Genomic DNA, 57671 nt, shown 5'->3' with positions numbered 1-57671 from the left:
AATTACCTGGATTGCGTTGGTGTCGCTGGGGTTAGGTATGACCTTGATGAAACATGGCGAACCACGCACGGATAAACACAGCTTCTGGTGGGCGCTATTCGGCGCACTGGCTACGGCTTGGTTGCTCTGGTGCGGCGGTTTCTTCAGTCAGGCTCATGCCGCCCAACCGCCTGCCGCCGCCCAGCAATACCGTAGCGACCTTATCCGTAATGCCCGGCTGGACTGGGGATTGAATGCACCTGTGGCAGATTTCGCGGCGCAACTCCATCAGGAATCCGGCTGGAATCCACGGGCCGTTTCGCCCGTTGGCGCACAGGGATTAGCTCAGTTTATGCCCGCTACGGCGACGTGGATTAGCGACATCATGCCGGAACTAAAAGCCAATCAGCCGTTTAATCCAGCCTGGTCGATTCGGGCCTTAACTCAATATGACCGTTGGATTTGGCAACGCATTACGGCGGCTGACGACTGCCAGCGGATGGCGATGACGCTCTCCGGCTACAACGGCGGGCTGGGCTGGGTGCAACGCGATCAGCAACTGGCGGCGCAGCGTGGGTTAGACCGCCAGCGCTGGTTTGGGCATGTCGCTACCGTCAATGCCGGGCGTTCTGCGGCTAACTGGCGTGAGAACCGGTATTACCCGCAGCGCATCCTGCTGGCGTTAGCGCCGCGCTATCTGATATGGGGAGGCCGTAGCTGTGCTGAACAACCTACTTAAAACGCTGCCGTGGAAAACTTTGCTATGGGTTGCCGCCGTGCTCTGTGCGCTGTGGCTGATTTACCAGAACGGTTATGAGAATGGATTCGCCAGTGCGGAATCCGCTGGCAATGCCGCACTGGAGAAGCAGAAATCGGCATCCGATGCGACGCTGGCGCGTTTGCAGGCTGATATCGCACAGCAGCAACAGCAGCGTGCGGAACAGGCCAATGCCGCCTTACAGGCATGGCAGCAGCGCTATCAGCAGCTTGTCGCGTCCGCCCATGCTGCCGAGCAGCAATACCTCACTACCACGGTGTCATTGCGCCAACAAAACGAAAACCTGAAGCGGAGAATTGATGATGTCACCCAACGCTGGATTGATGAACGCGGTCAGAGCCGTCCTATTGAATGCGTGTTTACTGCTGGTTTCGTGCAGCAGTACAACGCCGCCTTTGGTGCCGGTACCGGAGCTGGCGCTGCCACCGCTGCCCGCGGGGCTGGCGATACGTCCGCAGCCGTTGCCTCCCTTGACGCCCGGTTACGCGATTCCGGCGTTACCCAACGCGACATCCTCGCCCACAGTGTCGACGCCGGAGAACGTTACCAGCAGCTTGCCGCGCAGGTAAATGACCTGTTGGATTACCTCGCTGCACTACAGAACAGGACGGAATAATGAAAATTGAAGTGGAGTTCTGGCAACTGGTGGGCCTGTTGCTGGGTTTTTTAGGATTCGTCTTTGCTGCCGGGAAAATTCTGCTGGCGCAGATAGAACAGCGTCTGAATGAACGTTTTGGCGCACTGGAGCAGGCCCGCTCTCAGAGCGAGAGAGGCTGGCAGCGGCTGGAGCGGGAGTTTCTTGAGTTTCGGGCTGACCTTCCGGTGACCTATGTCCGGCGCGAGGACTACATCCGTGGGCAGACAGTGATAGAGGCCAAGCTGGACGCGGTTTACAACAAGCTGGAACTGGTGCAACAGCACCGAATGAACGGAGGACAACATGGTTGATATCACCCGCGTGCGCCGTGAGGGACTGCGCTGGAGTCTGCTGGTCGCGCTCAATAAAACCCGCCCCTATACCGCCAGCGAGACGCTGCTGCTGGATATCGCACGGGCCATTTATCCAGACACCACGCCGCTGGAGCTGCGGCGCGAACTGGATTATCTGTCTGACCGCAAGATGGTCGATCTGACCAAGCGCCCCAGCGGTGACTGGTTTGCTGATTTAACGCGGCTGGGCGTTGATATCGTCGAGTACACCGTGGAGTGTGGCCCAGGGATCGCCCGACCTGAAAAATACTGGAGCGAATGATATGGCTCGTCGCAGCACTATCGACAAACTGCCGGACGATGCCCGCCGCTGGCTGGAGCGGGCGCTGACCGAATCCGGCTTCAGTGGGTATGCCGAGCTGGAAAGCCTGCTGCGTGAGCAGGGTTACATCATCAGTAAATCGGCGATCCACCGTTATGGCCAGAAGATTGAAAAGCGTTTCGGTGCCATTCGTGCCGCTACAGACGCCGCGCGGATGTTGACCGAAGGCGCAGCCGACGATCAGGATGCGCGTTCGGAGGCGGTCATCGCGCTGATCCAGACTGAACTGTTCGAGAGTATCGTCCAGTTGCAGGAAGCTGACGAAGGTGAAGTCGACCCGCAGGAACGCGTGGCGCTGCTGTCCAAAGTGGCCAAGAACGTTGCCACGCTGTCGCGGGCCAGCGTCAACCTGAAGAAGTTCCAGGCTGACGTCAGAACCAAAGCACAGCAAGCGGCAAGCAATGCCGAGAAGATCGCCCGCAAAGGTGGATTGTCAACTGATGCGGTACAGGCGCTGCGTCGGGAGATTCTGGGGATCGCGTCATGACAACGTCATCTGTAAATATTGCTCCAGTGTTGCCCGATACCTCGCAGATGGACGCACCTGTCGCACTTATGCCATACCAGCAACGCTGGGTTGCCGATACCTCACCGCTCAAGGTCATTGAGAAAAGCCGTCGTACCGGTATTACCTGGGCGGAAGCCTCCGATAATGTGCTGACTGCCGCCTCTTCAGCACCTGCAGGTGGAATGAACGTCTATTACATCGCCTACAACCAGGATATGACCGTCGAGTATATTCAGGCGTGCGCGATGTGGGCGCGAGTTTTCAACTACGCAGCCAGCGAGATTGAAGAAGGCTTCTGGCAGGAAGACGAAGACGACAAGCACATCAAAACCTACACCATCAAATTTCCCGACTCAGGCTTTCGTGTCGTAGCGTTGTCCAGCCGTCCATCTAACCTACGCGGCCGTCAGGGCATCATCGTGATTGATGAAGCCGCATTCCATGAGCAACTGGATGAACTGCTGAAGGCCGCACTGGCGATGCTGATTTGGGGCGGTAAGGTGCGCGTCATTTCCACCCATGACGGTGATGACAACCCCTTTAATACGTTGATCGGGGATATACGGGCTGAACGTCAAGGCGGCAGTGTCCAACGTATCACCTTTAAAGAGGCGGTGACGGAGGGCTTATTCAGCCGTGTATGCCTGCGTACCGGGCGTGAATGGTCTGCCGCAGCGGAAGCCGAGTGGATGGCCTCGGTATATAAATTCTATGGTGCGGGTGCATCCGAAGAGCTGGACTGCATCCCTGCTAATGGTGGCGGAGCCTGGCTGTCTCGCGCCCTGATCGAATCCCGAATGTCAGCTGATACCCCTGTTTTACGTCTGACCTGCCCGGAAGGCTATGAGCTGAAATCCGATGAAACCCGCTGGAGCGAAACACAGGACTGGCTGGACACCCATCTGAAACCGCTGTTGGATGCGCTACCGAGGGGGGCCCGCTCGTTTCTGGGGCGTGACTTTGGCCGCAGTGGTGACCTGTCGGTAGATTATCCCCTGTTACAGCTAAAGAATCTGGTACGTCAGGTGCCGTTCGTGCTGGAGCTGCGTAACGTGCCGTTCAAGCAGCAGGAGCAGATCACCTGGTATCTGATGGACGGCCTGCCGATGTTGTTGGGGGCGGCATTCGATGCGCGGGGCAACGGTGCCTATCTGGCGGAATACGCCATGCAGCGCTACGGTGCCAGCCGGGTGCAGCAGGTCATGCCCACGGAAGGCTGGTATCGGGACAATATGCCGCCTGTCAAAGCCGCGCTGGAAGACGGTAATCTTGTCGACCTGCCAAAGGACGAAGACACGCTGGATGATCTGCGTGCTATTCAGGTGGTGAATGGCGTCCCCCGCGTGCCGGAACAGCGTTCAAAAGCCAAATCAGACGGCGGTAAACGCCACGGTGACGCAGCCATTGCACTGGCGCTGGCCTATTACGCCAGCCGGGAAATCAACAAAGGGCCGGTGACGGCATCCTCTCGCAGACGCAGAACGTCTGCACGGTTACTGGAGAACTACTAATGGCACGCGGACTTTGGGTTTCTCCCACCGAATTTGTTTCCTTTTCCGAGCCTGCGAAATCACTCAGCGAACAGATCGCCTCACGTGACCGCAGCATGGATTTCTATGGGCTGGGGATGTATCTGCCGAACCCCGACCCGATCCTGAAAGCGCAGGGAAAGGATATCCGTATTTATCGTGAGCTGCGCACCGATCCGCTGGTCGGCGGTTGTATTCGTCGCCGCAAGGCCGCAGTGAAAGCGCTGGAGCGCGGCGTGGACAGAGGGAATGCCCCTGTCAGGGTATTCAGCTTTATCCGCGATATGCTGACGGACATGGATATGTCGCGCATTATCGGGGAAATGACCGACGCGGTGCTATACGGCTACCAGCCCTGTGAAGTGATGTGGCAACGCTCCGGGACAAGCTGGCATGTTGGCGACATCGTCGGTAAGCCCGCTGACTGGTTCCAGTTCGATACCGACAACCGGCTACGCTTCCGTGCCCGTGACAGCGGGTTTGAAGGCGAAGTTGTGCCGGACTACAAGTTCTTGGTGCCGCGTCAGGATGCGACCTATGACAACCCGTATGGTTTCCCCGACCTGTCGATGTGCTTCTGGCCCGTCACCTTTAAAAAAGGAGGGATGAAATTCTGGGTGCGGTTTGCCGAGAAATACGGTTCACCGTGGGTGATCGGCAAGCATCCTCGCGGCACGCCGCAGGGGGAAATCGACAACCTGCTGGATTCACTGGAATCGATGATCGAAGACGCCGTTGCCGCTATTCCTGATGATTCCTCCGTTGATATCAAAGAAGCGGCGGGCAAAGCCGACAGCAGTGAGATTTACCAGAATCTGATCGCTGTATCGCGTGGCGAAATTGCTATTGCGTTGCTGGGGCAGAACCAGACCACCGAAGCAACAGCGAACAAAGCCTCAGCACAGGCCGGACTGGAAGTCACCGACGATATCCGTGATGGTGATGCCGACATTGTGGAAGGGGCTATCAACCAGCTTATCCGCTGGGTGGTTGACCTTAATTTCGGCAGTAACGTTATCGCGCCAGTGTATAAGCTGTGGGAGCAGGAATCCGTCGATAAGATTAAGGCCGAGCGTGACGAACGACTCAGTAGCGCAGGCGTGGTCTTCACCCCGCAATACTGGAAGCGTGAGTACCAGTTGCAGGACGGCGATATCGACGAAACGCCCAAAGAGAAGATCCCAGGTCAATCACTGGCGTTTGCGGAAGCCGTCAATGCCGACGTCAACGCACAGGACGCGCTCGATGCGGCGCTGGATGTTGTGATGAACGGTGGACAGTTTGATGACACGTTAGAGCCGTTGCTGGCTCCGTTGTTTGAGCGCCTCCAGTCCGGCGTGCGCCCCGGCGATCTGCTGGGCGAACTGGCAGAGCTGTATCCGCAGATGAAGGCCGACGATTTGCAAGAGCGGTTGGCGCGGGTTCTGTTTGTCGCAAATATCTGGGGGCGTCTGCATGAGCGTAACCGCGACTGAACTGGCGTACTGCATGACGCTACCGCCTAAACGGGCTATCAGTTACCTACAGACGAAAGGCTATGCGATAAGCTGGGACTGGGAAGACGTTTGGCAGGAATCTCATGCCCGTGCGTTTACCGTCGCTAAAGTGACCCGGCTGGATATTCTTGAAGATATCCGCCGCGCCTTGCAGGAAGCACTGGATGACGGCAAGACTGACCGCTGGTTTCGTAAAGAACTGGAGCCGGTGCTACAGAAGAAAGGTTGGTGGGGGCTGCGTGATACAACCGACCCGGTGACCGGTGAACCCGTCACTATTCAGCAGGGTAGCCCGTGGCGGCTGGATACTATTTTCCGTACCAATATGTCGGTGCTCTACAGCGCTGGCCGCTGGGCTGAGCAGATGGAAAATGCCGATGATCGGCCCTACTGGATGTACAGCGCCATTCGTGACAAGCATACGCGGCAAAGCCATCTGTCGATGCACGGGCTGGTTTTTCGTTTCGACGATCCGTTCTGGCAGGCATTCTACCCGCCGAACGGCTGGCGCTGCCGCTGCAGTGTGATCGCCCTGAGTCAGAACGATATCGAACGGCGCGGGTTGAAGGTGGCCAACGCCATTAATGCGATGGGCTGGGAACTGAAGCTGGTCTCAGAGAAAACCGGCGAGATGCAACGCGTGGCCACGTTCAACACCGGCAGCACCAAAATCAGTACCGACATAGGATGGTCGTATGCGCCGGGCGCGGCGTATCGCCCGGATTTGGCTCGTTATCAGGGCAACCTCGCGTCCCTGGCTAAACAGGAGTTATCATCGTGAGCACTGTTACCATCACAATTAACGACAGCGATCTGCGGCGTGGGCTGCGGGCGCTGGAGAGCGCAGCGGCGGATATGACCCCGGCGATGCGCCAGATTGCTGGTACGCTGCATGCAGAAACCGATATCAATTTTGATGAGGGAGGACGTCCTGAATGGATGGTATCGCAGGCGGCAGAAGACCGGAGCGGCCAGACACTGCGCAATACGGGCAGATTGCAGGGTTCGGTGTCGACAGAATATGATGCCAGCCGTGCGATGGTTGGCACCAATACGGTCTATGCAGCCATTCATCAGTTCGGTGGTAAAACAGGCCGTAATAAATCGCTGGAGCTACCCGCCCGTCCGTATCTGCCCGTTGATGACAGTGGCAATCTGTCTCCAGATGCTGTCAATTCGGTGCTGGACACCATCCAACGCCATCTTGAATCTGCGGCTCAGCGTTGATTTCAGGCGGCACAGTTAAGCCAATGTGCCGCCTACCCAGAAAAATGGCGTAAATTCCTTTATAAAGGCTTTACAGCCGCACTCTTCCCGCCACGCCAAACCGGCTTTGCTCCCTGTTTTTCTTAATGGGGGTTAACAGCCAACTTTATTGCTTCCGTTGACACTGTCCTGAGTTTTCCAAACCGGGACAGCACTATGCCACTCCACATTTTTAAATCCGGCACCCATACCGATATGCACGGCACGAAACTGCCGTACACGCTTGCTGATTTGGCCGCGTGTGCAGCGGCGTATGACCCCGCAGTGCATGAGGCACCGATGGTGATCGGCCACCCGAAAGCGGATGCACCGGCCTATGGCTGGGTAGCCTCACTGTCAACCAACGGTGGCGATCTACTGGCTGAACCTACGCAGGTCGATCCGCAGTTCGCCGAACTGGTGGATGCGGGACGTTACAAGAAAATTTCCGCCTCGTTCTACCTGCCTGATTCGCCCAATAACCCGAAGCCCGGCACGCTCTATCTGCGCCACGTCGGGTTCCTCGGCGCACAGCCGCCGTCGATTAAGGGGCTGCGGCAGGTGGCTTTCAATGAACAGGAAGACGGTGTGGTCGAGTTCGCCGACTGGGGAATGATGACCAGCGCCAGCCTGTTTAGCCGCCTGCGTGAGTTCATCATCAGCAAATTTGGCATGGAAGAAGCCGACAGCGTCCTGCCGTCGTGGCAACTGGACACGCTGCGTGATGAAGCGATGCGAGAGGACAAAACCGTACAAGCCAACCCGGCATTTAATGAACCCATTCCCGTTAACCCAACATCCCCCCATGAGGACACCACTGTGACCAAAGAAGAAATTGAGGCTCTGCAGGCTGAAAATGCCCGCCTGAAGGCAGATGCTGCCACCCGACTGGCTGCTGATACGAAGCTGAGACAGGAAACGGTGCATGCCGGCAACGTCGCCTTTGCAGAGAAACTGGTGACGGAAGGCCGTTTGGTGCCAGCGGCAAAAGCCGTTGTCGTCGCGCTACTGGATGAAGTGTCTAAAGGCGACAAGCCCGTTGAGTTCGCCGAAGGGGAAGTGAAAAAGCCGCTGGCCAGCGCGTTTAAAGAACTGTTAGGCGGTACTGGTCCCGTGCTGAATTTCAGTGAGCACGCCACCAAAGACCGCGTCAACGTCGATCTCTCCACGACGTCGGCGGAATTTGCTGAAGCCGATCCTGAGCGCCTGGCTCTGCACCAAAAAGCTACGGCGCTGGCGAAGAAAGAAGGGATTAGCTACGACGCTGCCGTCGCACGTTGCCTGTAACCGCCGCAATCCGTAACCGTAAGAAAAGGAAACATCATGTCTGATTATTTAAGAGGTAAACGCGTCGTTGACCCGGTGCTGACCAGTGTGGCACGAGGTTACAGAAATGCCGCGTTTATCGGTGAAAACATCTTCCCCCTCGTTCAGGTGGAAAAAGAAGGCATCGTGGTGCCGCTGTTCGGTAAAGGTGCATTCGTTGAATATGACACCGAGCGTGCCGTCGGTGCAGAAAGTAATGTTCTGCTACGTGAGAAGTCCAGTTCAATGGACTTGGTGCTCAACGAGCATGATTTAGCTGCACCAGTCGACTACCGCGAACAGGCCGAGTCGTTGTTCAACGAAGAAGCGAAAGCTATTCGCCGTGCGACTAACGGCGTCAATCTGAAGCGCGAACTGTATGCCGCCCGGTTGGCACAAGACCCGAAGGTCTACCTAGCTAACTCTAAAAAAGCACTGGCTGCTGCAGAACGCTGGGCAAACGGCAAAGGTGAACCGGTCACATTGATTGAAGCGGGGATCGAAGCGGTTCGTAATGCAACTGGCTTACGCCCGAACCTGATGACGATGGGGGCCAGTGTGATGTCGGCATTGCGCTATCACCCCGCTATTCAGGCACAGATTGGTGCCAATGAACGCAAGCGCATCACAGTAGAAATCCTGCAGGATATTTTCCAAATTCCCAAAGTGGTCATCGGTGAGCCAGTGTCCAGCCAGGACGCGAAGAAAACCCCTATCGATGTCTGGGCTGACAACCTGATGCTGCATTACGTTTCACCGCCGCAGCCGGATACGGAAAGCGCGGACGAAAATGAGCCGTCATTCGGTTATACGTTCCGTCGCAAAGGGATGCCTGTTGCTGACAAATATCCGGGCGTGGGTGGAAAAGTCTCCTACGCGCGTTTCACCGATATCTACAAAGTCGCAGTGGTTGGCGGCGATGCCGGGTATCTCATCACCAATATCCTGAAATAACGGAGGCATTATGGGAGCCACTCAACAGGTCATTCTGACCACCACGGTGCTGGCCACCGCTGCCCTGGCACAGCAGCGTTTTGTCGGTGCAGACAACGCTCCGTGTCAGGCGGGTGCTGCCGCATTGGGCGTTGCCGAAGTGGATGGCGCGGCAGGTGATGCCGTGCCGGTTAATGTACTCGGTATCGTTGCCGTGGAGGTCGGGGCCGCTATCGAGCGCGGTAAATCTGTCCAGTCTGACGAGACTGCCCGTGCCGTTCTGCTGACGGAAGCGGGCGTATCAAATGGCATCGCACTGGATGCGGCCCTCGCCGAAGGCGACGTCATCCGAATCCTGCGCGGAGTATAACCATGTACTGCACGTTGGCGGATTTACTCGAACAGGTGCCGGAGTCCACGCTGATCCAGTTGACCAATGAAACGGTGGGATTCGATGCGCCACCTCCGGTTAACACCACGGTAGTGGACAGTTGCATTCGCTATGCCGATGAGCTGATCGACGCCCATCTGCGCGGGCGTTACACCTTGCCGCTGACAGAAATCCCCACCGTGCTACGCGACATTGCGGTCACGCTGACTCGCTACCGGTTATATGCCCGTCGCCCGGAAGGGACGATGCCGGATACGGTAAAAGACGACAACAAAGTGGCAACGCGTCAGTTGGTGGACATTCGTGATGCGAAGCTGACGCTGGCCTTACCGTCAACCAGTAAGGATGTACCAGAGTCCGGCGAGTTTCGGGTGCGGGCGCGTCGGCCAACCTTTGGCGGCAACAATGGCATGCTGGAGAAATACTGATGGACGTCAATCCGGTTATCGAGGCAGTGGTTGCCCGTCTGAAGGAAAAACTGCCCCAGCTACAGATTGAGTATTTCCCGGAGAAGCCCGCCGACTTTCGCCTCAATCATCCGGTTGGGGCAGTACTGGTGAGCTACGCCGGTTCCCGCTTTGGCAAGCCGGAGGATATCGGCGCGGTGATGCAGTCCCACACGATCACCCTGAACACGACCGTCGTTTTCCGTCAGTTAAACGGGCGAAATGGTGCGGTAGCGGTGCTGGATGTCGTTCGTCGGGTGTTGTGCGGCTACAAACCGCCGAACTGCCGCCGCAAAATCTGGCTGGTGCGCGATGTGTTTCTGGGCAATGTCGGCGGGCTGTGGCAGTACGCGCTGGATTTCTCCACCGAATCCATCCAGTTGGAAGACACCGATTTACCCGATGGGCCGTTACTGTCCCTGGTCAATTATGAGGAAAGTGAATCATGAAATACCGTTATACCGGCCCATCCAGTGGCGTCACGCTAGCTGACGGCACCGAGGTGCTGCTGTGGCCAGACAGTGTCGTTGACCTGCCAGAGGCGCACGACTACGTGAAAACGCTGGTTGCGTTGCAACATTTACACGCCGAGCCGGATGTCTCCACCGCATCCGCCTCCCGCCGTAAAAATGTCAGTGAAGAGAAATTGGAGGTGATCAGTGGCAGCTAACTATTTACATGGCGTCGAAACCACTGAGGTAGAAAACGGCGCACGTCCAGTGAAAACCGTGAAGTCCGCCGTTATCGGTCTGATCGGCACTGCCCCCACGGGAGCAGTTAATACCGTTACGCTATGTCTGTCAGAGAAAGATGCGGCACAGTTCGGTAGCCAATACAGCGGTTTCACCATTCCGCAGGCGCTGGATGCGATTTACGATCACGGCGCGGGAACGGTGCTGGTGATTAATGTGCTCGACCCGGATGTGCATAAAACCCACGTTGATAATGCCAGTGTGACGTTTGCCGCCGCGACAGGAAAAGCGCAACTGGCGCAGCGTGCAGTGGCTAAACTGGTGTTGCGTCAGTCGCTGGAAACCACGCCCTATATTGACGGAACTGATTACCAGCTTGATGCGCAAACCGGTGTAGTTACCCGGCTGAACAGCAACATCCCGACCGATGACGCGGTGCTGGCCAGCTACGATTATGCCGACCCGACGAAAGTGACGGCGGCAGAGATTATCGGTGCCGTCAACGCAGCGGGAAATCGTACCGGCATGAAGCTGCTGCACGATACCTATAACCAGTTCGGCTTCTTTGCCAAAATCCTTATTGCGCCGGTGTTCTGTACCCAGAACAGCGTCAGCGTGGAACTGATCGCGCTGGCTGACAAACTGGACGCCATCACCTATATCGATGCGCCGATTGGCACCACCTTTGCGCAGGTGCTGGCAGGTCGTGGGCCAACTGGCAGCATCAATTTCAATACCAGTTCAGACCGCGTGCGGCTGTGCTATCCGCATGTCAAAGTCTATGACGCACAAACCAACAGCGAACGGCTGGAGCCGCTGTCACAGCGTGCGGCGGGGTTGCGTGCCAAAGTCGATTTAGAGCGAGGTTTCTGGTGGTCGTCTTCCAATCAGGAACTGCTGGGCATCACCGGAGTGGAGCGTCAACTATCGGCGATGATCGACGACCCGAACAGTGAAGTGAACCTGTTGAACGAACAAGGCATTACCACCGTGTTCAACAGCTACGGCTCCGGGTTGCGTCTGTGGGGCAATCGCTGCGCGGCGTGGCCAACTGTTACCCATATGCGTAACTTTGAGAACGTGCGCCGCACCGGTGATGTAATCAATGAGTCCATCCGCTATTTCAGCCAGCAATACATCGATATGCCGATAACCCAGGCACTGATCGACGCGTTGACCGAATCGGTGAACGGCTATGGCCGCAAGCTGATTGGTGACGGTGCGCTGCTGGGCTTCAAATGCTGGTATGACCCGGCACGTAATGAAGAAACGGAGCTGGCAGCGGGCCACCTGTTGCTGAGCTACAAATACACGCCGCCACCGCCGTTAGAGCGGTTGACGTTCGAGACGGAGATCACCTCCGAATATCTGGTCACGTTGGAGGGCAATAGCTGATGGCTGGGAAAATTGAAGTAAACCGCATCACCAACGCCAATATCTATCTGGATGGGGTGAACCTGCTGGGGCGGGCTGAAGAAGTAAAGTTGCCGGACGTCAGCATGGTGATGCAAGAGCATAAGGCACTGGGGATGGTGGGCAAGGTTGAATTGCCTGCCGGGTTCGACAAACTGGAAGGCGAGATCAAGTGGAACTCGTTCTATCGTGACGCCATGCTCGGTGCGGCGAACCCGTATAAAACGCTGGCGTTGCAATGCCGCTCCAGCGTCGAGCGCTATAGCTCCCAAGGGCGTATCGATGAAATCCCGCTGGTGACGTACATGACCATCATGTTCAAGAAGAACCCTCTGGGTACGTTCAAGCAGCATGAGAACGCTGAGTTCTCCAGTAGCTTCACTTGTTCCTATCTGAAACAGGTACTGGACGGCGAAGAGCTGCTGGAGCTGGATTATCTGGCCAATATCTTCCGCGTCGGTGGCATCGACCAGCTGACGGACTATCGCATGAATATCGGGGGTTAAGAAAAATAGCATGAGTGAGAAAATCGTATTACGTGCAGATCAGATTAAGGCGCTGGCTGAGTTTGCAGAGTCGGAAGGCCAGTATGCTTATACCATCACCCACGGCACTATTCCCGCTTTTGAAGCCGATGATGGCTCGATGGTGCCGGAGTATAGCGGGCTGATTGCCTATTCCGAATCCGAGCAGCATGGCGTGCTGCAACTGGACTAAGCAACCGCTGTATTTTCTCTACAAAGGAGGGATTGGTTCCCTCCTTTTTTCGTTAACTGCCATTAATATTGATTTTCCCCACCTCGCACCATACTGCCCCTGAACGCTAATTCGCATTAATTTCGTCAGGAGCATAACTATGTCTGAAACCTTTTCGTTATCGATCCCTTACTCCACCGCTGGCGGCGTCAAACTGGAGTCCCTGTCCCTGCGGCGTCTGCAGGTCAAAGACCTGAAAGCCGTGCGCAAAATCAGTGATAAAGCTGAAGATTGGGATGACTTGCTGATTGCCCGTGCCAGTGGCCTGCCACCTGAAGATCTGGATGGGATGGATTTAGCTGACTATCTGGCGCTGCAAAAACGATTTCAGCACCTTACAGGGGTGGTTGCATCATCCGAAGACGCTGATTCAGGCGCAGGCGCTGTTGGCGAGGTGGTTTAGGTTTCAGCCGAGTGAGCTGAACGAGCTGGATCTGGATGAGTTTGAGAGCTGGCTGGAAACAGCCAGCGAACAGATTAAACGTGAGAACGGCGATAGCGACTAATCAGGGCACCGACGCCCGCAAATATCGCGGCCAGCAAATAGACGGCGGGTTGCAGGAGAAACGCGGCTAATGCCATTGCAAGCGATAATAATGCCGCACCGCCGCCAATCATTAGCACCCAGACAAACGGCTCACTGCTGCTGTTAACGGTATAGATAACCAGTTTTGCCAGCAGATAAATATATATCCCGCCAAATACCGTTATCAGCAGTCCTTTACATAACATCAGCGCATTTTCCATATCCGTATCCCTGTTTCGCATTGTTAAAAGGAATCATAAATCGTGGCCACAGAATTTTCCATAGGCGTGATTATTGGCGGAGCCATATCCGGCGCGTTTCGCAGTGCGGTAACGGGAACCCGCCGCACGCTGGATTCAATTGGTGAGACCACGCGCCGGCTGCAGGAGCGCCAAAATGCGCTTACGCGGGCCACAGAACGTTATGGTCAGCTCGGTTCACGCGCCAGTCAGCGGCTGAACAGCGACCTGCAACGTGTCGGGCGGACAATGGAGCAGCTACAGCGCCAGCAGAACCGACTTGCTGCAGCAGCGGCAACCAGCGATGCGGCACGGGCAAACCGAATGGCGCTCTATGCCAAAGGTGCCGAGACCTATGCCGTGGCCAGAACGGTAGCGTCACCGATTGTCAGTTCGGTAAAGCAATACGCCAGCTTTGAATCGGGGCTACGGGATATTGCTGTGACGGGCGATCTGGATAAGACGCAGGAGCAGGCTATTGGGACAGCGATTCGACAAGCAGCATTGAAGGTCAACCAGACACAGGAAGCGTTACTGGGCGGCGTTGGGCAACTGGTTGCGGATGGGATGAACCCTGTGGAAGCGGCAAGATTTGCCAGCATGCTGGGTAAAACCGCAACTGCGACTAAAGGGGATATGACTGAACTGGCAAAAATGACCTACGCATTCAGCTCCGCATTGCAAATTACCGATCCCAAAGAGATGGAAGAGGCATTCGCGATTGCTGCAACAGGCGCAAAGCTGGGTTCATTTGAATTAAAAGACATGGCAAAAACCTTGCCGGGACTCGCAAAATCTTTTGCGGCCAAAGGGATCGTCGGTAAAGACGCCATTACCCAGATTGTCGCCAGTCTTGAGGTGGCGAAAGGCTCTGGCTCTGCTGAAGAAGCTGTCACCAATATGACCAACTGGCTGGCTGCAATGAACCGTAGCGACACCATTCAGAAGTATGAAAAAGCGGGAATCAACTATAAAGCCTCCATGCAGGATTATGTTGCAAAGGGATTTTCGCAATATGAAGCCTCGCTCATGATTGCCAATCGCTTTATTGATGGCAAGGGTAAAGCATTCGCCGATCAATGGCAGAAAGCAGGTGCAAAGGGTGATAAAGAGACTCAGCAAAAATTATTTGAATCGTTCGGGTTGGCAGAAATTTTTACTGATATTCAGACTGCGCAGCATTTGATTTCAATGCGCCAGGACTGGGGGAAATATCAGTCAAATAAAACAGAAATGAATAGCCCTGAATCTCAACAAACGCTGGATAAAGACGCCGCCAAGCAGAACGATACGTTAGAGGCACGTTGGCGACAAATCCAAATCCGTATGAATGAAGCAGCTATCGGCATTGGCGAGTCATTAAAACCAGCGCTAATCTCACTGGGCGAAACCATCATCCCGCTTATCGATCAGGCGGGAAAATGGATCGCCGCCAACCCTGAAATTGTGAAAGGCGTGGTGATGGCCGCCGCGGGACTGCTGGCCTTTAAAGCGGCGGCTATCGGCACCAAACTGGGCTTAAACCTTTTGCTGTCCCCCGTTGTTGACCTCTGGAAAGGCGCGGTACTGCTGCGCTCCAAATGGCTATTGCTCCGTGCATCATTCGGTGCCGGTGGGCGTGCGCGGCAGTGGCTAGGGATGTTTACCCGACTTGGCCGTGGTGCTCTATCGCTGGGACGAATTCTCGGCGGCGGCTTAATGCGCGGTATTACGTTAGTGGGTCGTGCCGTGATGATTATGGGCCGCGCATTATTGATGAACCCTATAGGGCTATTGGTGACGGGGATCGCCGTCGCGGCCTATTTGGTTTATCGCTACTGGGAGCCTATCAGTAATTGGTTCCGGGCACGCTGGAATGATATTACAACCGCATTTAGCGGTGGCATTGGCGGCGTAACAAAATTGATTCTGAATTGGTCGCCCATCGGTATTTTTTACACCGTATTTGCCGAGGTGATGAAATATTTCGGCATCGATATGCCAAGCAAGTTTACCGACTTTGGCGCAAATATTATCAGTGGCCTGGTGAACGGTATTAGGAATACATGGGAAGGCGCAAAAAAGGTTGTCGGTGAATTAGGCGATAATATTAAGGGTTGGTTTGCCGAGAAATTAGGTATTCATTCCCCCAGCCGGGTATTTGCGTCATTCGGCGATAATATATCGCAGGGGGCTGCGATAGGAATTAGCCGCACTACACCGCTGGCCGCAAAAGCCGGGCAACGGTTAGCCGGTGCGTTGACGCCAGACGTTCCTGCTATCCCTATTCCGTTATTGAATGCTGATGGCTCGGTTCGCCGCAGTTCAGCCAATAGCGCTCCCCCCAATGGAGCCAGCAACGGTATCCATGTCACGTTCTCACCCAATATCTATCTCAATGGGCAGAAAACGCCAGCCACACCGGAAATCACCAACGCCCTGAATCTGTCCCTGCACGAACTGGAGAAGATGATGGAGCGCATTGTGGCGCAACAACAACGCCGGGGGTATGCCTGATGTTTGCGGTATTGGGTGATATTGAGTTTGAGTTGATTACCTACTGGGACGGTTTTGAATCGACGTTCGGCGTCGATTATGCCGAACACAGCCGTATTGAGGGGAAGCCAGGGCTGCAGTTCGTCGGCGAACAGCTCGATGAGTTTCGCATTAGCCTGGTGTTCCACAGCCTGTATTGCACCCCGGATAACGAGCTGTCGCGGTTACGTCAGGCGATGCGGTCACATCAGGCGCTGGCGTTGGTATTCGGCAATGGCGATTATCGTGGCTGGTTCGTGATTACGGCGGTGACGGCCAGCAGCCAGCAGACCGATTCGTCCGGTAACGTGATGGCCATGACGGCGGAAGTGACGTTGCGCGAGTACATCGGCGACCCGAAAAGCCCGCTCAAACCGCCCGCGATTAATAGTGCCATTCCGGGGACGGGCGTTGTCACCAGCGCCGTCACCAAACCTAGCGGTATGGCGCAATCGGTGCGCGATGCCGTGAGCTATGCAAAGAAAGCGCAATCTGCCCTCACCACCGCAGCCAGTACGGTACGGGCGGTGCAGAAGATGGCGACCAATCCGACGGTTGCACTAACCCGCATTCCCGGTTTGATGTCACAGATAGGCGGCGTGACTGCACCGCTAATGTCATCTATTCCTGCGCTAAATGCCGTCAAAGATACCTTTCCTGATGCAGTGCGGTTAGCCCGTGATACCAGTCAGGCCGCAACGTTTGTGGCATCGGCGCGACAATCGCTTGCGGGCGTTGACAGCCGCAATCTGGCCGCTGCATTGAATACCGTTTCCGGGCAGTTTGATGCCGCTGGCGTGCTGTTGAAAAATAATTCTCCGGCACTCAGTAAAATGACATCGACCATTGTGGCGAGGAAAGCATGAGGTACATCGAACATGTGACAAAAATGGGTGACCGTTGGGATTCGCTGTCACACCATTATTATGGCGACCCGTTGGGCTATGACCGGATCATCATGGCAAACCCGCATGTGGCTGTTACGCCATCATTACCGTCCGGCATCGTTCTCTTGATCCCAATGATTGAACAGGATGAAGTCGAAAATGACGAGGAGGTTGCACCGTGGCTACGTTAACTCAACAAACAGTACCGCCTCCGGGAACCTCCGAAGTCCTGCAGCCGGTATTTACTCTGTGGTATCTGAAAAAAGATATCACAAACGATATTGCGCTTTACGTCACCCGCGTCAGCTATACCGACAATATCAAATCGGAGTCAGACACAATTGAAGTCACACTGGATGACACCGATGGTCGCTGGCTGGATAAGTGGTATCCGGGTAAAGGCGATACGCTGACGCTGAAGCTCGGTTACAGTGGTGAGAAGCTGCTGTCCTGCGGCACGTTTTCTATTGATGAGATCGACGTCAGTGCGCCGCCGTCAACGGTATCCATTCGCGGCGTGGCCACGTCGGTCAATACTGCGCTGCGCACCAAATCGAGCCGTGGTTTTGAAAATACCACACTGGCCGCTATCGCGGGACGTATTGCCAAAAAGCACAGCCTGAAACTGGTCGGCGGTATTGAGTCAATAAAGGTCGATCGCGTCACGCAGTATGCGGAAACCGATGTCGGCTTCCTGAAGCGACTGGCCAGCGAGTATGGCTATGCCGTTAAGGTTGTCAGCGACCAATTGATATTTTCCCATCTGGCCACCTTGCGACAGCTCGATCCCGTTAAGCAGTTATCGCCCGCCGACGTTGCCCGCTATTCTCTGCGTGACACCATCAATCAGATCTATAAATCGGCAAAGCTGAAGCACCAAAAGGCCAGTGACAAGAAACTGGTGACGTACCATTCCGATGGGAGTGCGACGACAGCTACGGTAAAAGAGAGTGGCAAAACCACCAGTGCGGATACGCTCAAGGTCACCAGCCGCTCAGCGAACAAAGACAGTGCGCAGCTCAAAGCCGACGCCGCGCTGGATTCACATAACGAATATCAGCAGACCGGTTCACTGACGGTGATGGGAACGCCGCAACTCACAGCCGGCAACAAAATAGCGCTGGTAAAATTTGGTCAGTTATCCGGGCAGTGGCTTATTACCAGCGCCCGACATTCGTTTGATCGCAGCAGCGGTTACGTGACCGAACTGGAGGTTGCGCGTGGCCCAGTGACCAACGGCAAGAAAAAGAAGAAAACGCAGACGCTGACGGTTTACAAAGCGGATGGCACGACCACGACGACAACGACCGTGAAGGAAAAGAAAAAATGAGCGTATCACGACAGGTGGGCACCGTCAGCGCCGTTGACCCGCAGAGCGTTCGCGCCCGCGTTCGTCTGCCTGAATGCGATAATATGCGCACCAACTGGCTTGATGTCCTGCAACACAATACCCAGAACAATAAGGACTACTGGTTGCCCGATGTCGGTGAACAAGTTGTCGTGCTGTTGGATGAAAATGGCGAGGACGGCGTTATCCTGGGCGCGGTCTATTCCAGCATCGATAAACCGCCGGTCAATAACCCAGACGCTCGCGGTGTGACCTATTCCGACAGCGCCGCGTTTTACTACGACCGTAAGGCGCATACTTTAATCATCAATGGCGGCATTGAGCATATTGTGATCGCTTGCGGTACGCACGTAACAGTGACAACACCAAAAGTCACCATTGATGCACCAGATACAGAAGTCACGGGCAATCTATTAGTAAAAGGTAAGCTGACCTATCAGGGCGGCATGGCGGGTTCTGGCGGGGGGGGCGCAGCGGCAACTATTCAAGGCCATGTCAGCGTTCAGGGGGATATTGATGCCACCGGCACAGTGATGGATGCCGGTGGTAATTCAAATCACCATTCTCACTAGAGTTCATCCAGCCTTTCTAAATCACGTTAATAACCACCGATCCCACCGGGGGCGATACTGCCCCCATGAATACTAATTCTGTTTACTGGCAACCGGCCCTGCAACACCCTGGCGAACTCGTCGAGGGCGTTGCCGATATCACACAAACCATTCACATCATTCTGCGCACGCCACGCGGTAGCGATCCCCATCGTCCCGAATTTGGCAGCAACCTGCATCACTACATTGACTACCCGATTGACCGAGCAATTCCGCACGTCGTGCGGGAGACGGTCGAAGCAATCAAACGTTGGGAGCCGCGCTGCAAACTGCTGGCCGTGAAGCCATTGATTGATGGCTCGCATATGACATTGCGCCTGAGCTGGGAAACAACCAGCGGCGTGCTACAGGCTACGGAGGTGCTATGGCGGTAACGACTGAACCTGTCTTCATTGAGCGTGATGCCGCGAAGATTACCGCAGAACTGATTGCAAAATATGAGGCAGACAGCGGTAAGACACTGTATCCCGCCCAGGCTGAACGCCTGCTGATTGACTTGATGGCCTACCGTGAAATGCTGGTACGCAGTGCGATTCAGGATGCGGCCAAACAGAATTTGGTGCGCTATGCCCGTGCGCCGATGCTGGACTACCTCGGCGAACTGGTGGGAACGTACCGCCTCGCGGCACTGGCCGGACAAACGACGTTGCAGTTTAGCGTCGAAAGCGCATTGTTGACTGATACGCTGATCCCTGTGGGAACGCGCGTCAGCGCATCTGACAGCGTCTTATTTGCAACCGACAGCGATGTGATAATGAAGGCTGGCACACTGAGCGCAACAGTGGCAGCGACCTGTACGCAGGCGGGGTTAGTGGGCAACAACTGGCAACCGGCGCAAATCAGCACGTTGGTGGATGAGATTGACGATATCGACTTCACGGTGAGGAATCTTACCGCCAGCGTCGGTGGTTCTGATGAGGAAACCGATGACCGGCTGCGCGAACGCATCCAATTAGCCCCTGAGTCCTTCAGCACGGCAGGCTCAAAATTAGCGTACCGCTATCATGCGCTGAGCGCTCACCCTGATATTGTTGACGTTGCGGTAGTCAGAGCCGAGCCTGGCGCCGTTCATTTATATCCGCTGCTGTCCACTGGCCTGCCTGATGACAGTGTGCTGGCGCAAGTAATCAGCGTTTGTTCTGATGAAAAAGTCCGGCCACTCACGGACACCGTCGCGGCAAAATCCCCGGTTCCGATTGAATACTCACTGCATGCCAGATTGACGCTCAAACGCGATGTGCAGTCATTGCCAGTTAAACAAGCAGCACAACAGGCTGCGTTAGCCTGGACAGAACAACGTCGGGCAACATTGGGGCAGGACATCGTGCCCAGTCAGATTAATGCCGCCTTATTGCTCGATGGGGTTTACAGCGTTGAGCTGCTGTCCCCTGCGTTGCTGGTGCTTGATGACTGGCAACTCGCTATCTGTACAGACATCGCAATAGCTATTGCAGGTGCGGCTGATGAGTAAAGACCTTCTCCCGCCCTCACTGGCGTCTGATCTGCGATTTAGCGTGTTGGCATCGTTACTGGATGGATTTGACGCTCTGCAGGTTGAAGCCGTCATTGTCTATCTGGTCGACATCGTTGACAGCAGCGCACTGGATGCGCTTGCTGAGCAATTCTCTCTGAAGGAGGACGGTTGGCAACTGGCTGAATCTGAAGATGCCCGCCGCGCAATGATTAAGTCAGCGATAGAGCGGCATCGCTTCAAAGGGACGGAATGGGCCGTTCGTGACGTTATCCGTAGTCTCGGATTTGGTGATGTGGAGTTAATCGAACACATCGGACGCCTAAGTTACAACGGTACTCGCAGTTATAACGGTCACATGGTTTACGGCGATAGCAACAAATGGCCTGTCTACCGCGTTTTGCTGCAACAACCCATCACCAACGACCAGGCGCAGATGCTGCGTAACACATTGGAAATGATTGCCCCCGCCCGCTGCCTCTTGGCCAGTCTGGAATATCTGGGGGTGCCTATTCGCTATAACGAAACCGCGTCGTATGACGGCAGTTATAATTACGGGAGTGCATAAATGGCTAACTTGCCTGAACAAAAAACGTGGATCGACGGCATTTATCAACTGGAAACATCAGACCCTGTTGTCGGTGGCCCCGGAGGTATTTCCAACCGACAGGCTGAACAGTTGGCTAGCCGCACGACTTATCTGAAGAGCGAGCAGGAAAAAACGGAAAGTGATTTGGCCACGCATGTCGGTGCCGTTGATCCTCATACCCAATATGCGCCGAAAGCGAGTCCAGCCCTCACAGGAACGCCAACCGCTCCAACTGCCGCTCAAACAGCTAACAGTAATCAGATTGCGACTACAGCATTCGTTAAAGCTGCGATTACTACGTTAATCAACGGCTCACCAGCAGCGCTGGATACGCTGCAGGAGCTGGCGAATGCGTTGGGGAATGACCCGGACTTCAGAACCACTGTGCTTAATGCGATTGCTGATGCCAAAGCCGACGCGACAAATAAGCTGAATACCCATGCATCAACTCTTGATGCACATCCCCAATACGCGCCGAAAACGAGTCCGGCATTCACAGGAACGCCAACCGCCCCAACTGCAGCATCCGGTTCTAATGACACGCAACTGGCCACCACGGCATTTGTGAAAGTGGCTATTGCAGCTCTGGTAAACGGCTCACCAGCTGCGCTGGATACACTGCAAGAGCTGGCGAACGCGCTAGGGAATGACCCTAACTTTTCCACCTCGATATTGAATGCGTTGTCTGGAAAACTGGCAAAAGACCAGAATGGCGCGGATATTCTTGATGCGTCACTGTTTCGCAAAAACATAGATATCGGTGAGTTTCGCAGAAATAGCGTGGTACTCGGAACTGTCGACACAGAGCAGTATTTTAATGTAAACACGCCGGACGGTAATTATATCGTTGGCGGTAACCCTGATGTTCTGAAAATCCCAATTTCAGATGCCTTTTTAAACTGGCGTCGGTTCATTGGTAATGATGGTTCGTTTTACGGTGTCCTAAATATTGTGGGATTCTACACGCCATCTGGCGGGCAATTTCGTCAGTTCCATAAAGTTGTAATTAAAGGGCAGTGGCAATCACCGACAGAGATTTTTAATGATTCATGCCGATTGATTAACGGGGAGGTTTCGGCAGCGACAAACCCATTCATGGGGATCGGTTTTTATAACGGAGATTTCGGGAATTGGCCGAGTGCGTTCGGCGTCGTTTTGCAATCGTATAAAAAAGACGCTGGCGCAATTAGTTTGATGCAAGAGTCAGTTTCTAATGCTAATCACCCATATCGATTGTTTGGCAGAAATATTGTCGTGAAACCAGATGGGGGGGCTACCTATGGCGTCCCCGTAGAATTCTACCACACTGGACATCTGCCGACGGCCAATGACGTTGGCGCACTCCCTATCACAGGCGGTGTGATTCAGGGTGGCATTCGAATTGATAGGGGAAATATAGATTTACCTGCAACCCGCGCGGTGGTTGGCATGATGCCTAATGGTAGCTACAGGCAAATGCTGTCGTTATCGCCGGATGATACTGTCGTTTTTGGCGGACCGAATAGTTCAGCCGTTATTCATACAAATGACAGAGCATACATTGCGGTTGCAGGTGGTAAATGGTGCGCCGTTTATCATGAAGGCAACCTTACCTCTGCCGCAATCGGCGCTATGCCGTCTGCTGAACTGGTGGGTATGCCGCAGCTATTCCCTGGCGCTGTCGCACCTGCTGGCTGGCTGAAATGCAACGGTCAGCAATTCGACACGGCGCAATTTCCTGTTTTAGCGTCCCGCTATCCGTCCGGTTTCCTGCCCGATTTACGCGGTGAGTTTGTTCGCGGGTGGGATGACGGGCGCGGGGTTGATAGCGGTCGTGCGCTGCTTTCAGCGCAGGGTAATACTATTCAGAGCCACGCTCATGAATACAGAGACCGCTATTACATTGAAAACGGGAATGGCATTAACGTCGCATATTCAGAAACTGCGCCACTGAATTACAACAGTAACGTAGGTTCACAGGGAACAGATTCGGACAATAGGATGTGGCTCTATTACGATAGTCTCACGTCAGAAGCAGGCAATACAGAAACCCGCCCCCGCAATATTACATTTAACTACATCGTGAGAGCAGCATAATGAGCAACTATTCAACACAAATCAAAAACGCAGAACTGAACGAAAGTGGGCTGGCAATCAACGCGGGCTGGATTACTGTTTATCACGTTAACCCCGCAACGCGAGAATATCAGAGCGCGAGTTATGAATATGTCATGCAAGGCGTCGGGTTACCCGCTGACAGCTACGCCGATGAGCCTGAATTACCGCCCGTTGGTCAAGCCCTGCGCCGAGCGGCTGACGGTAAATCATGGGAACAGGTGCCGGACTATCGCGGCCAGACGGTTTACATCACGGAAACACGCCAGCCGCAGACTGTGACGCAGTTTGGCGAACTGCCGGATAACGTCACGCTGCTGAAACCGGCTACCGAATTCGACGTGTGGAACGGTAAAACATGGGTGATCGACAAGGCCGCGCAAGCTGTCGCAGCGCTAAAATCTGCACAGCAGGAGCTTGCTACACGCAAAGCCGCTGCCACGTCTCGCATCAATGAGCTGACGTATGCTGTTAATTTGGATATTGCGACCGATGAAGAGAAAGCCTCGCTGACAGCGTGGCAAAAATATGCAGTGCTACTGAGCCGTGTTGATGTGAGCGCTACAGATATCGAGTGGCCGATTGTACCGAGTTCATAAAGGGAGATTTGTAATTTTTTTACGATATGTGAAATAGTTAAAGCGATGCATTTATCGCGCAGAATGTGCCGCATTTATCGCGCGGCGCATCATATTGCCGTCGACTGGAGTGGCTATCCCTCTCAGGCTTTTCATGTCCTGCGTGCCAGCCTTGTCTGTGATGGCCGCGCTATCCCCTTGATGAGTCAGGTGGTTCCGTCAGAAAAGCAAAACAATATTTTGATACAGAAAGCCTTTCTTGACGCGCTTGCCTGTGCTATTGCCCCGCAAATGAAAGTCACCCTCATCACCGACGCGGGCTTCCACAATGAATGGTTTCGGCATATCAAAGCACTGGGATGGGGCTTTATTGGTCGCATCCGGGGAAACGTAAAATTTTGCCTTCATCATGGCCCGGAACGCTGGCTGAACGTGAAAGACTGTACTGGCACGGCGCGCGCGGAATATCTGGGAGCCGGAACGCTGGCGCGTTCAAAAAAGGCGCAATGCAACGGACATTTTTATCTTTATAAAAAAGCGCCGAAAGGCCGAAAAAGCCAACGTCGCAAAGGGAAACCGAGCCATCCCACAACAGAAAAAGAACAGCGTGCGTCAGCTAAAGAGCCGTGGCTGCTATTTACCAGTACTGATGAATTCAAGCCCCATGAAATTATGAAACTCTACAGCAGGAGAATGCAGATTGAACAAAACTTTCGCGATGAAAAGAGTGAGAGATTTGGCTTTGGCTTACGCGCCTGTGGAAGCAAAACGGGTGAGCGGCTTTGGGTGCTGAGTTTGCTGGCAACACTGGCATCAATTGTTCTCTGGTTATTAGGATATCATTTTGAAAATAAAGGTCTTCATCTTCATTATCAGGCGAACAGCCTTAAAAGTCGAAGAGTGATATCGTTTTTGACACTGGCGGAAAATGTACTGCGGCATTCACCGCGAATAATCAGGCGAGTGAAGCTGGAGAGTATTTTAGCCCAACTCACCAGCACCTACCGAAATATGGTGCTGGTTTATTAGCGATGATTTTGTGGGGATCCCTCAGCCTGAAAGGGTGAATCTCAGGGATGAGATTCATATCTGCGCAATCCGAGCGTACAGGGATGTGTTTACAGCGTCTTTACGATCTATCCGTTACTACCGCTCAACAGACTTTGTCAGCAACTTCCAGCGGAGCCAATGTGCTCCGCTTTTTTATGCTTTATCCCACCAGCTCCTGTGCATAGGCGTACAGCGCTTTTAGCTGTGCCATCTTCTCTTTATCGTCTTCATGCAACTGATACAAATTGCTGAGTTCTGACAGATAGTCCTGCAAGCGTTCTGGCGTAAATACCGTACGCCGATGTTGCAACCACCGTTGCTGTTCGCGGTCGTCCAGCGTGCCGGGGAAATTGCGAGCGCGATAGCGGAAAAACAGCGGTTCCAGGCGATTATCGGCAAACGTGAGATCCAACGCGGGAAGGTTCTGCGGGGCAGTCTCCTGAATAATCTTCATCGCCATGCGGTCGGCATCGCCAAAGAAGCCATCATAAAGCCGTAAATCGACATCTTCAGAGGCGGCGAACGCGGAGGCATCGGCAAACAGCTCCACCACTTTTTCTCTGACGTTCGCGTGGTTACGCAGCAGCGCCAGATTGTCCAGACAGCGTTGACGATCGATGCCCAATCTTTCCGCATCTTCTGGTCGTAAGGTATTGGCAGGCGCTAAGACCGGACACTTATTGATGTGTACCAGCTTGAGCGGAACCGCACTCTGATCGGCTTCCAGCGCATCCCGACGGGTGTATAACCGTTCACGCAATGTCTCGCTATCCAGCTCCAGCAGCGGCGTCATATCGCCAGCCAGATCGCACATAATAACCGCATTACGGTTGTCCGGATGCCAGGCGAGCGGCACGACCCAACTGGTGTTGCTCCTTGCTGCGCCAAACATGCCAGACACGTGCACGAGCGGTTTCATCTGCGGGATATCAATTAGTGCGGAAATTTTGTTTTTGTTACGCAGCGTGAACAGATACTCAAACAGCTTGGGCTGTGCCTGTTTAAACAGTTTCGCCATGGCGATGGTGGCATAAACGTCGGACATCGCATCATGCGCCTGCTCGTGTGAAATACCGTTGGCTTTCGTCAGATGCTCAAGGCGGAAACTGGGCAGGCCGTCATCGTTTTCCGGCCAGACGATGCCTTCCGGGCGCAGGGCATAGCAAGCACGTAACGCATCCAGCAGATCCCAGCGAGAGTTGCCGTTTTGCCAGCTGTAAGCGTAAGGATCGTAGAAGTTACGGTAGAAAATATTGCGGCTGACTTCATCATCAAAACGTATGTTGTTGTAGCCCATAATACAGGTGCCGGGCACGCTGAATGCGTCGTGGATCTGACGAGCGAATTCTGCCTCATTGACGCCTTTTGCCAGCGCGACCTGTGGCGTGATTCCGGTGATCATCACCGCTTCTGGTTCCGGCAGGTAATCATCCGACGGGCGACAATAAATGACCAGCGGCTCACCGATAATATTGAAATCCATATCGGTACGGACACCCGCAAATTGCGCGGGGCGATCGCGAGCTGGATGTTTACCGAACGTCTCGTAGTCATGTATGAAAAAAGTGGGTTGTGTTTTCTCGGCCATATATGCAGTTAGCTACGTGTGCGCGCTGAGCCTGAAATCAGGCAAAACAATCTGGAAAACGGCAAGGATACCATTGAATCGACTTTTCTGTGGCGCTTTCCTGATTTGCATCACTTCTCTGGCTTACATCACTTCTCTGGCTTACATCACTTCCCTGACTTACATCAAAAGAAGGGTAGACATAATCGCTAGGCATGAGTGTGTCCATTCGGTTACAATTTTCGTTTTAATGCGAATGATAATTAAATTCGATACTTTGCGACGTTATTCACGCTGCTTCATGCCGAAATAAGGAGAAAGGAATGCGGTTTCCCTCAATGATTAACATGACGCTGCTGGCTTCCGCGTTAGTGGTGGCTGGCTGCGATCAGGCTGATTCAACATCTGTGGCAAGACAAACTGTAGCGATTGAACATACAAAAGGTGTCACGCAGGTTCCCGTGAATCCGAAAAAAGTCATTGTGTTTGATACCGCCATTCTGGATACGATGACCGCGCTGAACATCGATGTTGCTGGCGTGCCACAAGGCGACGCAAAAATATTTCCAGATGTTCTCGCGCAATACCGAGACAGTAAGTACCTGAATGCTGGCACGTTGTTTGAGCCTAATTATGAAGCCATCAGCAGTGCTGCGCCGGATTTGATTATTGGTGGCGGTCGCGCTCGTGATGCCTATGACAAATTAAATGCTATCGCACCAACGATTGCGTTGGATATCGATGATCGTCAATTTATGGCCAGCTTTACGCAGCGAGTGGAACAACTGGGTGAAATTTTTAGCAAGCAGGATGAAGCTAAAGCCAAACTGAATGATTTTAAAAATCGTATCGCTCAAACGCGTGAAAAAGCCGATAAAGCAGGGTCTGCATTATTGGTGATGGTGACGGGGGGGAAAATGTCGGCATATGGCCCGAAATCCCGTTTCGGCTTTGTTTTCGATGAGTTGGGATTTAAACCCGCGACAGAGTTTCCTGAGTCAGGCCGCCACGGGAATATTGTGACATCTGAACTGTTGTTGAGTGTCAATCCGGACTGGCTATTCGTCTTCGATCGTGACAGCGCGATTGGTAACCAGAAGGAAGGTCAATCAGCGAAACAGGTTTTGGATAACCCATTAGTGAATAAAACCAATGCCTGGCAGAATAATCGCGTGGTTTACCTGGACTCTTCTTCGATTTATATCGCGGGTGGGTTGCAAAGTTATCTGCGTCTGATCGACGATGTCAATAAAGCACTTGATGCGAAACCTTAAGACGGCATCGTGACTTCAGTAATGAAAGCGTTTTATTTTTCGGCAGGTATCATCCTCATGTTGGGGATGATTACCTGTAGCCTATTTATTGGTGCGGGACAAGTTACGCTGGATGCAGTATGGACCGACCCGATGATGCGTGACATTTTTTTTATCAGTCGTGTCCCACGTACCTTGGCGCTGTTATTGGCGGGAAGCGCCATGAGCGTTGCCGGGCTAATCATGCAACTGCTGACACAGAATCGCTTTGTTGAACCTTCACTGGCTGGTACAACGCAGTCTGCGGGGTTTGGCTTGCTGGTGGTGATGGTGGTTGCGCCATCCGCTTCCTTGATGGTGAAGATGGTTGTCGCCAGTGTGTTTGCCATGATTGGTACGCTGCTGTTTATGATGCTGTTGCGCCGCATTGTCCTCAAATCGGCGTTGGTTGTGCCGCTGGTCGGGATCATGTTTGGTGCCGTCATCGGTGCGGTAACGACATTCGGTGCCATGCATTATGACTTGTTACAGTCGCTCGGTAGCTGGGAAGCCGGGGATTTTTCCGGGATTTTACAAGGCCGATATGAATTGCTCTGGCTGGTGGGAATCCTGACGTTATTAGCGTGTTGGACGGCAGACCGTTTTACTGTTGCTGGAATGGGGCGGGAGTTCTCCGTCAATGTTGGCCTGAATTACCGGCAGGTTATGTTGCTGGGGCTCTCTATCATTGCGGTGATAAGCGGTGTCGTCGTCGTTGTCGTCGGCGCATTACCGTTTTTGGGACTGATTGTGCCAAACCTGATTAGCATGATCATCGGCGATAATGTGCGGAAAACTATCCCCTGGGTGTGTTTGCTTGGCGGTGGGCTTGTGCTGCTATGCGATATCATTGGTCGTGTGGTGCGTTACCCGTTCGAGATTCCAGTGAGCGTCATTCTGGGTGTGATCGGTGCTGTCGTGTTCCTTACCCTGTTGTTGAGTCAGAAACGCCATGTCAGTTAATGAATTTAAGGTTGATACCCGCCCTGCAACAGCGCCAGTCGAGCCCAGCGCCGCGCCTTATCGGCGTTTATGGTGGTTGAGTGCGGGGGCATTAGCGATAATCGTCGTGTTCATGACCATCAATCTGGGGGGGAACCTACGCTATATCCTGATACATCGAGGGCAGATTTTATCTACGATGATACTGGTGGCATTTGCTGCCAGTGTATCAACGGTATTGTTCCAGACGGTGACCAATAACCGCATTCTGACCCCATCAATCATGGGATTTGAGGCGCTGTTTGTCCTGTTGCAAACGATGGTGTTGTTCTTTTTCGGCGTGCAAGGTATTTCAGCGGTTGGCGTCAGTGGTAAGTTTGTCTTCGAAGCGTTGTTGTTGGTTCTGTTCTCCTCGTTACTTTATCGCTGGTTGTTTACCGGTCGTCACAGCAATCTGCATTTGGTTCTGCTGGTCGGGATCATTTGCGGTACGTTGTTTCGCAGTGCGTCAAGCCTGATGCAACGTCTCTTAACGCCCAGTGAATTCGCCGTGTTACAGGGGCGAATGTTCGCCACGTTTACTCGAGCAGCCCCAGAATTAATTGTGCTATCAGCGGTCATCATCTTGATTGTGGCGCTGTTCGTGTGGCGGTTGCGTTTCCAATTAGATGTGTTGGCGTTAGGGAAAAATACGGCGATTAATCTTGGGATCGCCTACAAGCGCCATGTCACCATCGTACTGTTATTGGTATCCATACTTGTTGCTATTTCGACGGCATTAGTGGGGCCACTGACCTTTTTAGGGTTCATGGTTGCCAATTTAGCCTATCTGATCGCAGGGTCCAGCCAACATCGTATTCTTCTCCCAACGGCGTTTTTGCTTGGCATTATCGCATTAGTGGGGGGGCAACTGATTTTGGAGCATCTGCTTGGCATGGCTGGTGCGCTCTCTGTCGTCCTCGAATTTATCGGTGGGTCGCTGTTTATTGTGTTGCTACTGAAAAAGGTTTCCGTGTGATTGAGATCGGCAATGTAACCAAAACGTATAATAACGTAACGGTATTAAATAATGTCACGGCGACAGTGCCTCGCGGTGGCGTCACGTCGATAATCGGCCCGAACGGTGCGGGGAAGTCGACATTGTTGTCCATCATCAGCCGTTTGCTGGAAGCGGATCGCGGACAGGTAAAGGTTAATGGCATGGATGTGATGACAACGCCAAGCGATAAGCTTGCTACCTGTTTGTCCGTGCTGCGGCAGGAAAACCAGTTTACCAGCCGCTTGACGGTGGCGGAGCTGGTGGGTTTTGGCCGTTATCCTTACACCAAAGGGCGGTTGAACGCTGACGATCGTGAGCGTATTAACGCCGCGTTGGCGTTTCTCAATCTGACCGAATTGAAAGATCGTTTTTTAGATGAGCTTTCCGGCGGCCAACGGCAGCGTGCTTATGTCGCGATGGTGCTGTGTCAGGACACGGAATATGTGCTGCTGGATGAACCTCTGAATAATCTGGATATGAAACACGCCGTGGCGATGATGAAGCAGATCCGCCGTGCGGCGGATGAACTAGGCAAAACCATCGTGCTGGTTATCCACGACATCAACTTTGCTTCTGCCTATTCAGACTACATTATTGCGATGCGCAAAGGGCAGATTATCTATACGGGAAAACCGGAGGACATTATGGTGTCCGACGTCCTGGAAGATATTTTCGATACTGAAGTGGCCATTGAAGAGGTTCATAATCAGCGTATCGCGGTATATTATCGTTAATGGTTTGATGACAGATTATCCGCTCGGCGGGGCGTTTGCGCAAAGGGTGTAAGCACTGCTTGAAAGACGCTGGGTATAACCTGTATGGTGAATGCATAAAGAATTTATGTATGACTTAAGGTAAGGGTAAAAGATGGATAAGGACACTAAGCCGTGTTTCCAGGATGTGCTGGAATTCGTGCGCATGTTTCGTCGCAAAAATAAACTTCAGCGTGAAATCGTCGACAACGAAAAGAAAATTCGCGATAACCAGAAGCGCGTTCTGCTGCTGGACAACCTGAGCGAATATCTGAAACCGGGTATGTCCATTGAGGACGTGCAAAATATCATCGCCAATATGCGCAGTGATTATGAAGATCGCGTTGATGACTACATCATCAAGAACGCCGATCTGTCGAAAGAACGCCGTGATCTGTCTAAAAAGCTGAAAGCGATGGGCGAAGTTAAATAACCTAACGTCCCGTTTTTACGGGAAAACCGTTTTCTACTGTAAACCGTTTTCTACTGTAAATTGTTTTCTACTGTAAAAGGATCGCTTCTGCGGTCCTTTTTCTTTTAGCTTTTACGCCACATCCTGCCTTTTTGTCTACCCACTTGTTTGAGCGTCGGTGGCGGTCGTTAATGATTTTGTCGCTGATGATGATGCCAAACGCTGTGAGAACTGTAATCCAGCTCGCACAACCGAATGTCATTCTTTGCAATGTCGCCACTTTCTTGCGAGGCATTTTCCTACCTGAGTTTTTCTTTCTGTCGCATGAGCTTGAGTTATTGCAACATTCTGGAACGAACAACAGGGAAAGAGGGAAGGTTGTGTCATGGTAATGGACGATATCAGTAAAAGTGATGATGTCGGTAAATAGTCTGGCGTGGGCCAGCGTGCTGGGTATTCTGCCGCTGTTTTTTTTACCGCAGCTCCCAGCGCCAACGCTGCTGTGGTGGGGTGTTGGGCTATCTACCTGTGTGGCGCTGGGCGGATATAGTCACACAAGGGTACGGTTTGTCGCCCTTGTTGCCGTGAGCTTCTGTTGGGCTACGTTGAATGCTCAAACCCTGCTGCTACAAATCGATCGTTTCACGCAGGATCCGGTTAATGCTGTCGTGACAATCAGCAGCATACGGTTCAGCGAACACGCTGATGACGGGATTACGGTTCGGCTGGAAGAGATAGACCAGCAACGGATCTTCCCACCGCTATATGCTCAACTGGCCCTGTCATCGGCGATGGAAAGCTGGTGCGGCGGCCAACGCTGGGCGATAACCGCCAGTTTTCGTCCTATCCATAGTCGACTAAATGAAGGCGGCTTTGATAGCCAGCGCTGGGCGATAGCCAAACGACAACCGTTATCGGGTCGTATACTCGCGGCAAAGGTCGCTGACAGCCGCTGTGATTTCCGCCAGCGCACGATCGCACAGGCGGAACAGCAGGTACAGGGGTTAGCGTGGCGTTCTATTTTACTGGCGCTGACGTTTGGTGAGATGAAAACGGTTAGCTCAGCGCTCAAGGCGCTCCTTCAGAATACCGGTACGATGCACCTGATGGCGATCTCTGGTCTGCATATTGTGCTTGCGGGGCTGGTTGGATGGGGAATGGCACGGGCGTTGCAGTATGGCTTTCCCGTGCAGTGGATTGGCTATCGTTTCCCATTGATCGCGAGTGTCGTGGTTGCCTGGGGATATGTCTGGCTGGCGGGGGGGAACCCTCCGGCGGTACGTTCGGCGCTGGCGCTTAGCGTATGGCTCTGCCTGAAAATGTGGGGCGTTAACTGCTCAGCCTGGCAGGTCTGGCTATGGTGCGTGGCGCTGATTCTGGTGAGCGATCCGTTGAGCGTGCTGTCAGACAGTTTCTGGTTATCTTGTCTCGCGGTGGCATCGCTCATTTTCTGGTTTCAATGGGTGCCGCTTCCTCATCGGCTACAGACAAGGAGCCGCTGGTTCTGGCTACGTTGGATCCATCTGCAAACGGGAATCACTTTGCTATTGATGCCCTTGCAGCTTCATATTTTCCACGGTTTTAGCATCACCTCCCTGCCAGCCAATCTATGGGCGGTGCCTTTAGTGTCGTTCGTGACGACGCCGCTTATTTTGTTGGCGTTGAGCATGATGGCATTCGCGCCGCTGAGTGGCATTCTCTGGTGGCTGGCGGATGTTTCGCTACGTGTGGTGTTCGCACCGCTGACGTATCTGCAAACGGGGTGGGTATATCTTGATGCATCACTGCTGCTAGGGAGCGTCGCGGGGTGGGGAGCCGTTGTCATATGGCGCTTTCGTTGGTGGTGGATCCATCCGACGAGTGTTGGCGTGTTGATTCTGGTTTTATTGGCTTTCCGCATAAAGAGCGATGAACCGGATTGGCGTGTGGACATGCTGGATGTCGGCCACGGCTTGGCCATCGTGATTGAGCAACGTGGAAAGGCGGTGCTGTACGATACGGGAAACCGCTGGGAAGGGGGCGATATGGCGACGCGAGAAATTCTGCCTTACCTACGCTGGCGGGGAGTCGACGTGGAAAACATTATCCTAAGCCACAGCCATATGGATCATGTCGGGGGACTGGAGACGCTACAGGCAGCCTACCCTGAAGCTACGATATATAGCGCCACCAACGCGATGAATCATCGCTCTTGTCTACGGGGTGAGCGTTGGCGCTGGCAGGATCTCACGTTTACCGTGCTGTGGCCGCTAGCGCTCACTGAACGAGCGGAAAACAACGACTCCTGTGTGATCCGCGTTGATGATGGTAAACACCGTGTTTTATTAACGGGCGATCTGGAATCGGATGCGGAAAGGGCGTTGATTCGGTTAGAGGGCAGCGCGCTGCGTGCGAATTTGTTACAAATCCCTCATCATGGCAGTAAGACATCCTCCTCCCCTCCCTTCATTCGTGCGGTGAATGCCGAATTCGTTATCGCCTCGGCGGCACGCTATAACCCGTGGCGGCTGCCTTCAGTAAAGATTGTCGAACGATACCAGCAATATGGTTACTCATGGTTTGATACTGCGTCATTTGGTCAGTTAAGTGCACGTTTTTTCAGCGATTCATGGCACATTCTGCGGTTCAGGGATCATATATCGCCTCGTTGGTATCATCAGTGGTTTGGCGTAGGACGGTATAATGAGTAAAATGGTCGGCTATTTCTTCCCGCTTCAGGTTTACTACATGCTGAATGATAAAGATCTCTCCACCTGGCAGACCTTTCGCCGCCTATGGCCGATGATCTCTCCTTTTAAGGCAGGGCTTGCTGCTGCTGCAATTGCACTCATCATTAACGCAGCCGGCGATACATTAATGCTTTCACTGCTTAAGCCCTTACTGGATGAAGGATTTGGTAAAGCGGAACGTTCTGTATTGCTCTGGATGCCACTGGTCGTCATTGGTTTGATGTTAGTAAGAGGGGCGTCAGGTTTCGTATCGAGCTACTGCGTCGCCTGGGTTTCAGGAAAGGTGGTGATGAATATGCGTCGACGTCTGTTCTCCCATATTATGGGGATGCCAGTCGCGTTCTTTGACCAGCAGTCAACCGGAACGCTACTTTCCCGTATTACCTATGATTCGGAGCAGGTTGCGGCTTCGTCATCTGGCGCGTTGATTACGGTTGTCAGGGAAGGTGCCTCGATTATCGGGCTGTTTATTCTGATGTTCTACTACAGCTGGCAGTTGTCCATCATTCTGATTGTGATTGCGCCGATCGTATCGATCGCCATGCGCATGGTGTCCAAACGCTTCAGAAATATTAGTAAGAACATGCAGGACACCATGGGGCACGTGACTACCAGCACCGAGCAAATGTTGAAAGGCCACAAAGAAGTGCTGATGTTTGGCGGCCAGGATGTTGAAACCCAGCGTTTCGATCAGGTCAGCAACCGGATGCGTCAGCAGGGTATGAAAATGGTGTCCGCGTCGTCGATTTCCGATCCTATTATCCAGTTGATCGCTTCGCTGGCGTTGGCATTTGTGCTGTATGCTGCCAGCTTCCCTAGCGTGATGGAAACGTTAACCGCCGGGACGATCACGGTGGTTTTCTCTTCCATGATTGCACTGATGCGCCCGTTAAAATCCCTGACTAACGTTAACGCGCAGTTCCAGCGTGGGATGGCCGCGTGCCAGACGTTGTTTGCGATTCTGGACATGGAGCAGGAACGTGATACGGGCAAACTCGAGATCGAGCGCGCGAAAGGCGAACTCGAGTTCCGCCAGGTGAATTTCGCTTATCCGGGAAGAGAAAACCTGGCGCTGAAGAATATCAATCTGCATATCCCTGTGGGTAAAACGGTGGCGTTGGTTGGTCGGTCTGGCTCAGGTAAATCAACGATTGCCAGTTTGATTACGCGTTTTTACGACATTCAATCAGGTGAAATTCTGCTTGATGGTCACGATCTACGCGAATATCGCCTGTCTTCCTTACGTAATCAGGTTGCACTGGTTTCTCAAAACGTGCATCTGTTCAACGATACGATAGCTAACAATATCGCCTATGCTCGTAATGAGCATTATAACCGTGAAGAAATTGAACGTGCGGCGAAAATGGCTTATGCGATGGATTTCATCAATAAGATGGAACATGGTTTGGATACGGTGATTGGTGAAAATGGCGTGATGCTTTCCGGTGGGCAGCGGCAGCGTATCGCAATTGCTCGCGCGCTGCTGCGTGATAGCCCGATCCTGATATTGGATGAAGCTACGTCGGCGCTGGACACGGAATCGGAACGCGCGATCCAAGCAGCCTTAGACGAACTGCAAAAAGATCGTACTGCTCTGGTGATTGCACACCGCCTTTCCACGATTGAAAAAGCGGATGAGATTCTGGTGGTTGAAGATGGCAGAATCATTGAGCGTGGTAACCATGCTGCATTACTGGCGGCAAACGGTGCTTATGCGCAGCTACACAGAATGCAGTTTGGCGAATGATTGAACGTATCTGGTCTGGTCGCTCGCGGCTTTATTGGCTGTTGCTGCCGTTTTCGTGGCTATACGGATTCGTCACGTTTCTGATCCGCCAGAGCTATCAACTCGGATGGCGGAAAAGCTGGCGAGCTCCCGTTCCTGTCGTGGTTGTCGGAAATCTGACGGCAGGCGGCAATGGAAAGACTCCGGTGGTCATTTGGCTTGTCGAGTACCTACAGCGCAGAGGTTATCGTGTCGGCGTGGTGTCACGTGGTTACGGTGGGAAAGCTGAACGTTATCCTCTATTGCTGGATGAGTCGGTGACGACGGCGCAGGCTGGCGATGAGCCGGTGTTGATTTTTCAACGTACGGGCGCACCTGTTGCGGTGGCCCCTTGCCGTCGGGATGCTGTGAGTGCGTTATTGGCACAGCACACGCTAGATGTGGTGATCACCGACGATGGGTTACAGCACTATGCGTTGGAAAGAGATATTGAGCTGGTTGTGATTGATGGAGTGCGGCGCTTTGGCAACGGATGGTGGCTGCCCGCAGGTCCAATGCGGGAAAGAGAAAGCCGTCTGGCCTCGGTGGATGCTGTCATTGTTAACGGCGGCACGCCGCGAACAAACGAGATAGGCATGACATTAACCGCAGGTATGGCGATTAACTTACTTTCTGGTGAGTCCCGACCGCTGAGCCAGTTGCAGGATGTGGTCGCGATGGCGGGTATCGGACATCCCCCGCGTTTTTTTGCTACGCTGCGTGAGGCTGGCGTCAGCATTGCACGTGAAATTGCTTTTGCCGATCATCAATCGTACCAGCCAGAACAGCTCGAATCCCTGACTCAGGATACAATGCAGCCGCTGCTGATGACGGAAAAAGATGCCGTAAAATGTAAGACGTTTGCTCAGGATAACTGGTGGTATCTGCCAGTCGATGCCGTGCTCGCTGAGCCCCACGGAACACAATTGCTTGAAAAATTGGAATATGTGCTGAAGCAGCATGCTGGTAGCAGAACGTAAATCGCCGTACCACGGTTTTAGATATCTCTTGAAGGTATCGCCATAGTAGATCGCTGCCATAGCGAGAAAGAACATGTCGGTCATAGATTGGCCCATAACGTTGGCAAATTTTTCGCAGAATGAAAGCGGTGATGATGAGATAGAAGAGTAAAGCGTTTGCGCCATGGATGGCGCAATCCGAGCGTACAGGGATGTATTTACAGCGTCTTTACGATCTACCCATCATCATCGTCCAGCGGGCTTTGCCAGCACCCTCAGCCGGTCATCGATCGGCCAAAGATGGAGGAAGCATGGATCACCGTTTACTTGAGATTGTTGCCTGTCCTGTTTGTAATGGTCGGCTGTATTTTAATAAAGAGAAACTGGAGCTGATATGCAAGGTCGATGGTTTGGCCTATCCGGTTCGTGATGGTATCCCCGTGCTGCTGGAAAACGAGGCGCGTAAGCTTGGCGCTGATGAGATAACACAATGACCTTTACCGTGATCATTCCTGCGCGTTTTGCGTCAAGCCGACTGCCCGGTAAGCCGCTGGCGGACATCAACGGCAAACCGATGATCGTCCATGTGATGGAGCGGGCGTTGGAATCGGGGGCGCAGCGCGTTATTGTCGCCACAGACCATCCCGATGTTGAAATGGCTGTGCAGCAAGTCGGCGGTGAAGTCTGCCTGACCCGCGCCGATCATAACTCCGGTACGGAACGTCTGGCTGAAGTCATCGAGCGCTACGGTTTTACCGACGATGACATCATCGTTAACGTTCAGGGCGATGAACCACTCATTCCTTCCGTGATCATTCGTCAGGTAGCGGAAAACCTCGCTGCCAGTAAAGCGGGAATGGCAACGCTGGCGGTGCCGATTGAAACCAGCGAAGAAGCATTCAACCCGAATGCAGTAAAAGTGGTGACCGACGCCGAGGGATACGCGCTGTATTTTTCCCGTGCGACAATCCCCTGGGACAGAGAGCGTTTTGCTCAGTCTAAGGAAACCATTGGCGATCATTTCCTGCGTCATATCGGCATTTATGCCTATCGTGCGGGTTTTGTGCGCCGTTATGTTAGTTGGGCTCCGAGCCAACTGGAGCAAATCGAATTACTGGAGCAACTACGCGTGCTGTGGTACGGCGAGAAGATTCACGTTGCGGTTGCGAAAGCGGTGCCTAGCGTCGGCGTTGATACGCCAGAAGATCTGGCCCGTGTGCGGCACTTCATAGCGAATCAGTAAGATCTATCACGCTATACTGCGATGAATACGTCATGGGGAATCTACCCTTACCGAAATAGATTTTCTCCATGACGTTTTTTCTTTATACGACATATTATTTTTAATAATTATTTAGGCTATAGCACTTATTTATATAAGTATTCTTAAAAATTCTCAAATTGCACTACACCGCTTATTTTGCAGATGATTTATTTTCATTCTGAATTGATGAGTAGCGAGTGGAACTTTTATTTTTATATTTAAATGCTACTATCAATTCGCCATGTTTTTGCATGGCGTTTTTGTTATTTCAACTAAGGATGGTAACGATATGAGTGCTAAACGTTATATCACAAGATTTTTTCTCGGCGGTATGTTAATGGGGGTAGCTGCGGGCTGCAGCGCGGCGGTTTATTACATGGCACCCAATGGCAATGACGCGAATAGCGGCAGTAAAAACGCCCCCTGGAAATCCATCGACCATGCACAAAAAAACTTAATTCCCGGCGATCGTCTGTGGATTCGTGGTGGTAACTACGTGTTTACCAAAGGGCTTAATGTCTGTACGACACGTACCGATGTGGTGAACGCGATCACGCTGAATAAAAGCGGCACGGAGGGTAAACGTATTGAATATTGGGCGTACAGCGGGGAAGTGCCCGTGTTTGATTTCAGCCAGATGCAGGATGATTGCCGCGTCAAGGGCTTCAACGTTGTTGCAGATTGGATCTCTCTGAAAGGTCTGGAAATCACTGGGGTTCCTCAGCGTAATAACCTTAACCATGAATCTTGGGGGGTGTGGATCAGGGGCAGTAATAATATATTCGAGCAGTTAAATATTCACCACATTATGGGGACGGGTTTGTTTATCCAGCGTGGCGGATATAATCTGGTATTGAATAGCGACTCTCACCATAATTACGACCCGTTGACATCCAATGGTGCAGGCCAAAGTGGAGATGGATTTGGTGCGCATATCCCAGCTAATCAGCCAGGTAATATTTTTCGGGGATGCCGCGCGTGGTCAAATTCGGATGATGGCTTCGATTTAATTAACGCCTATTCTCCGGTGCTGATTGAAAATTCCTGGGCCTGGTCACATGGCTATTTACCGGGGACGACGCAGTCGCTGGCAGCAGGTAATGGTAATGGTTTTAAAATCGGCGGCTACGGTGGTGTCTATGTGGCAAATGCGGTGAAACATACCGTGCGTAACTCGGTTGCATTTTTAAATAAAGCAGCCGGTTTTTATGCCAACCACCACCCGGTAGCGAACGATTTCTTTAACAACACCGGCTATAAAAATAACCCTAACTTTAATATCCGCGGTATTGATGCGAACGGAAAGGCGATTGCATTGGGTACACTGCGCAATAACGTTTCTCATGGCGGTAAAGACCTGTCGTTCTCCGATGGCGCGAACATGCGTTATAACTCATGGGATCTGAAAATTGCGGTATCGGATTCTGATTTCGAGAGCGTTTCCGTAACCGGGTGGGATGCACCGCGTCAGGCAGATGGCAGCTTGCCGGTACTGAAGAGCTTGCACCTTGCGTCAGGTAGCGCGCTGATCAACAAGGGTGGGGATGTCAAACTGCCTTACAAAGGTTCAGCGCCCGATCTGGGTGCCTTTGAACGCGAATAATGGCGGCGTATTCATTCACTAGCCTGCCACTCACACTATCCTCTGCTGATCGTGCAGGGGATAGTACTACTATATAATAGTGCTGCAATCATGACGGCAGGGCGTGTTCCCTGCTGTCATTGATCCCCTTTTATTTGATCTGCGTTGAAGTATTTGTCTTCTGCTCGCCGCATCATGGTGGGTGGAGTCATTTGGCTCAACGGAGGTATAGCCGTTTATGGAACAGTTGAAATCGGAGCTCAGCACGGTGTTGGGGGAAAGCCTCAGCCGGCTTGAGTGCATAAGCGAACAGCCCTATGCGGATCTGTATGCCTTGTATGATAAAGAAGGCAACGCCATTCCTTTGTTGGCTAAGAGCTATGTTTGCCAGGGGGTAGCGCAGCAGGAAGCCTACAAACTCTCGATGCTGGCGCGTGAGGGTGATGTTCGTTTGCCAACCGTTTACGGACTGGTGTTGACGCAGCAGCAGCCGTACCGGGAACTGCTGCTGATTGAGCGTTTGCGGGGGGTGTCGGTGGAGGCGCCACCAAGAAGCGGACAGCGCTGGACGCTGCTGATGGATCAGATTGTTGAAAGCGTATTAGCCTGGCATCGCATTGATAGCCATGGTTGCGTCGGTTCTGTCGATAGCACGCAAGACAACGACTGGGCTAGCTGGTATCAACAGCGTGTGGAAGTGTTGTGGTCGACGCTGCTCAATGTCAATGCGCCGCAGTTGACGCAACAGGATCGGGGTGTGCTTTATCGCTCTCGCCAATGTCTGGCGATGCTGTTTGAAGATTTTGAGGATGGCTGTGTGCTGGTACACGGTAATTTTTCCCTGCGCAGCATGTTGAAGGATGCCCGTAGCGATCAGCTATTGGCGATGATTAATCCGGGCATGATGTTGTGGGCACCGAGAGAGTATGAACTCTTCCGGCTTTGTGAATCCGGCATGCCAGAACAGTTACTGTATCACTACCTGAAACAGGCACCGGTAGCGGAATCCTTTGTCTACCGGCGCTGGCTGTATGCTATCTGGGAGGCCGTGGCCCGTTATATCCACACGGGGCAATTAGACCGTCAGCTCTTTGATGTGGCTTCCCGGGAGCTGTCCCCTTGGCTGGAATGAGCCTGTGGTTGTTCGGTGTTGTGCGGTGGTATTGAGGCTCCCTTCAGCGATTGCCAGAGGCGACCCAGTGTTTCATACCAGGCGCGTTCGCTGTGCGATAAATAGTACGCGGATGGAAAAACTTTCTCCCACGGGTTGAGCGCGGACGTGATCGCCATCTGATTCGCTGGAGCCGGAATTGGCGCAAGCCCCTGAGCCTGGAAGAATCGTATGGCGCGAGGCAGGTGGTTGGCCGAGGTCACCAGCAAGAAAGGGCGATCGCCAACAATCTTCGCGGTTTCCACCGCTTCTTCTTCCGTATCCCTTGGCGTATCCAGAATAACGATATCCTGCTGCGGAATCCCCAGACTTTCTGCTACCAGCGCCGCAGTTTTAGCACTGCTCACCGGGTTACCCTGTGCCGCCCCGCCGGTAAAAATCAATTTTGCGCCGGGGTTGGCATGATAAAGGCGAACGCCTTCCGTCACGCGGGGGAGGCTATTGCTGATGAGATTGGAACTGGGAGCCCATTCCGCGTTATAGGTATACCCCCCGCCTAGTACGACGATATAGTCGGCTTTGCTCGCCTGCGGCGTTTGCCGCCAGGTTGGGTAGTGTGATTCCAGTGGTAATAACAGCCTATCGGCGACAGGTTGCAGGCTGAGCAGAATAAGCGCCAGCCAACTGACTAGTATTATCGTTCTTCCCGTACGCTGCCGTTGGGTAAACCAGAGCAGCAGCAGGCCAACACCCATCAGAAGCAAGAGCAATGGCAGAGGCTGCAGAAGGCCACCGACGAACTTTTTGAGTGTGAAAAGCATAAAATTGCATTCCTTTTGAGTGAAAAAACCGCATCCGGGAAGATATCATGCGGTAAGGCCATTTATTCTAAGCCAGCCTGTGCCAAAATGGCAGGCTGGAAACATCGCATCGCGCAGACATGTGCTGCACGAGATCCCCGTTTATATGATGCGGAACAATGACTGATGCAGGATCGCAATTTTAACGATATCGCCGAAAAATTTGCTCAGAATATCTATGGCACAACGAAGGGGAAACTTCGGCTGGCGGTATTGTGGCAGGATCTTAGCGATCTTTTGACCCAGCTTCCGGCACGGCCGTTGCGCATCCTTGATGCGGGGGGCGGTGAAGGGCAGATGGCGTGTCGGCTGGCGGCTTTAGGACATCAGGTATTGTTGTGCGATGTTTCCGATGAGATGATTCAGCGCGCCAAAAGTGCGGCAGCGGCGCAGGGCGTCGACCATAATATGCGTTTTGTGCAGTGTGCCGCACAGGATATCGCGCAATATATGGAAAGCCCCGCCGATCTGATATTGTTCCACGCGGTGCTGGAGTGGGTCGCGCAACCGCAGCAGATGCTGAAAATATTGTATGATTGCCTGTCGCCGGGTGGCGCGCTGTCTTTGATGTTTTATAACCATCATGGGTTGTTGATGCGTAACATGGTGCTGGGCAACTTTGATTATGTTCAGGCCGGCATGCCGAAGAATAAACGGCGTTCGCTATCGCCCGATCACCCGCTGGATCCGCAAGCCGTGTACGGCTGGCTTGATGAAATGGGGCTGACCATTAGCGGAAAAACTGGCGTGCGTGTGTTTCATGACTATCTACAGAATAAGCAGCAGCAAATTGATAAATTTGACGACATTCTGGCGCTCGAACAGCGGTATTGTCGGCAAGAGCCTTTTGTGAGTTTGGGCCGTTATATCCATGTCATGGCGCATAAACCCCATTTGAAGGATGCATTATGAGTGATTTTTCCCAGACTGTACCCGAACTGGTCGCCTGGGCACGAAAAAACGATTTCTCCATTTCCCTCCCCACCGAACGCCTGGCATTTTTGATGGCGATCGCTACGCTTAACGGCGAACGCATGGATGGTGAAATGAGTGAAGGTGAACTGATAGATGCTTTCCGCCATGTGAGTCAGGGATTTGATCAGACGAACGAAACCATTACCGTCCGCGCCAATAACGCGATTAACGATCTGGTGCGCCAGCGGTTGCTTAACCGTTTTACCAGCGAACAGGCGGAAGGGAATGCAATTTATCGTCTGACGCCGCTGGGAATTGGCATTACCGATTATTATATCCGCCAGCGTGAGTTCTCGACGCTGCGCCTTTCCATGCAGCTTTCTATCGTGGCGCAGGAGTTAGGCCGTGCGGCCGATGCAGCGGAAGAAGGCGGCGATGAGTTTCACTGGCATCGCAACGTGTTTGCGCCGCTGAAATACTCCGTCGCTGAAATTTTTGACAGTATCGATCTGTCACAGCGCGTAATGGATGAGCAGCAGCAGGGCGTGAAAGACGATATCGCGGCGCTGTTAAACCAGGACTGGCGTGCAGCGATCAGCAGCTGTGAACAACTGCTGACGGAAACGTCGTCTACGTTGCGTGAATTGCAGGATACGCTGGAAGCCGCAGGCGACAAGTTGCAGGCGAGCCTGTTGAGCATTCAGGATGCGATTATGAATAATGCGCATAATCTGGAATCTGTCGACAAACTGGTGTTTGACCTGCAAAACAAACTCGATCGCATCGTGAGCTGGGGACAGCAGACGATAGACCTGTGGATTGGCTATGATCGCCACGTCCATAAGTTTATCCGTACTGCGATTGATATGGATAAAAACCGTGTCTTCGCCCAGCGCCTGCGTCAGTCGGTGCAAAGTTACTTCGATAGCCCGTGGGCGCTGACGTTCGCTAATGCGGATCGTCTGCTGGATATGCGTGACGAAGAGCTGACGCTGCGTAGTGAAGAAGTGACCGGCGAACTGCCGCCGGAGCTGGAATACGAAGAGTTTAGTGAAATGCGCGAGCAGTTGATCGCGCTGGTCGAGCAGGCGCTGCATAAATATAAAGCGCAACAGATTCCGCTGGACTTGGGGGAAGTGATGCGTGAATACCTCGCGCAGCATCCTCGCTCGCGGCATTTTGATGTTGCCCGAATCGTGGTCGACCAGGCAGTACGCCTGGGCGTAGCCGAAGCTGATTTCACCGGATTACCCGCATTGTGGCGGGCAATCAATGATTACGGAGCCAAGGTGCAGGCCCATGTCATCGACAAATATTGAACAACTTATGCCAGTGAAGCTGGCAACCGCGCTGTCGAATAACCTCTTTCCTGCGCTGGACAGCCAATTGCGCGCCGGGCGTCATATTGGCATTGAAGAGCTGGAAAACCACGTCTTTCTGATGGATTTCCAGGAAGTGCTGGAGGAATTCTACAGCCGCTACAACGTGGAGTTGATTCGCGCGCCGGAAGGCTTTTTCTATCTGCGCCCGCGCTCCACCACGCTGATCCCTCGCTCGGTGCTGTCTGAGCTGGATATGATGGTAGGGAAAATTCTCTGCTATCTCTACCTGAGCCCGGAGCGTTTAGCGCACGAAGGCATTTTCAGCCAGCAGGAACTGTATGAAGAGCTGCTGAGTCTGGCAGATGAAAGCAAGCTGTTGAAGCTGGTTAACCAGCGCTCTACCGGTTCCGATCTGGATCGCCAAAAGCTGCAGGAAAAAGTCAGAACTTCGCTGAACCGCTTACGTCGGCTAGGCATGATCTACTTTATGGGCAATGACAGCAGCAAATTCAGAATTACCGAGTCGGTGTTCCGCTTCGGCGCTGATGTACGCAGCGGCGATGATGCCCGCGAAGCACAGCTACGTATGATTCGCGATGGTGAAGCGATGCCTGTTGAAGGTAGTTTGTCGCTGAAAGATGACAGCGACGATAACGATCGCACCGATGATACCGCGCCAGAAACGGGCGAGGATGAATAAGTGTTGAGGATGAACAGGAATGATTGAACGCGGTAAATTTCGCTCACTAACGCTGGTCAACTGGAACGGCTTTTTCGCCCGCACCTTCGATCTGGATGAACTGGTTACCACGCTATCCGGCGGTAACGGTGCTGGGAAATCCACCACGATGGCCGCCTTTATTACGGCGCTGATCCCTGACCTGACGCTGCTGCACTTCAGAAACACCACCGAAGCCGGTGCCACCAGCGGTTCTCGCGATAAAGGTTTGCACGGTAAATTACGTGCCGGTGTCTGCTACTCCACGCTGGATGTCGTTAACTCGCGTCATCAGCGCGTGCTGGTTGGCGTTCGTCTCCAGCAGGTTGCAGGGCGTGACCGTAAAGTCGATATCAAACCTTTCACTATTCAGGGATTACCAACGGCGATACAACCGACGCAAATCCTGACGCAGGTGGTTGGCGATCGCCAGGCGCGAGTGCTTTCGTTGCAGGAGCTGAAAGAGCGCGTCGAAGAGATGGAAGGCGTTCAGTTCAAGCAGTTTAACTCCATTACCGACTATCACTCGCTGATGTTCGATTTAGGCGTCGTACCGCGTCGCCTGCGTTCTGCTTCCGATCGCAGTAAGTTCTATCGCCTGATCGAAGCCTCGTTGTACGGTGGGATCTCCAGCGCCATTACTCGCTCGCTGCGTGACTATCTGCTGCCGGAAAATAGCGGCGTGCGTAAAGCGTTCCAGGATATGGAAGCGGCGCTGCGTGAAAACCGTATGACGCTGGAAGCGATTCGCGTTACCCAGTCCGATCGCGATCTGTTTAAACACCTTATCTCTGAAGCGACGTCCTATGTTGCCGCCGACTACATGCGGCACGCCAATGAGCGTCGTATTCATCTGGATGGCGCGCTGGAATTGCGCCGCGACCTGTTCTCCAGCCGTAAGCAGCTGTCGAGCGAACAGTACCGTCATGTGGAAATGGCGCGGGAACTCGCGGAGCAGAGCGGTGCGGAAGGCGATCTGGAAACGGATTATCAGGCAGCCAGCGACCACCTGAATCTGGTGCAAACCGCGATGCGCCAACAGGAAAAAATCGAGCGCTATAACGCCGATCTGGAAGAACTAAGCTATCGCCTCGAAGAACAGAACGAGGTGGTAGAAGAAGCGCGTGAGCAGCAGGCGGAGAACGAAGAACGCGCCGATGCTGCTGAGCTGGAAGTGGATGAACTGAAAAGCCAGCTTGCCGATTATCAGCAGGCGCTGGACGTTCAGCAAACGCGTGCCATTCAGTACCAGCAGGCGCAACAGGCGTTGGAGCGCGCTCGCACATTGTGTCAGTTGCCGGATTTAACGGCAGATAACGCGGACGAGTGGCTGGACAGCTATCAGGCGAAAGAACAGGAAGCGACAGAAATTCTGCTGATGCTGGAGCAGAAACTGAGCGTGGCCGATGCGGCGCACGGCCAGTTTGAGCAAGCCTATCAGCTGGTGAGCAAGATTGCCGGTGCGGTGAATCGTAATGAAGCCTGGCAGGTTGCCCGCGATTTGCTGCGTGACAGCTCTTCGCAACGCTATCAGGCGGAGCGGGTACAGCCGTTACGGATGCGCCTGTCCGAGCTTGAACAGCGCTTGCGTGAGCAGCAGGATGCCGAGCGGCTATTGCAGGATTTCAGCAAGCGCAACGGTCAGGATTATCAGCCGGAAGCGCTGGAATCGCTCCAGCAAGAGCTTGATGCCCGCATTGAAACCCTGTCATCACTGGTGGCGGAGGCGGGTGAGCGCCGTATGGCGCTGCGTCAGGAACTGGAGCAAATCCAGCAACGCATTCAGAAATTGACGGTACGTGCGCCAGTCTGGCTGGCTGCACAGGAAATGCTGACGCAGTTGAGCGAGCAGAGCGGCGAAACGTTTGAAGATAGCCGTCAGGTGACGGCGTTCATGCAGCAGTTGCTGGAGCGTGAGCGTGAAACGACGGTTGAACGTGACGACATTTCTGCCCGCAAGCGGCAGATCGAAGCGCAGATTGAACGGTTGAGTCAGCCCGGCGGTTCTGAAGACCCGCGTCTGAACGCGCTGGCAGAGCGCTTTGGTGGCGTGTTGCTGTCTGAGATTTATGATGACGTGACGTTGGATGATGCGCCGTACTTCTCGGCACTTTATGGCCCGTCCCGTCATGCCATTGTGGTGTCCGATCTCTCGTTGGTGCGCGATCAGCTTGCGGGTCTGGAAGATTGCCCGGAAGATCTGTATCTGATCGAGGGGGATCCGCAGTCGTTTGATGACAGCGTGTTTGCTGTTGAAGAACTGGAACGCGCCGTCGTCGTCAAAGTCGCGGAGCGCCAGTGGCGTTATTCGCGCTTCCCGGAAGTGCCGCTGTTTGGTCGCGCCGCGCGGGAAATGCGTCTGGAGAGCCTGCGTGATGAGCGCGAAGCGCTGGCCGAACAGTACGCGACGCTGTCGTTTGACGTGCAGAAAACGCAGCGCCTGCACCAGTTTTTCAGCCGGTTCATCGGTACACATCTGGCCGTCGTTTTTGATGAAGATCCCGAAGCGGAAATTCGTACACTCAGTTCCCGCCGTGGCGAGCTGGATCGTGCGATGGCCAGCTTTGATGGCGAAAACCAGCAGCAGCGTCAGCAATATGATCAGGCGAAAGAAGCAAGCGCACAGCTGAATAAACTGATTCCGCGTATTAGCTTGCTTTGTGATGAGACGCTGCAGGATCGCGTGGAAGAGATTTGTGCGGAGTTGGATGAGGCCGAAGAATCCGCTCGGTTCATTCAACAGCATGGTGCGACACTGGCTAAGCTGGAACCGCTGGTTTCTGTCTTGCAAAGCGACCCGCAGCAGCATGAGCAGTTGCAGGAAGATTATACTCAGGCACAGAACGCACAGCGGCAGGCAAAACAGCAGGCGTTTGCGCTGACTGAAGTGGTACAGCGTCGTGCGCACTTCAGCTATGCCGATTCGGTCGGCATGCTGGGTGAAAACGCTGGTTTGAATGACAAACTGCGCCATCGTCTGGAACTGGCTGAGGCGGAACGGACAAAAGCGCGCGAACAGCTCCGCCAGCATCAGGCACAGTTGACGCAGTACAGTCAGGTTCAGGCGTCGCTGAAAAGTTCTTACGATGCCAAACAGGATATGCTGAAGGAGTTGACACAAGAGCTTCAGGATATCGGCGTACGTGCGGATGCCGATGCCGAAGAGCGTGCCCGTCAGCGCCGTGATGAGCTGCATGCGGCATTAAGCGCTAACCGTTCGCGGCGTAACCAGTTGGAAAAACAGATTACGTTCTGTGAAGCCGAAATGGACAGCTTGCAGAAGAAATTGCGCAAGCTGGAACGTGATTATCACCAGATGCGCGAGCAGGTTGTCACCGCGAAAGCCGGTTGGTGTGCGGTCATGCGTTTGGTGAAAGACAACGGCGTTGAACGCCGCCTACACCGCCGTGAGCTGGCGTATATGGAAGGCGATGAATTACGTTCCATGTCGGATAAGGCGCTGGGTGCGCTGCGTCTGGCGGTGGCCGATAACGAACATCTGCGCGATGTGCTGCGGCTTTCGGAAGATCCGAAGCGGCCAGAGCGCAAAATTCAGTTCTACATTGCCGTTTACCAGCATCTGCGTGAACGTATCCGTCAGGATATTATCCGCACCGATGACCCGGTAGAAGCCATTGAGCAGATGGAAATCGAGCTTAATCGTCTGACTGAAGAGCTGACGGCGCGTGAGCAGATGCTGGCAATCAGCTCACGCAGCGTGGCAAACATTATCCGTAAAACGATCCAACGTGAGCAGAACCGTATTCGGATGCTGAATCAGGGGCTGCAAGCGGTGGCGTTTGGTCAGGTGAAGAGTGTTCGTCTCAACGTCAACGTACGGGAAACGCATACTACGCTACTCAATGTGTTGTCCGAACAGCAGGAAATGCATCAGGATCTGTTTAACAGCAACCGCCTGACCTTCTCGGAAGCATTGGCAAAACTGTATCAGCGCCTGAATCCTGAAATTGATATGGGACAGCGCACGCCGCAAACGATCGGTGAAGAGCTGCTGGACTACCGAAACTACCTTGAAATGGAAGTTGAGGTTAACCGTGGCGCGGATGGTTGGCTGCGAGCGGAAAGTGGGGCGCTGTCTACCGGGGAAGCGATTGGTACCGGGATGTCTATTCTGGTCATGGTGGTGCAGAGCTGGGAAGAAGAGTCTAAGCGCCTGCGCGGCAAAGATATTATTCCATGCCGTTTGCTCTTTCTCGATGAGGCGGCGCGACTGGATGCCAAATCGATCGCCACGCTGTTCGAGCTTTGCGATCGTCTGGAGATGCAGTTGGTCATCGCGGCACCGGAAAATATCAGTCCCGAAAAAGGGACGACGTATAAGCTGGTGCGTAAAGTCTATCAGAACAACGAACACGTCCATGTGGTCGGGCTGCGTGGTTTTGGAGCAGAAGCCCCTGAGACGCAGGAGCAAGCGTCGTAGTGAGGCGCGATAACGTTTATCGTTGCCAACGTGGCAGCACTTTTCCGCTATAATGATAAAGCCGCTTTTTTAAGCGGCTTTATTTTTTTCATAAAGAATTACGTAAAGAAAATGCTGCCGGCGAATAGGTGCGTCAAACTCGTAAGATAATAACCAGAAGAAGAAGCAAAAATATTTTTCTCTTTATATACTGACGATAAAACGATTGCAGACCGTAGAAGGATTTGCGGCTGTATATTGTACCGTTGCGACCATGCATAGCGGGCGCTATATAAAAAACGATCATCTTTCATTCTTTATCGTTTTCTACAATAGGAGACGAAAAAATGAGCTTACGCCAGTGCGAGCGAATTCGGTTTGTTATTTCCATGTTCAATGTGGATTGTCGTAAAAGCATATACCCTAAATAATTCGAGTTGCGTGAAGGCGGCAACCGAGCGAATCCCCAGGAGCTTACACAGGTAAGTGACTGGGGTGAGTAAGGGCGGCCAACGCACAAGCAGCTTGAAGTATGACGGGTATAGTGATTAATAAGTACAGGGGATAAATGGATGTTGTTACATAAACGAAAAATGGTCAGGCTGCTGTTGCGCGTGGGTTGTATTTGGGTCGGAAGCCTGTCTCCTTCGTTTTCGGTGCTGGCAGCATCTCCGACGGTGGTATCTGGCTTAGCGCAAAATTCCGGCGTGGTGTCCGTCGAAAATAGCCGTGCAGGGCTTCTGTCAGCGCTGCCGCACGGTATGACGTTACATTATCTCTCTGATTTATCTTCACTTTATGCCCAACATCAGATGCAACCGATGTGGGCGGATGACCGCGCGGTGCAACAGTTTCAACAGCAGCTTGCTGAAATAGCGATCGCGGGCATACAACCGCAGTTCACCACGTGGGTGACCTGGCTGACCGATCCGCAATTGACCGGGTTTGCGCGTGATGCTGTTTTATCCGATGCGATGCTGGGCTATTTGCAGTTCGTCTCTGGAGTCGAGCGTAACGGCAATGACTGGTTGTACAGCAGTGTGCCTTATCGTTTGCAATCGCCAGCAATCAATATTGTGTCTCAGTGGCAACAGGCCGTTAAATCCGGTACCAGCGCCGCCTATGTGGTTTCGCTGGCACCGCAGCACTCGCAGTACGCCAAAATGCATGAGGCGCTGAAGACGATGCTGACGGATCATCGTCCTTGGCCGAGCCTGAATATGACGGAATCTCTGCGTCCGGAGCAACAGAGCCGGGAGTTGGCGGTACTGCGTGAAATTCTGCAACGTACCGGCATGCTGTCGTCAACGGAGCGTATTACGCTGTTTAACGAAAATACCGCCGTGACGACGGTAGCGAACGGGCAGGCTCCGCTGGCCTATAGCGATGCGGTGGGTGGCGATCTCTACTCGGGAGAACTGGTTGAAGCGGTGAAACGCTTCCAGCATTGGCAAGGACTGGAGGACGACGGCGTTATTGGTAAGCGTACGCGTGATTGGCTCAATGTGTCCCCGCAAATGCGTGCGACGCTGCTGGCGCTGAATATTCAGCGTCTGCGCCTGCTGCCGGATAATGTGCACACCGGGATTATGGTGAATATCCCCAATTATTCGCTGATCTACTATCAGGATGGTGCTGAGCGTTTATCGTCGCGTGTCATTGTCGGGCAGCCTAAGCGTAAAACGCCGTTGATGAGCAGCTCGCTGTATAACGTGGTGGTCAATCCGCCGTGGAATGTCCCGACGACGCTGATTCGGCAAGATATCATTCCTAAAGTGGTGCGCGATCCTGGTTATCTTGAACGCCATGGTTATACGGTGTTGTCCGGCTGGAGTCAGGATGCCGAAGTGATCGATCCTTCTATGATCGATTGGCAGGTGGTATCACCAGAACGCTTCTCATATCGCCTGCGTCAGGCGCCTGGTGCAAATAACTCGTTGGGACGCTATAAATTCAACATGCCGAACTCGGAAGCAATTTACCTGCACGACACGCCTAATCACAACCTGTTCCAGCGCGATATTCGGGCGCTGAGTTCTGGCTGTGTGCGAGTGAATAAGGCATCGGAATTGGCTAGCATGCTATTGCAGGATGCGGGATGGAATAATAGTCGTATTTCTTCCACGCTGGATCAGGGGAATACCACCTTTGTTTCAATGAAACACCGGATTCCAGTCAATCTCTATTATCTGACGGCGTGGGTAGCGGAAGATGGCAGGCCGCAGTTCCGCACAGATATTTACAATTATGATGATACTGCCCGAGCCGGGACGAAAGTGCTCTCCAGAGCAGGGCTGTTGCTTCAGTAAGTATTGAAAATACGGACATTAGTGGTATTGGTATTTTATCGTTTTGTGGGGGATCGATGGGATCTCCCGCAAACCCGTAAGCAAAGCGGGTTGACTCACTTTTCTCTGGCAGTTAAGGTTCAAGGCGGTGCGCTTTTTGCCTCCTTTTATACCGTTATTTTAGCCAGGGTACTCGTTCTATGGATCACATTGACAACCATCGCCGTAAGTGGCTTGCACTGGGTGGTGCCGCGTTTGGTATCGCACTGCTTCCCGGTCAGGCATTTGCAACGTTATCTACGCCCCGACCACGAATTTTGACGCTGGACAATCTGAACACCGGAGAACGGCTAAAAACGGAATTTTTTGATGGTAAACGGTATAACAAATCAGAACTCTCCCGCCTGAATCACTTTTTCCGCGATTATCGCGCCAATAAAGTCAAAACAATTGACCCCCAACTTTTTGATCAGCTCTATCGTTTACAGGTTATGCTGGGCACCAATAAGCCCGTACAGCTGATTTCCGGTTATCGCGCGATAGATACGAATAATGAATTACGTGCGCACAGCAGAGGTGTGGCAAAGCAGAGCTATCACACCAAAGGGCAGGCGATGGATTTCCATATTGAAGGCGTTCAACTGGCCAACATTCGTAAAGCGGCGATGAAGATGCGTGCAGGTGGGGTTGGCTACTATCCGAGCAGTGATTTCGTTCACATCGATACCGGCCCGGTCCGTACTTGGTAATTCGCTACCACAGCGCAGCGCTAAATTTTTTTCTGATACGGTTCGCTTATAGCGCGAGCCGCTCAGTTTATTCAACATGGAGTGATATGAAATATCAAATTGTCCCAGTGACGGCATTTAGCCAGAACTGCACGTTGTTATGGTGTGAAAAAACCAATGATGCGGCGATTGTCGATCCTGGCGGTGATGCAGAGAAAATCAAACGTGCCGTTGCGGACGCAGGGATTTCGGTTAAGCAGATTTTGTTAACACACGGCCATCTGGATCATGTCGGCGCGGCGGCGGAGTTGGCCGAGCACTATCAGGTTGCGATTATTGGCCCGCAGATTGAAGATGCATTCTGGCTGGAAGGGTTACCGGCACAAAGCCGGATGTTTGGTCTGGAAGAGTGCGCGCCGCTGACGCCATCACGCTGGTTGCAGGAAGGTGATGAGGTCAGCCTGGGTGAAACAACGCTGGCCGTTTTCCACTGTCCTGGCCATACACCCGGTCATATCGTTTTCTTTGATGTGGAATCGCGTCTGGCACAGGTGGGCGATGTTATTTTCAACGGCGGCGTGGGGCGCACCGACTTCCCCCAAGGAGATCATCAGGCGTTGATGGCGTCCATCAAGAATAAGCTGCTGCCGCTGGGTGACGATGTATCGTTTATTCCAGGGCACGGCCCGATGTCGACGTTAGGACATGAGCGTAAAACGAATCCTTTCCTGCGTGAAGATGCTGCGATTTGGTAGTTTCTGCACTTTTTATCCGCAAAGAACAGAAATAAAAAAGCCGACACAAGTGTCGGCTTTTTTGATCGCTAAATGCATCAGAGTACGGCAACAATTGCTTCGCAGAGCGGTGCCATGTTTTCCGGCGTCATTCCCGCAACGTTGATACGACCAGAGTTCACTGCATAAACGCCGAATTCGTCACGCAGACGCAGAACCTGCTCTTTGGTCAAGCCGCTGAATGAGAACATCCCATTCTGGTCGATGATGAAGGAGAAATCCTGCTGCGCGCCTTTTTCCTGCAAAGTATTCACGAATAGCTGACGCATACGTTGAATACGTTCACGCATCGCCGTCAATTCCTGTTCCCAAATGGCCTTCAGTGCATCGTTGCCCAGAATGGTCGCCACAACGGTCGCACCGTGTGACGGTGGGTTAGAGTAGTTTGCGCGAATAGCCGCTTTCACCTGACTGAATGCTTTATCTGCCGTTGCGGCATCGGTAGCAACCAGTGTGCAGGCACCGACGCGCTCATTGTACAAACCGAAGTTTTTAGAGTACGAACTGCATACGATCAGTTCATCATGCTTCGCGGCAAAGAGTCGCAGGCCTTCAGCATCTTCTTCCAGACCGCGGGCAAAGCCCTGATAGGCGAAGTCAAACAGCGGTAACCAGCCTTTCGCTACTGACAGTTCGGCCAACTTGGCCCATTGTTCAGCAGTCGGGTCGATACCGGTTGGGTTATGGCAACAGCCGTGGAACAGTACTACGTCACCCGCTTGGGCAGCGTTCAGGCTGTTTAGCAAGCCATCAAAATCCAGCGCGTGGTTCGCTGCATCGTAGTAGTCATATTGGCACACTTCCAAACCGACGGCAGAGAAGACGTTGTTGTGGTTTGGCCAGGTTGGGTTGCTGATCCAAATGCGTTTTGCAGACGTCTGATTGGCAATGAAATCCGCCGCTACGCGCAACGCGCCCGTTCCGCCTGGGGTTTGCGCCGTACGGGCACGTTTGTCGGCAATGATGGCGTTCTGCTTGCCAAACAATAGCTCCTGCGTGCGCTGACCGAATGCTGGCAGACCGTCAATGCCCAGATAGTTTTTGGTGGTTTCATTTTCCAGCAGATACTGCTCTGCTTTTTTGACGCTGGTCAGAACCGGCGTTTTGCCGGTTTCATCTTTATAGACACCAATACCCAGATTGATTTTATTCGCGCGGTCATCGGCGCGGAAAAGATCGGTCAGCCCGAGAATAGGATCGGCCGGTGCGGCAGAGATATTTTCAAACATTGCCAGAATGTTCCATAACTGAGATGAAATAAGAATTCTCAGAGTACCGTCAGTAAAAGGCTTTGCCAACCGTTGAGGTTAAAAAGAAAGGGAAATAACAGGGAGGAGGAGAGAGACGAAATAAAAGACTGGTTAGGTGAGAATAATTGGCGCAAAGCAGAAACAAAATACACCGTGCGCGTTTTCCAATCTCGTTTACGATGGCACGTCGTAACGCTATCCGATACGCAATAAAAAAGACAGAGCCGAAGCTCTGCCTTTTTCTGCAATACGAACGATTAACTCGTTACGTTATGCTGTGACAACTTAGAACTGGTAAACAACACCGACGTCTACACGGTCATTATTTTCTTGACCAAATGTCTTAGTACGATCTTTATCCAGCAGGCTGATGTCGTACTCAACATAGGTAGAGAAGTTTTTGTTGAATGCGTAAGTTGCACCAACGCTTGCATATTTAACACCGTAGCCGTTTACATCTGCGCCCGCAGTGTTGATTTTATCTTTACGAGATACGTAAGCGATAGTTGGAGTCAAACCAAAATCAAAGTTGTACTGTGCAACCACTTCAAAGATTTTGCTCTCATCAGCCATTGTTGTACGGTTTGGCGCATAGAAATTACGAGCTTGACCATAGGTTGCAGCAACATAAATGTTGTTCGCGTCGTATTTCAGACCCGTAGCCCATACGTCAGCACGCTCACCACCGGCAGTCGAACGATGTTGGTCAAGAGATAGGTTAGTAGAACCAACACGCTCGTAAGAACCATAAGAAGCCACAACACCAACACCGAAATCAGTGTCGTAAGACAGAGAAGTAGCCCATGCATCGCCGTGATTACGCTCAATACGAGAGCTGCTTTCATTTTTAGCAACGTATTGCAGACCAAAACCTAAATTATCAACCAGACCAAAGAAGTTAGAGGTGTTATAGGTTGCTGCGCTGCTGACACGACCAGTCAGGGTATCGGTAACGCTGCTGTCGCCGCCGTTTTCTGGCAGGACGTCGGTATAAGCCAGACCGTTGTAAGCGACGCCTACGTTACGGCCGTAGTCAAGAGAACCGAAATCAGCAAATTTCAGACCAGCAAAGGCTTTACGAGTTTTCCCTTCCCCTGCGTTGGTATCTTCAGCGTTGTTAGCATCGAACTGGTATTCGAAAGTGCCATAACCAGTCAGGTCGCTGGTAATCTGAGTCTGACCTTTAAAGCCCAGACGCGCGTTAGTATTGTCTTCGTTTTCTGCACTCTGGTTTTTGAATGTGTAACCTGCGTGTACACGACCAGTCAGATCCAGCTTGTTCGCATCTTTATTATAGATTTCTGCTGCGTTGGCTGTGCCTGCGACTAACAGAGCTGGGATTACTACTGCAAGAATGTTGCGTTTCATCATTATTACCCTCATTGGTGTTATTTAGACACCTGCCACTGCCATAAATAATTCTTTGGGAACTATTCCTGAAAGTTTGGTGTCTTCCTGTGTCTGAACGCAGTTTTCCATTCACTCGCGAGTTAATCCACCCTAAAGATGCTACAAACTTCGTAATCGAGTAACAAATGGAAATAATGTGTATCTAAATGTAAAAACTAGGGAACTTTGTGAGACATAACAAAAATTAAAAAAAAAGAGCCGGGAAACCCGACTCTTCTTTTCTACATATTTGTTTTACTTATATTAAATTTTTATTTAGAAACTGGCATTCCGCGGCGTGCGTGGGAAAGGGATCACGTCGCGCACATTTTGTACACCGGTAACATAGGCAATCAGTCGTTCAAAACCTAAACCGAAACCGGAATGTGGAATGGTGCCGTAACGACGCAAATCGCGATACCACCAATAGTCTTCTTTATTCAGTCCCATCTCTTCCAGACGGCTATCCAACTGCGCCAGACGCTCTTCACGCTGAGAGCCCCCGATGATTTCGCCGATTCCCGGTGCCAGAACATCCATCGCGGCAACGGTTTTACCGTCGTCATTCATACGCATATAGAAAGCTTTGATGTCTTTCGGGTAGTTTTTAACCACAACCGGTGCTTTGAAGTGCTGCTCCGCCAGATAACGCTCATGTTCGGAGGAGAGGTCAACGCCCCAGTAAACCGGGTTCTCGAACTGTTTTCCGCAGTTCAGCAGGATTTCGACGGCATCGGTGTAATCCACCTGAGCGAAATCGGAGCTGACGAATTTTTCCAGACGGGTGATAGCTTCTTTATCGACGCGCTCGGCAAAGAACGCCATATCATCGGCACGCTCGTTCAGTACGGCCTGGAAAACATATTTCAGCAGGTTTTCAGCCAGACCCGCGATATCATCCAGCGTGGCGAAAGCAACTTCCGGTTCGATCATCCAAAACTCAGCCAGATGGCGGCTGGTGTTAGAGTTTTCCGCGCGGAACGTTGGGCCAAAGGTGTACACGTTGGACAGCGCACAGGCGTAAGTTTCGCCATTCAACTGGCCAGATACGGTCAGGAACGCTTCTTTGCCAAAGAAATCTTCGCTGAAATCCACTTTACCCTGTTCGGTACGCGGCAGATTTTCCAGATCGAGGGTAGAAACGCGGAACATTTCACCCGCACCTTCGGTATCGGATGCGGTAATCAGCGGGGTAGATACCCAGAAGTAACCGTTCTCGTGGAAGAAACGGTGAATGGCCTGCGCCAGCGTATGACGAACGCGCGCAACGGCACCGATCAGGTTGGTGCGTGGACGCAGGTGCGCCACTTCACGCAGGTATTCGATACTGTGACGCTTTGCCGCCATCGGATAAGTATCGGGATCGTCAACCCAACCGACGACGTTGACATTGGTGGCTTGCAGCTCGAAGCTCTGGCCTTCACCCGGAGAAGCAACGACGTTACCGGTGATTTCTACGGAGCAACCGGTGGTCAGGCGCAGTACGTCATCCTGATAATTGGAAAGATTATTATTAACGACAGCCTGTAACGGATTAAAGCAGGAGCCGTCATAAACGGCGATAAAGGAGATACCGGCTTTAGAATCTCTCCGGGTACGTACCCAGCCGCGCACGGTGACTTCGCTGTCAACGGCGACACGGCCTTGCAGTACATCGACTACAGGCACTACGCTCATAAAATTCTCTCTTTAATTAATCGTGTTTAAGAAATATATCGTGGTTAAAACGCCAAATGGCCCAATCCGAGCCATTTGCTATGTTACTTGCGATGCAACAGGACACAAGCAGAAATCACCGGAATGGCGCGAAGTTTTCGCGTATTACAGTGAATCTGCTGCAAAGTTGGTCAAATACCCGTCATACTTCAAGTTGCATGTGCGTTGGCTACGCTACTCGGCACACTAACGTGTACCTCGCCCCGTTGGGGCCGCTGCAAGCAGCGTTCAAATCTGCCTCTGGCAGATTTGTCAGTCACCCGAATCACTTACTTAAGTAAGCTCGTCGGGATTCCCTCTCTTGCCGCGTTACGATGCTCATAAATGAGCATCGCCCTAAAGGGCTAACGCTTCGCGTTATTCAAAACGAACTCGTTTTGTCCTGAAACTCGAATTATTTAGGGTATACGGGAAACCTCAACTGGCCTTTTTCACACGGGGCAGGTCAAACGCTTTGCGTAACTCACACACGAAGTTCTGATCCTGACAGATGGTTTTACCCGGACTATCGGAGAGCTTTGCCACCGGTTTGCCGTTGCATTCCACCAGTTTGATGACGATATTCAGTGGTTTCACGCTGGGGATATCGCATGTCAGGCGCGTGCCGATACCAAACACCAGATTCACGCGTTGCCCGAAATGACGGTACAGCGTCAGCGCTTTATCCAGATTCAGATTATCGGAGAAGACCAGCGTTTTGCTCATTGGGTCGATATTCAGGCGCTGATAATGTGCAATGGCTTTCTCTCCCCAATCGACCGGATCGCCGGAATCGTGACGCAGCCCTTGGTAGGCTTCGGCGAACGACAAATCGAAATCACGCAGGAAGGCGTCCATAGTGATGCAATCGGTCAACGCAATCCCCAAATGTGTGGGATATTCACGTAGCCACATTTGTAGTGCGGCACGCTGGCTGTTGGCCAGTGTTGGGCTGATTTGCTGATGAGCCTGAAACCACTCGTGCGCCTGTGTGCCGACCGGTGTGATACCCAAACGGCGTGCCAGATCGTAATTACTGGTGCCGATGAGGTAAGGGAAATCAGCTTGCAGTGCCGTCACAATCGTCTGCTGGACATCACGAGAGAAACGCCGACGCGTGCCGAAATCCATCAGCTTGAAGCGGCTGAGATCCACATCCGCGCTGTTTTGGCGGAAGCTCTCCAGCGA

At 52.8% G+C, this 57671-nt stretch carries 55 protein-coding genes and 1 pseudogene (2 of these 56 only partly in view); 49 read left to right on the top strand and 7 right to left on the bottom strand.

Annotation, left to right across the window (positions count from 1 at the left end):
• From O1Q74_RS11580 to O1Q74_RS11490, 19 genes are all read left to right on the top strand, one after another.
• Positions 1-718, top strand: the 3' portion of a protein-coding gene (locus tag O1Q74_RS11580; RefSeq protein WP_271873278.1) for a transglycosylase SLT domain-containing protein. Its footprint begins 14 nt before the window's first position; 718 of the gene's 732 nt are visible here — the last part of the coding sequence; the start codon falls outside the window, past its left edge; its stop codon occupies positions 716-718.
• Positions 699-1373 carry a hypothetical protein gene (locus O1Q74_RS11575; protein ID WP_271873276.1) on the top strand — a complete coding sequence of 225 codons (675 nt, stop codon included), beginning with the start codon at positions 699-701 and terminating at the stop codon, positions 1371-1373. Before O1Q74_RS11580 ends, O1Q74_RS11575 begins: the two co-directional genes overlap by 20 nt.
• A complete protein-coding gene (locus O1Q74_RS11570) occupies positions 1373-1705 on the top strand; it encodes a hypothetical protein (protein WP_271873274.1) in 333 nt (110 codons plus the stop codon). The genes O1Q74_RS11575 and O1Q74_RS11570 overlap by 1 nt, the downstream gene beginning before the upstream one ends.
• Complete coding sequence (locus tag O1Q74_RS11565) at positions 1698-2009, top strand: hypothetical protein (protein ID WP_011095217.1); 312 nt, start codon at positions 1698-1700, stop codon at positions 2007-2009. The genes O1Q74_RS11570 and O1Q74_RS11565 overlap by 8 nt, the downstream gene beginning before the upstream one ends.
• A 1-nt stretch (position 2010) precedes the next feature.
• Positions 2011-2556: a DUF3486 family protein gene (locus O1Q74_RS11560; RefSeq protein ID WP_271873271.1), complete on the top strand. Its 546-nt coding sequence runs from the start codon at positions 2011-2013 to the stop codon at positions 2554-2556.
• Complete coding sequence (locus tag O1Q74_RS11555) at positions 2553-4088, top strand: hypothetical protein (protein ID WP_271873269.1); 1536 nt, start codon at positions 2553-2555, stop codon at positions 4086-4088. Before O1Q74_RS11560 ends, O1Q74_RS11555 begins: the two co-directional genes overlap by 4 nt.
• Positions 4088-5581, top strand: coding sequence for a DUF935 domain-containing protein (locus O1Q74_RS11550; RefSeq protein ID WP_271873267.1), 1494 nt, complete (start codon positions 4088-4090; stop codon positions 5579-5581). The genes O1Q74_RS11555 and O1Q74_RS11550 overlap by 1 nt, the downstream gene beginning before the upstream one ends.
• Positions 5562-6383, top strand: a complete 822-nt coding sequence (locus O1Q74_RS11545) for a phage head morphogenesis protein (RefSeq protein ID WP_271873265.1) — start codon at positions 5562-5564, stop codon at positions 6381-6383. Before O1Q74_RS11550 ends, O1Q74_RS11545 begins: the two co-directional genes overlap by 20 nt.
• Positions 6380-6829, top strand: a complete 450-nt coding sequence (locus O1Q74_RS11540; RefSeq protein ID WP_271873263.1) for a phage virion morphogenesis protein — start codon at positions 6380-6382, stop codon at positions 6827-6829. The genes O1Q74_RS11545 and O1Q74_RS11540 overlap by 4 nt, the downstream gene beginning before the upstream one ends.
• Before the next feature lie 195 nt (positions 6830-7024).
• Complete coding sequence (locus O1Q74_RS11535; protein ID WP_271873261.1) at positions 7025-8134, top strand: peptidase; 1110 nt, start codon at positions 7025-7027, stop codon at positions 8132-8134.
• A 36-nt stretch (positions 8135-8170) separates the two neighbouring features.
• The gene (locus O1Q74_RS11530) at positions 8171-9106 is read left to right on the top strand and encodes a hypothetical protein (protein ID WP_271873259.1); all 936 of its coding nucleotides are present in this window, start codon (positions 8171-8173) and stop codon (positions 9104-9106) included.
• Between the two features lie 10 nt (positions 9107-9116).
• Positions 9117-9455, top strand: a complete 339-nt coding sequence (locus O1Q74_RS11525) for a DUF2190 family protein (protein ID WP_271873257.1) — start codon at positions 9117-9119, stop codon at positions 9453-9455.
• 2 nt (positions 9456-9457) lie between these two features.
• The gene (locus O1Q74_RS11520) at positions 9458-9904 is read left to right on the top strand and encodes a gp436 family protein (RefSeq protein WP_271873255.1); all 447 of its coding nucleotides are present in this window, start codon (positions 9458-9460) and stop codon (positions 9902-9904) included.
• Entirely contained in the window at positions 9904-10371 is a 468-nt protein-coding gene (locus tag O1Q74_RS11515) for a Gp37 family protein (RefSeq protein WP_271873253.1), read from the top strand. Before O1Q74_RS11520 ends, O1Q74_RS11515 begins: the two co-directional genes overlap by 1 nt.
• A complete protein-coding gene (locus O1Q74_RS11510; protein ID WP_271878887.1) occupies positions 10365-10592 on the top strand; it encodes a hypothetical protein in 228 nt (75 codons plus the stop codon). The genes O1Q74_RS11515 and O1Q74_RS11510 overlap by 7 nt, the downstream gene beginning before the upstream one ends.
• Positions 10582-12009, top strand: coding sequence for a phage tail sheath subtilisin-like domain-containing protein (locus O1Q74_RS11505; RefSeq protein WP_271873251.1), 1428 nt, complete (start codon positions 10582-10584; stop codon positions 12007-12009). The genes O1Q74_RS11510 and O1Q74_RS11505 overlap by 11 nt, the downstream gene beginning before the upstream one ends.
• Complete coding sequence (locus O1Q74_RS11500) at positions 12009-12533, top strand: phage major tail tube protein (RefSeq protein WP_011095230.1); 525 nt, start codon at positions 12009-12011, stop codon at positions 12531-12533. The genes O1Q74_RS11505 and O1Q74_RS11500 overlap by 1 nt, the downstream gene beginning before the upstream one ends.
• Positions 12534-12543: 10 nt before the next feature.
• Positions 12544-12744, top strand: a complete 201-nt coding sequence (locus O1Q74_RS11495; RefSeq protein WP_240583918.1) for a hypothetical protein — start codon at positions 12544-12546, stop codon at positions 12742-12744.
• Between the two features lie 139 nt (positions 12745-12883).
• Complete coding sequence (locus O1Q74_RS11490) at positions 12884-13186, top strand: phage tail assembly protein (RefSeq protein WP_271873242.1); 303 nt, start codon at positions 12884-12886, stop codon at positions 13184-13186.
• 74 nt (positions 13187-13260) lie between these two features.
• On the opposite strand, the gene O1Q74_RS11485 is transcribed toward O1Q74_RS11490, so the two are convergent.
• Entirely contained in the window at positions 13261-13530 is a 270-nt protein-coding gene (locus O1Q74_RS11485; RefSeq protein ID WP_249686586.1) for a hypothetical protein, read from the bottom strand.
• Between the two features lie 42 nt (positions 13531-13572).
• On the opposite strand from O1Q74_RS11485, the gene O1Q74_RS11480 reads away from it, so the two are divergent.
• The 11 genes and pseudogenes from O1Q74_RS11480 to O1Q74_RS11425 all read left to right on the top strand — a co-directional run.
• Positions 13573-16044 (top strand): phage tail tape measure protein, encoded by a 2472-nt coding sequence (locus O1Q74_RS11480; protein WP_271873239.1) that lies wholly within the window; start codon positions 13573-13575, stop codon positions 16042-16044.
• Complete coding sequence (locus O1Q74_RS11475) at positions 16044-16928, top strand: phage tail protein (protein WP_271873237.1); 885 nt, start codon at positions 16044-16046, stop codon at positions 16926-16928. The genes O1Q74_RS11480 and O1Q74_RS11475 overlap by 1 nt, the downstream gene beginning before the upstream one ends.
• Complete coding sequence (locus tag O1Q74_RS11470) at positions 16925-17140, top strand: tail protein X (protein ID WP_271873235.1); 216 nt, start codon at positions 16925-16927, stop codon at positions 17138-17140. Before O1Q74_RS11475 ends, O1Q74_RS11470 begins: the two co-directional genes overlap by 4 nt.
• Complete coding sequence (locus O1Q74_RS11465; RefSeq protein WP_271873233.1) at positions 17128-18279, top strand: phage late control D family protein; 1152 nt, start codon at positions 17128-17130, stop codon at positions 18277-18279. The genes O1Q74_RS11470 and O1Q74_RS11465 overlap by 13 nt, the downstream gene beginning before the upstream one ends.
• On the top strand, positions 18276-18869 hold the full coding sequence (locus O1Q74_RS11460) for a phage baseplate assembly protein V (protein ID WP_271873231.1): 594 nt from the start codon (positions 18276-18278) through the stop codon (positions 18867-18869). Before O1Q74_RS11465 ends, O1Q74_RS11460 begins: the two co-directional genes overlap by 4 nt.
• A 65-nt stretch (positions 18870-18934) precedes the next feature.
• Positions 18935-19282: a GPW/gp25 family protein gene (locus tag O1Q74_RS11455; RefSeq protein ID WP_271873229.1), complete on the top strand. Its 348-nt coding sequence runs from the start codon at positions 18935-18937 to the stop codon at positions 19280-19282.
• The gene (locus tag O1Q74_RS11450) at positions 19273-20379 is read left to right on the top strand and encodes a baseplate assembly protein (RefSeq protein WP_271873227.1); all 1107 of its coding nucleotides are present in this window, start codon (positions 19273-19275) and stop codon (positions 20377-20379) included. Before O1Q74_RS11455 ends, O1Q74_RS11450 begins: the two co-directional genes overlap by 10 nt.
• Entirely contained in the window at positions 20372-20947 is a 576-nt protein-coding gene (locus O1Q74_RS11445) for a phage tail protein (RefSeq protein WP_271873225.1), read from the top strand. The genes O1Q74_RS11450 and O1Q74_RS11445 overlap by 8 nt, the downstream gene beginning before the upstream one ends.
• Entirely contained in the window at positions 20948-23044 is a 2097-nt protein-coding gene (locus tag O1Q74_RS20270) for a phage tail protein (RefSeq protein WP_334311362.1), read from the top strand.
• Complete coding sequence (locus O1Q74_RS11430) at positions 23044-23661, top strand: tail fiber assembly protein (RefSeq protein ID WP_271873223.1); 618 nt, start codon at positions 23044-23046, stop codon at positions 23659-23661. Before O1Q74_RS20270 ends, O1Q74_RS11430 begins: the two co-directional genes overlap by 1 nt.
• 93 nt (positions 23662-23754) lie before the next feature.
• Positions 23755-24669, top strand: a pseudogene (locus O1Q74_RS11425) (IS4 family transposase); the annotation flags it as partial.
• Positions 24670-24850: 181 nt separating this feature from the next.
• On the opposite strand, the gene sbcB reads toward O1Q74_RS11425, so the two are convergent.
• Complete coding sequence (gene sbcB / locus O1Q74_RS11420) at positions 24851-26278, bottom strand: exodeoxyribonuclease I (RefSeq protein ID WP_271873221.1); 1428 nt, start codon at positions 26276-26278, stop codon at positions 24851-24853.
• Between the two features lie 302 nt (positions 26279-26580).
• Here sbcB and O1Q74_RS11415 point away from each other — a divergent pair, with 302 nt between their 5' ends.
• From O1Q74_RS11415 to O1Q74_RS11360, 12 genes are all read left to right on the top strand, one after another.
• The gene (locus O1Q74_RS11415) at positions 26581-27531 is read left to right on the top strand and encodes a siderophore ABC transporter substrate-binding protein (RefSeq protein WP_271873218.1); all 951 of its coding nucleotides are present in this window, start codon (positions 26581-26583) and stop codon (positions 27529-27531) included.
• Positions 27532-27552: 21 nt separating this feature from the next.
• Positions 27553-28512, top strand: a complete 960-nt coding sequence (locus tag O1Q74_RS11410) for an ABC transporter permease (protein ID WP_180741228.1) — start codon at positions 27553-27555, stop codon at positions 28510-28512.
• A complete protein-coding gene (locus tag O1Q74_RS11405) occupies positions 28502-29509 on the top strand; it encodes an iron chelate uptake ABC transporter family permease subunit (protein WP_442953082.1) in 1008 nt (335 codons plus the stop codon). Before O1Q74_RS11410 ends, O1Q74_RS11405 begins: the two co-directional genes overlap by 11 nt.
• Complete coding sequence (locus tag O1Q74_RS11400; protein ID WP_180741226.1) at positions 29506-30264, top strand: iron ABC transporter ATP-binding protein; 759 nt, start codon at positions 29506-29508, stop codon at positions 30262-30264. Before O1Q74_RS11405 ends, O1Q74_RS11400 begins: the two co-directional genes overlap by 4 nt.
• Before the next feature lie 133 nt (positions 30265-30397).
• The gene (tmaR, locus tag O1Q74_RS11395) at positions 30398-30715 is read left to right on the top strand and encodes a PTS system regulator TmaR (RefSeq protein ID WP_180741225.1); all 318 of its coding nucleotides are present in this window, start codon (positions 30398-30400) and stop codon (positions 30713-30715) included.
• Between the two features lie 395 nt (positions 30716-31110).
• On the top strand, positions 31111-33384 hold the full coding sequence (locus O1Q74_RS11390; protein ID WP_271878881.1) for a ComEC family protein: 2274 nt from the start codon (positions 31111-31113) through the stop codon (positions 33382-33384).
• 37 nt (positions 33385-33421) lie between these two features.
• On the top strand, positions 33422-35170 hold the full coding sequence (msbA, locus tag O1Q74_RS11385) for a lipid A ABC transporter ATP-binding protein/permease MsbA (protein WP_271878879.1): 1749 nt from the start codon (positions 33422-33424) through the stop codon (positions 35168-35170).
• Positions 35167-36168, top strand: coding sequence for a tetraacyldisaccharide 4'-kinase (gene lpxK / locus O1Q74_RS11380; protein ID WP_271873210.1), 1002 nt, complete (start codon positions 35167-35169; stop codon positions 36166-36168). The genes msbA and lpxK overlap by 4 nt, the downstream gene beginning before the upstream one ends.
• Positions 36169-36458: 290 nt before the next feature.
• The gene (locus tag O1Q74_RS11375; RefSeq protein ID WP_005967647.1) at positions 36459-36641 is read left to right on the top strand and encodes a Trm112 family protein; all 183 of its coding nucleotides are present in this window, start codon (positions 36459-36461) and stop codon (positions 36639-36641) included.
• Complete coding sequence (gene kdsB, locus O1Q74_RS11370; protein WP_271873193.1) at positions 36638-37390, top strand: 3-deoxy-manno-octulosonate cytidylyltransferase; 753 nt, start codon at positions 36638-36640, stop codon at positions 37388-37390. Before O1Q74_RS11375 ends, kdsB begins: the two co-directional genes overlap by 4 nt.
• A gap of 310 nt (positions 37391-37700) precedes the next feature.
• On the top strand, positions 37701-39014 hold the full coding sequence (pelN, locus tag O1Q74_RS11365) for a pectate lyase PelN (protein WP_271873190.1): 1314 nt from the start codon (positions 37701-37703) through the stop codon (positions 39012-39014).
• A 217-nt stretch (positions 39015-39231) separates the two neighbouring features.
• Positions 39232-40125, top strand: coding sequence for a YcbJ family phosphotransferase (locus O1Q74_RS11360; RefSeq protein WP_271873187.1), 894 nt, complete (start codon positions 39232-39234; stop codon positions 40123-40125).
• Here O1Q74_RS11360 and elyC read toward each other — a convergent pair.
• Entirely contained in the window at positions 40077-40925 is an 849-nt protein-coding gene (gene elyC / locus O1Q74_RS11355; protein WP_271873183.1) for an envelope biogenesis factor ElyC, read from the bottom strand. The two genes, O1Q74_RS11360 and elyC, sit on opposite strands and share 49 nt — an antisense overlap.
• A gap of 165 nt (positions 40926-41090) precedes the next feature.
• On the opposite strand from elyC, the gene cmoM reads away from it, so the two are divergent.
• The 7 genes from cmoM (at position 41091) to O1Q74_RS11320 (ending at position 52110) form a co-directional block, all read left to right on the top strand.
• The gene (gene cmoM / locus O1Q74_RS11350) at positions 41091-41876 is read left to right on the top strand and encodes a tRNA uridine 5-oxyacetic acid(34) methyltransferase CmoM (RefSeq protein ID WP_271873180.1); all 786 of its coding nucleotides are present in this window, start codon (positions 41091-41093) and stop codon (positions 41874-41876) included.
• Positions 41873-43198, top strand: a complete 1326-nt coding sequence (gene mukF, locus O1Q74_RS11345) for a chromosome partition protein MukF (RefSeq protein WP_271873177.1) — start codon at positions 41873-41875, stop codon at positions 43196-43198. Before cmoM ends, mukF begins: the two co-directional genes overlap by 4 nt.
• Positions 43179-43901 carry a chromosome partition protein MukE gene (gene mukE / locus O1Q74_RS11340; RefSeq protein WP_271873174.1) on the top strand — a complete coding sequence of 241 codons (723 nt, stop codon included), beginning with the start codon at positions 43179-43181 and terminating at the stop codon, positions 43899-43901. Before mukF ends, mukE begins: the two co-directional genes overlap by 20 nt.
• Before the next feature lie 19 nt (positions 43902-43920).
• Positions 43921-48360 carry a chromosome partition protein MukB gene (gene mukB / locus O1Q74_RS11335; RefSeq protein ID WP_271873172.1) on the top strand — a complete coding sequence of 1480 codons (4440 nt, stop codon included), beginning with the start codon at positions 43921-43923 and terminating at the stop codon, positions 48358-48360.
• Between the two features lie 551 nt (positions 48361-48911).
• Positions 48912-50648 (top strand): L,D-transpeptidase, encoded by a 1737-nt coding sequence (ldtD, locus tag O1Q74_RS11330; RefSeq protein WP_271873170.1) that lies wholly within the window; start codon positions 48912-48914, stop codon positions 50646-50648.
• 179 nt (positions 50649-50827) lie between these two features.
• A complete protein-coding gene (locus tag O1Q74_RS11325; RefSeq protein WP_271873167.1) occupies positions 50828-51376 on the top strand; it encodes a YcbK family protein in 549 nt (182 codons plus the stop codon).
• Between the two features lie 86 nt (positions 51377-51462).
• Positions 51463-52110: an MBL fold metallo-hydrolase gene (locus O1Q74_RS11320; protein WP_271873164.1), complete on the top strand. Its 648-nt coding sequence runs from the start codon at positions 51463-51465 to the stop codon at positions 52108-52110.
• A 77-nt stretch (positions 52111-52187) separates the two neighbouring features.
• On the opposite strand, the gene O1Q74_RS11315 is transcribed toward O1Q74_RS11320, so the two are convergent.
• From O1Q74_RS11315 to pncB, 4 genes are all read right to left on the bottom strand, one after another.
• Positions 52188-53378, bottom strand: a complete 1191-nt coding sequence (locus O1Q74_RS11315; protein WP_271873162.1) for an amino acid aminotransferase — start codon at positions 53376-53378, stop codon at positions 52188-52190.
• Between the two features lie 306 nt (positions 53379-53684).
• Positions 53685-54770, bottom strand: coding sequence for a porin (locus O1Q74_RS11310; RefSeq protein WP_271873160.1), 1086 nt, complete (start codon positions 54768-54770; stop codon positions 53685-53687).
• Between the two features lie 294 nt (positions 54771-55064).
• Entirely contained in the window at positions 55065-56465 is a 1401-nt protein-coding gene (gene asnS, locus O1Q74_RS11305; RefSeq protein ID WP_271873158.1) for an asparagine--tRNA ligase, read from the bottom strand.
• Between the two features lie 456 nt (positions 56466-56921).
• Positions 56922-57671: the 3' portion of a nicotinate phosphoribosyltransferase gene (gene pncB / locus O1Q74_RS11300; protein ID WP_271873155.1), read on the bottom strand. The gene runs 456 nt beyond the window's last position; the window shows 750 of its 1206 coding nt (coding positions 457-1206); the start codon falls outside the window, past its right edge; its stop codon occupies positions 56922-56924.

This window comes from Pectobacterium sp. A5351 (genome assembly GCF_028335745.1).
Classification (GTDB): domain Bacteria; phylum Pseudomonadota; class Gammaproteobacteria; order Enterobacterales; family Enterobacteriaceae; genus Pectobacterium.
This window is presented reverse-complemented; position numbering and strand designations above follow the sequence as displayed.

Excerpts from the sequence above, each read along its gene's own strand:
- elyC (WP_271873183.1), bottom strand. The coding sequence starts at position 40,925 with ATGCTTTTCACACTCAAAAAGTTCGTCGGTGGCCTTCTGCAGCCTCTG.
- tmaR (WP_180741225.1), top strand. The coding sequence starts at position 30,398 with ATGGATAAGGACACTAAGCCGTGTTTCCAGGATGTGCTGGAATTCGTG.
- kdsB (WP_271873193.1), top strand. The coding sequence starts at position 36,638 with ATGACCTTTACCGTGATCATTCCTGCGCGTTTTGCGTCAAGCCGACTG.
- O1Q74_RS11410 (WP_180741228.1), top strand. The coding sequence starts at position 27,553 with ATGAAAGCGTTTTATTTTTCGGCAGGTATCATCCTCATGTTGGGGATG.
- msbA (WP_271878879.1), top strand. The coding sequence starts at position 33,422 with ATGCTGAATGATAAAGATCTCTCCACCTGGCAGACCTTTCGCCGCCTA.
- O1Q74_RS11485 (WP_249686586.1), bottom strand. The coding sequence starts at position 13,530 with ATGGAAAATGCGCTGATGTTATGTAAAGGACTGCTGATAACGGTATTT.
- O1Q74_RS11530 (WP_271873259.1), top strand. The coding sequence starts at position 8,171 with ATGTCTGATTATTTAAGAGGTAAACGCGTCGTTGACCCGGTGCTGACC.
- O1Q74_RS11460 (WP_271873231.1), top strand. The coding sequence starts at position 18,276 with ATGAGCGTATCACGACAGGTGGGCACCGTCAGCGCCGTTGACCCGCAG.
- O1Q74_RS11320 (WP_271873164.1), top strand. The coding sequence starts at position 51,463 with ATGAAATATCAAATTGTCCCAGTGACGGCATTTAGCCAGAACTGCACG.
- O1Q74_RS11325 (WP_271873167.1), top strand. The coding sequence starts at position 50,828 with ATGGATCACATTGACAACCATCGCCGTAAGTGGCTTGCACTGGGTGGT.
- O1Q74_RS11375 (WP_005967647.1), top strand. The coding sequence starts at position 36,459 with ATGGATCACCGTTTACTTGAGATTGTTGCCTGTCCTGTTTGTAATGGT.
- O1Q74_RS11310 (WP_271873160.1), bottom strand. The coding sequence starts at position 54,770 with ATGATGAAACGCAACATTCTTGCAGTAGTAATCCCAGCTCTGTTAGTC.
- O1Q74_RS11470 (WP_271873235.1), top strand. The coding sequence starts at position 16,925 with ATGAGGTACATCGAACATGTGACAAAAATGGGTGACCGTTGGGATTCG.
- mukE (WP_271873174.1), top strand. The coding sequence starts at position 43,179 with ATGTCATCGACAAATATTGAACAACTTATGCCAGTGAAGCTGGCAACC.
- O1Q74_RS11390 (WP_271878881.1), top strand. The coding sequence starts at position 31,111 with ATGTCGGTAAATAGTCTGGCGTGGGCCAGCGTGCTGGGTATTCTGCCG.
- O1Q74_RS11445 (WP_271873225.1), top strand. The coding sequence starts at position 20,372 with ATGAGTAAAGACCTTCTCCCGCCCTCACTGGCGTCTGATCTGCGATTT.
- O1Q74_RS11455 (WP_271873229.1), top strand. The coding sequence starts at position 18,935 with ATGAATACTAATTCTGTTTACTGGCAACCGGCCCTGCAACACCCTGGC.
- O1Q74_RS11520 (WP_271873255.1), top strand. The coding sequence starts at position 9,458 with ATGTACTGCACGTTGGCGGATTTACTCGAACAGGTGCCGGAGTCCACG.
- O1Q74_RS11430 (WP_271873223.1), top strand. The coding sequence starts at position 23,044 with ATGAGCAACTATTCAACACAAATCAAAAACGCAGAACTGAACGAAAGT.
- O1Q74_RS11475 (WP_271873237.1), top strand. The coding sequence starts at position 16,044 with ATGTTTGCGGTATTGGGTGATATTGAGTTTGAGTTGATTACCTACTGG.
- asnS (WP_271873158.1), bottom strand. The coding sequence starts at position 56,465 with ATGAGCGTAGTGCCTGTAGTCGATGTACTGCAAGGCCGTGTCGCCGTT.
- O1Q74_RS11495 (WP_240583918.1), top strand. The coding sequence starts at position 12,544 with ATGAGTGAGAAAATCGTATTACGTGCAGATCAGATTAAGGCGCTGGCT.
- O1Q74_RS11570 (WP_271873274.1), top strand. The coding sequence starts at position 1,373 with ATGAAAATTGAAGTGGAGTTCTGGCAACTGGTGGGCCTGTTGCTGGGT.
- O1Q74_RS11560 (WP_271873271.1), top strand. The coding sequence starts at position 2,011 with ATGGCTCGTCGCAGCACTATCGACAAACTGCCGGACGATGCCCGCCGC.
- O1Q74_RS11415 (WP_271873218.1), top strand. The coding sequence starts at position 26,581 with ATGCGGTTTCCCTCAATGATTAACATGACGCTGCTGGCTTCCGCGTTA.
- O1Q74_RS11555 (WP_271873269.1), top strand. The coding sequence starts at position 2,553 with ATGACAACGTCATCTGTAAATATTGCTCCAGTGTTGCCCGATACCTCG.
- O1Q74_RS11405 (WP_442953082.1), top strand. The coding sequence starts at position 28,502 with ATGTCAGTTAATGAATTTAAGGTTGATACCCGCCCTGCAACAGCGCCA.
- O1Q74_RS11515 (WP_271873253.1), top strand. The coding sequence starts at position 9,904 with ATGGACGTCAATCCGGTTATCGAGGCAGTGGTTGCCCGTCTGAAGGAA.
- O1Q74_RS11550 (WP_271873267.1), top strand. The coding sequence starts at position 4,088 with ATGGCACGCGGACTTTGGGTTTCTCCCACCGAATTTGTTTCCTTTTCC.
- O1Q74_RS11315 (WP_271873162.1), bottom strand. The coding sequence starts at position 53,378 with ATGTTTGAAAATATCTCTGCCGCACCGGCCGATCCTATTCTCGGGCTG.
- lpxK (WP_271873210.1), top strand. The coding sequence starts at position 35,167 with ATGATTGAACGTATCTGGTCTGGTCGCTCGCGGCTTTATTGGCTGTTG.
- O1Q74_RS11360 (WP_271873187.1), top strand. The coding sequence starts at position 39,232 with ATGGAACAGTTGAAATCGGAGCTCAGCACGGTGTTGGGGGAAAGCCTC.
- mukF (WP_271873177.1), top strand. The coding sequence starts at position 41,873 with ATGAGTGATTTTTCCCAGACTGTACCCGAACTGGTCGCCTGGGCACGA.
- cmoM (WP_271873180.1), top strand. The coding sequence starts at position 41,091 with ATGCAGGATCGCAATTTTAACGATATCGCCGAAAAATTTGCTCAGAAT.
- O1Q74_RS11535 (WP_271873261.1), top strand. The coding sequence starts at position 7,025 with ATGCCACTCCACATTTTTAAATCCGGCACCCATACCGATATGCACGGC.
- ldtD (WP_271873170.1), top strand. The coding sequence starts at position 48,912 with ATGTTGTTACATAAACGAAAAATGGTCAGGCTGCTGTTGCGCGTGGGT.
- mukB (WP_271873172.1), top strand. The coding sequence starts at position 43,921 with ATGATTGAACGCGGTAAATTTCGCTCACTAACGCTGGTCAACTGGAAC.
- pelN (WP_271873190.1), top strand. The coding sequence starts at position 37,701 with ATGAGTGCTAAACGTTATATCACAAGATTTTTTCTCGGCGGTATGTTA.
- O1Q74_RS11525 (WP_271873257.1), top strand. The coding sequence starts at position 9,117 with ATGGGAGCCACTCAACAGGTCATTCTGACCACCACGGTGCTGGCCACC.
- O1Q74_RS11450 (WP_271873227.1), top strand. The coding sequence starts at position 19,273 with ATGGCGGTAACGACTGAACCTGTCTTCATTGAGCGTGATGCCGCGAAG.
- O1Q74_RS20270 (WP_334311362.1), top strand. The coding sequence starts at position 20,948 with ATGGCTAACTTGCCTGAACAAAAAACGTGGATCGACGGCATTTATCAA.
- sbcB (WP_271873221.1), bottom strand. The coding sequence starts at position 26,278 with ATGGCCGAGAAAACACAACCCACTTTTTTCATACATGACTACGAGACG.
- O1Q74_RS11500 (WP_011095230.1), top strand. The coding sequence starts at position 12,009 with ATGGCTGGGAAAATTGAAGTAAACCGCATCACCAACGCCAATATCTAT.
- O1Q74_RS11545 (WP_271873265.1), top strand. The coding sequence starts at position 5,562 with ATGAGCGTAACCGCGACTGAACTGGCGTACTGCATGACGCTACCGCCT.
- O1Q74_RS11565 (WP_011095217.1), top strand. The coding sequence starts at position 1,698 with ATGGTTGATATCACCCGCGTGCGCCGTGAGGGACTGCGCTGGAGTCTG.
- O1Q74_RS11490 (WP_271873242.1), top strand. The coding sequence starts at position 12,884 with ATGTCTGAAACCTTTTCGTTATCGATCCCTTACTCCACCGCTGGCGGC.